Origin of the sequence: Quatrionicoccus australiensis (assembly GCF_020510425.1) — a bacterium.
In the GTDB taxonomy this organism is placed as follows: Bacteria; Pseudomonadota; Gammaproteobacteria; order Burkholderiales; family Rhodocyclaceae; genus Azonexus; species Azonexus australiensis_A.
This window is the reverse complement of sequence record NZ_JAHBAH010000001.1, coordinates 1-54,739: the sequence shown is the minus strand read 5'-3', so window position 1 is coordinate 54,739 and position 54,739 is coordinate 1. Positions and strand designations below refer to the sequence as shown.

Sequence of the window (54,739 nt, the reverse complement as noted above, 5' to 3'; positions counted from 1 at the left end):
CTGGCCAAGAAGGATATTCCGGTCAGTCGCGAAGTCTGGTCGCGCGACGATGCGGTCAACTTCTTCCTTGGTCTGGGTGAAAAATACAAAGCCGAGCTGATTGGTGCCATTCCGGCCGACCAACAGGTTTCGCTCTATCGTGAAGGTGATTTCATCGATCTTTGTCGTGGCCCGCACGTGCCGACCACGGCCAAGCTCAAGGTCTTCAAGCTGATGAAGGTGGCCGGTGCCTACTGGCGCGGCGATCATCGCAACGAACAACTGCAGCGCATCTACGGCACGGCCTGGGCGAAGAAGGAAGATCTCGATGCCTATCTGCACATGCTGGAAGAGGCCGAGAAGCGCGACCACCGCCGTCTGGGCAAGCAGTTCGACCTGTTCCACATGCAGGACGAGGCGCCGGGTCTGGTCTTCTGGCACCCCAAGGGTTGGGCGATCTGGCAGGAAATCGAGGGTTACATGCGCAAGGTTTACCGCGATAACGGTTACCACGAAGTGCGCTGCCCGCAGATCCTTGACAAGTCGCTGTGGGAAAAGTCGGGCCACTGGGAACATTACAAGGACAATATGTTCACGACCTCGTCGGAAAATCGCGATTACGCGGTCAAGCCGATGAACTGTCCGGGTCATGTGCAGGTCTTCAATGCCGATCTGCGCTCCTATCGCGAACTGCCGCTGCGCTACGGCGAATTCGGTTCCTGTCATCGCAACGAGCCGACTGGTGCCTTGCATGGTCTGATGCGTGTGCGCGGCTTCGTTCAGGATGATGGTCATATCTTCTGCACGGAAGATCAGATTGAAGCCGAAGTGACGGCCTTCAATGCGCTGGTCAAGAAGGTTTATGCCGACTTCGGCTTCAACGATGTTGCCGTCAAGCTGGCACTGCGTCCGGAGAGCCGTGTGGGTAGCGACGAGGTGTGGGACAAGGCGGAAGAGGCACTGCGCGCCGGTCTGCGCGCCTCCGGTCTGGAGTGGACGGAGTTGCCGGGCGAGGGGGCTTTCTATGGTCCGAAGATCGAATTTCACATCAAGGATGCGATCGGTCGTTCCTGGCAGTGCGGCACGATGCAGGTCGATTTCTCGATGCCGGGTCGTCTCGGTGCCGAATATGTCGCGGCTGACGATACGCGCAAGGTACCGGTCATGTTGCACCGTGCCATCCTGGGGTCGCTTGAGCGCTTCATCGGCATCCTGATCGAAAACTTCTCCGGTGCGCTGCCGATGTGGTTGGCGCCGACGCAGGCGGTGGTACTGAATATTTCCGAAAAGCAGGCCGATTACGCTGCCGAAGTCGCGCAAAAGCTACACCGGGCGGGCTTCCGCGCTGAAGCAGATTTGCGTAACGAGAAGATAACCTATAAAATCCGCGAACATAGCTTGAACCGGCTGCCTTATCAGCTCGTTGTGGGCGATAAGGAAAAGGCGGACGGACTGGTGGCCGTGCGGACTCGCGGTGGTCAGGATCTCGGACAGATGTCCGTGGATGATCTGATCAAGCAGCTTCAAAACGAAGTTGCGGCGCGTAGTGGCACGGCTTAATTATTGATGTTTTCGGGGGTTCTACCATAGCTCAGAACAAGGCGCATCGCCTCAACGAAGAAATTACGGTACCGGAGATTCGTCTCCAGGGTTTGGAAGGCGAGCAGCTGGGTGTGATCAGCATTCGCGCTGCCTTGCAGATGGCTGAAGAAGCTGGAGTTGATCTGGTTGAGATCGCACCGATGGCCAAGCCGCCGGTCTGTCGCATCATGGACTACGGCAAGTTCAAGTACCAGGAGCAGAAGCGCGCGCACGAGGCCAAGCTGAAGCAGAAGCAGGTTCAGGTCAAGGAAATCAAGCTGCGCCCGGGCACCGACGAAAACGATTACCAGATCAAGCTGCGCAACATGACGCGCTTCCTGGAAGAAGAAGACAAGGTCAAGGTGACTCTGCGCTTCCGTGGTCGCGAAATGGCGCACCAGGAATTCGGCATGCGTCAGCTTGAACGGATCAAGAACGATCTGGAGGCTGTTGGCCAGGTCGAGCAGATGCCGAAGATGGAAGGTCGCCAGATGATCATGATCATCGGGCCGGCCAAGAAAAAGATTCAGTAATTGCTTGAGCCTGGTTTCGGGCTCGGGTGAGGCAGTACTGCTGGCAGGCAATAATTGCTTGCCGGCAGAAAATAAGTGCTTTCGGGTAGTGAAAGCGTTCCCGCCGGGAACCACCTGTTGGCATGTCATTAAGGAGCATCTAAATGCCCAAAATGAAGACCAAGAGCAGCGCCAAAAAGCGCTTTTCGGTCCGCGCTGGTGGTTCCATCAAGCGTGGTCAAGCCTTCAAGCGTCACATTCTGACCAAGAAGACCACCAAGGTGAAACGCCATCTGCGCGGTTCGGTTGAAGTTAACGCGCGCGATACGGCTTCTGTCCGCGCCATGATGCCCTACGCATAAGGAGATAAGAGATGCCTAGAGTTAAACGTGGTGTAACGGCGCGCGCGCGTCACAAGAAGATTCTCGTTCAGGCCAAGGGTTACCGCGGTCGTCGCAAGAATGTATATCGCATCGCCAAACAGGCGGTGATGAAGGCTGGTCAATATCAGTACCGTGACCGTCGTCAACGCAAGCGTCAGTTCCGTTCCCTGTGGATCGCCCGTATCAATGCAGCAGCTCGCGAGCTGGGCATGAAGTACAGCACCTTCATGAACGGCCTGAAGAAGGCAAACATCGAAGTCGACCGCAAGGTCCTGGCCGATCTGGCTGTCTTTGATCAGCCGGCATTTGCTGCCCTGGCCGCACAAGCCAAGGCTAAGCTCGGCGCCTGAGCTCAAGCGTAATTAAAAAAAGGAGGCGCAAGCCTCCTTTTTTAGTTTTAGCCGCCGCTTTGCGGCTTCACGTCGGCTATGCCGGCATGAGCCTTCACTGAAACGTGCGTTTTGTTGGTGGAAGTTTATGGACAATCTCGATCAAATCGTTAGCGAAGCCCGGACGGCGTTCGCTGCCATTTCTGACCCCGATGCGCTGGAGCAGGTAAAAGCCCGTTTCCTTGGCAAGAGCGGGCAGATCACCGAACTTCTCAAGGGCCTGGGCAAGCTGCCGCCGGAAGAGAAGAAAACTGCCGGTGCCGCGATCAACGTCGCCAAGACGGCGGTTGAAGCCGCGCTCAACGAGCGTCGCGAGGCCATTCGCAAGGCTGCGCTGGAAGCGCGCCTGGCCGAAGAGGCGCTCGATGTCACGCTGCCCGGTCGCGCTGAAGCGCGCGGTGGCTTGCATCCGGTGACGCGTACGCTGGAACGGATCGAGTCCCTGTTCCGTTCGATCGGTTTCGAAGTGGCCGATGGTCCCGAGATCGAGGAAGACTTTTTCAATTTCACGGCAATGAACACGCCCGAGGATCACCCGGCGCGTTCGATGCACGACACTTTTTACCTGCAGAACCCGGACGGCACGGTCGCCGACAAGGTGCTGCTGCGGACCCATACCAGCCCGATCCAGGCGCGCTACATGCAGGCGCATGTCGCCAGGTACGGTCAACTCGAAAAAATGCCCGAAATCCGCATCATTGCGCCGGGCCGCGTCTATCGTGTCGATTCCGATGCGACGCATTCGCCGATGTTCAATCAGGTCGAAGGTCTGTGGGTGGGCGAGGGGGTTTCGTTTGCCGACCTCAAGGGCGTGATTGCCGATTTCCTGCGCAGCTTCTTCGAGACCGATGATCTCAAGGTCCGCTTCCGTCCGTCTTTCTTCCCGTTTACCGAGCCTTCTGCCGAAATCGACGTCGCTTTCATGAGCGGTCCGCTCGAAGGCCGCTGGCTGGAAATTGCCGGTTGCGGCATGGTGCATCCGGATGTGCTGCGCATCGCCGGCATCGATCCGGAAAAATACACCGGCTTCGCCTTCGGCTTCGGTCAGGATCGTCTGACCATGCTGCGTTATGGCGTTAATGACCTGCGCCTCTTCTTTGAAGGCGACCTCCGTTTCCTGAGGCAATTCGCATGAAATTCTCTGAATCCTGGCTGCGTACCCTGGTCGACACCGAGCTGTCGAGCGAGGAGCTTTCCCATCTGCTGACCATGGCCGGCCTTGAAGTCGAAGGCCTGGAGCCGGTTGCGCCCCAATTCAACGACGTCGTCGTCGCTCAGGTGCTCGAAGTGGTCAAGCATCCCGATGCCGATCGTCTGAACGTTTGCAAGGTCGATACCGGCCGCGGCGAGCCGACGACCATCGTCTGCGGCGCGCCGAATGTCGCCGTCGGTCTGCGTGTTCCGTGCGCCTTGCCCGGCGCCAAGCTGCCTGGCGATTTCATCATCAAGATCGCCAAGGTGCGCGGCATCGAATCGTCCGGCATGCTCTGCTCGGCCAAGGAACTCGGCATTGCCGAAGAGGCTTCGGGTTTGCTGGTGCTGCCGGCTGATGCCCCGGTGGGTCAGTCGATCCGCGAGTATCTCGATCTCGATGACCAGCAGTTTGAGCTCAAACTGACGCCGAATCGTGCCGACTGCCTGTCGTTGACCGGTGTGGCGCGCGAAGTGGCAGCCATTGCCGGCGCCCAGGCCAAGCTTATCGATGTGCCCGAAGTTGCTGCGACCATCGCCGATCAGCGTGCCGTCGTACTGGATGCGCCGCAAGCCTGCCCGCTTTATTTCGGTCGCGTCCTCAAGGGCGTTAACGCCAAGGCGCCGACCCCGGAATGGATGAAGCGTCGCCTCGAGCGCAGCGGCATCCGCTCGATTTCGGCGCTGGTCGATGTGACCAATTACGTGATGCTTGAACTTGGTCAGCCGTTGCATGCCTTTGACAACACCAGGCTGGAAGGTGTTGTGCATGCCCGCATGGCGAAGCCGGAAGAAAAGCTGTTGTTGCTGAACGAGCAAACCATCGCTATCGATGCCGATATCCTGGTCATTGCCGACGACGTCAAGGCGCTGGCCATGGCCGGCATCATGGGTGGCGAAGAGAGCGGTATCACGCTGGAAACCGGCGAGCTGTTCCTCGAGTCGGCCTTCTTTTCACCGAAGGCCATTGCCGGTCGGGCCCGTCGTTACGGCTTTGGCTCCGATGCCTCGCATCGTTTCGAGCGCGGCGTCGATTTCGGCGGTGCTCGCCGTGCCATCGAGCGTGCCACGCAGCTGATCATCGATATCTGTGGCGGTGCCGCTGGTCCGGTAAGCGAGGCCAGCGCCGAAATGCCGGCGCGCAAGCCGGTGCGTCTGCGCACGGCGCGTGCCTGTGCTGTGATCGGCATGGTTTTCTCCCCGGAGCAGATTGCCGGCTTGTTTGCTGGCTTGGGTTTGCCTTTTGTTCGCGAAGGTGACGATTTCCTGGTCATCCCGCCGACTTGGCGCTTCGATATCGAGATCGAGGAAGACCTGATCGAGGAAATCGCCCGTCTGTACGGCTACGACAATATTCCGGCTCCGGCGCCGCGCGGCAACCTGAAAATGATGGTGCAGCCCGAAGCCCAACGCCCGGCCGCTCGCGTTCGTCAATTGCTGGTTGATCGCGGCTATCAGGAAGTGGTGAATTTCGCCTTTGTCGAGGAAGCCTGGGAGGCTGATTTTGCTGCCAATGCCGATCTGATTCGTCTGGCCAATCCGATTGCCAGCCAGATGGCCGTCATGCGGTCGACGCTGTTTGGCGGCCTGATTTCGAATCTGGTGACCAATCTCAAGCGCAAGCAGAGTCGTGTTCGCTTGTTCGAGACCGGACGTGCGTTCCAGCGTGATGTGGCCGCTGTTCCGGTAGCCGGTTTTGCGCAAGTCTGGAAGTTGTCTGGCCTGGCCTACGGCAGCGCTCTGCCGGAAGGTTGGGGGAGCGGTTCGCGCAAGATTGATTTCTTCGATGTGAAGGGCGATCTGGAGGCGTTGTTGGCGCCGGCCGCCCTGCGCTTCGAGAAGTTGGTGCACCCGGCCTTGCATCCGGGGCGTGCGGCACGCGTTCTGCTTGATGGCCGCGAAATCGGTTGTCTGGGTGAGTTGCATCCGGAATGGGTGCAGAAATACGATTTGCCTTTTGCGCCTGTCGTGTTCGAACTCGATTTCGATGCAGTCAAGGCGGCACAGGTTCCGGTCTTTTCCGAGGTTTCCAAGTTCCCGCCGGTGATCCGCGATCTGGCTGTGGTGGTTGATCAAAATATTGCGTTGCAGGTCTTGCTCGATGCGCTCAAGGCGCAGTTGCCGGCGCTCGTAAAGGACGTTCAATTGTTCGATGTTTACGTCGGAAAGGGCGTTCCGGAAAACAAGAAAAGTCTTGCTTTCCGGATAGTTATGCAAGATACTCAACGCACTTTGCTAGATTCTGAAGTTGATGCTGCCCTGCAGCAACTGGTGTCCTGTCTTGATCAGGAATTCGGTGCTCAACTGCGTGCCTGATGGAAAAAACAACGATGACGCTCACCAAAGCCGAGCTCGCTGATCTACTGTTCGAGAAAGTTGGCCTCAACAAGCGTGAGGCCAAGGACATGGTCGAGGCTTTTTTCGAAGAGATTCGTAATGCCCTGGAAACCGGTGATGGCGTCAAGCTTTCCGGTTTTGGAAACTTTCAGTTGCGCGACAAGCCGCAACGTCCCGGGCGTAATCCAAAAACCGGCCAGGAAATTCCCATTACGGCACGCCGTGTGGTGACCTTCCATGCCAGCCAGAAACTGAAGTCCGATGTCGAGCTCGCCTGTGATGGAACCGCGGCATAAAGCATCCGGCAGCGACGAGCTGCCCCCTATTCCCGCCAAGCGCTATTTCACGATTGGCGAGGTCAGCGAGTTGTGTGGCGTCAAGCCGCACGTCTTGCGTTATTGGGAGCAGGAATTCAATCAGCTCAAGCCGGTAAAACGGCGGGGCAATCGTCGCTACTATCAGCACCATGAAGTTCTGCTGGTGCGCCGTATTCGCGAGCTTCTTTATAATCAGGGTTTTACGATCAGTGGTGCGCGTAATCGTCTTGATGAAGGTGTCGCGGCAGCTGTACCTGCGCCAGAAAAGATGGATGCCCAGCCGATGGGCAATGATCTGCGTCGCGAGTTGCTTTCAGTAATTGAGATGTTGCGGCTTTGAATCTCGAGCAATCTACGTTATAATCTTTGGCTTGTCGGGGCGTAGCGCAGCCTGGTAGCGCACTTGCATGGGGTGCAAGGGGTCGCGAGTTCGAATCCCGCCGCCCCGACCAAATTAAATAACCGGCTTTTGCCGGTTTTTTAATTTTATATATTGAAAAATATATCAGGACAAATTAGATTGTTGCCACCTATTTAATTTCGGAGGTAATTATGGAATTGTCTAATCTCTCAGTTTCCCAGTTGCGCGACTTGCAGCAACAGATTCCCGCTGAATTGAAACGTCGGGAAGCCCAGGAAAAAAATGAAATCCTGAATGAAGTGCGTGCTTTCGCCAAGGCGCGGGGCTATGCAATCGAGGAATTGCTGGGCAAGGAAACCAAGGTCAAGGCGGTTGCTTCTTCTGGTAATAAAGTGAAAGTAAAGTACCGTCATCCGGAAAATGCCGAACTGGAATGGACCGGTCGTGGCCGCAAGCCGAAATGGGTCGAAGCCTGGCTTGCCAATGGCGGTAATCTCGAAAATCTGCTGGTAGGTTAAATGCGTATTCTGCTGAGTAATGACGACGGTTATTTTGCGCCCGGCCTGGCCGCGCTGGCCGAGGCGCTCGCCGGTCTCGGTGAGATCGTGGTTGTTGCTCCCGAGCAGAATCGCAGCGGGGCGAGTAATTCGCTGACCCTGGATCGGCCCTTGTTTTTGAAACAGGCCGCCAGTGGTTTTTATTTTGTGAATGGCACGCCGACTGATTGTGTGCATCTGGCTGTTACCGGCATGCTGGATCAATTACCGGATATTATTGTTTCCGGTATTAATCTTGGTGCCAATATGGGCGACGACACGATTTACTCGGGTACTGTTGCTGCGGCAACCGAAGGATATTTACTTGGTATTCCTTCAATAGCCATTTCACTTACCAGTTTTGAAGGTAATCACTTCGCCACTGCCGGGCAGGTTGCCCGTGATCTGGTTGAGCGCTTTATCCGCAATCCGGTTAAAGAGCCTGTATTACTGAATGTCAATGTGCCGGATATTCCCCATGCCGATATCAAGGGCATGGAAGTGACGCGTCTGGGGCGGCGCCACAAGGCGGAGCCGGTCGTCAAGATGCTTTCGCCGCGCAACGAGACGGTCTACTGGGTTGGTGCAGCAGGTGCGGCGGCTGATGCCGGGCCGGGTACCGACTTCGGTGCGGTCGACCGCGGTTTTGTCTCGATTACGCCCCTGCAGATCGACTTGACCAATACGGCCCAACTGCCGTCCATTCGCCACTGGATGCAATGAGTTCAAACGTGTTGCACGGAATCGGCATGACTTCGCAACGGACCCGGGCGCGCATGATCGAGCGTCTGCGCGAAAAGGGTATTCGTCACGACGCGGTGCTCGCCGCGATGGCGGCCGTGCCGCGCCATGTTTTTGTCGAAGAGGCCTTGGCCTCTCGCGCCTACGAAGATACGGCCCTGCCGCTCGGCATGGGGCAGACGATTTCCCAGCCCTATGTCGTGGCGCGGATGATCGAGTTGCTGCTCAATGGTCGCCCATCCCTGGGTAAAACGCTGGAAGTCGGTGCCGGCTGCGGTTATCAGGCCGCGGTGCTGGCGCAACTGACCAACGAGGTTTATGCCGTCGAACGTCTCGGCCCCTTGCTTGAGAAGGCCAAGGCCAACATGCGCGCCTTGCAGCAGTTCAATGTTCGTTTGAAGCATGCGGATGGTCAGCTGGGTTTGCCGGAGGCCGGGCCTTTTGACAGCATCATCGTCGCCGCTGCCGGCCTGCACGTGCCGCCGGCCTTGCTTGAGCAACTTGCGCTGGGCGGGCGGCTGGTCTTGCCAGTAGGTACGTCCGAGCAGTATCTTAGCTTCATCGAACGTACGCCTCAGGGATATGCTGAAACGCGGCTTGATGCCGTCCGCTTTGTCCCGCTTCTCGCAGGAACACAATGACACGATTTTTTGCCCTGGTTTTGCCTTGTCTGCTGCTGGCTGGCTGCTTTTCACAAGCGCCGGCGCCAACGGTCGACCGCAATTCAAGCCCACAATCGCGTGCGTCCGTTGCGGCCCAGCCCTCCGGGCCTGGCTACTACACGGTCAAGAAGGGCGATACGCTGTACCGGATCGCGCTCGAGAACGGTCAGGACTATCGCGATGTGGCGACCTGGAACAACATCACCAATCCGGCGGCGATCAAGGAGGGTGAGGTGTTGCGTGTGATTCCTCCGGCTGCGCCCGGCGCAGTGGCGAATACCGGTGCCGTGGTTGCCAGCCCGGTTGTTGCGGGCGCCGTCGTTGAGGCGCGTTCGCTGGATCAGCCGGCTGCCAGTGCCCCCCTCGTCAGTGCACCGCTTCCGGCGGCTGCCGGAAGTAGTGCCAAGCGCGAGCCGCGGGTTGGCAAGGAGCCGTATTCGGATGAGGCCTATGCCCGTCTGAACAAGCTCGGTGTTGCCGAGGCGCCAAAGGCTGCTGAAACCAAACCGGAGAGCAAACCGGAAGCCGCGCCTGCTATCCCGGCAGGTCCGGATGATGTGCCCTGGTTGTGGCCGTCATCGGCCAAGCTGGTCGGAACCTTCAGCGAGGCCGGCAACAAGGGCTACGATTTTGCCGGCAAGGCCGGCGATCCGGTGCTGGCGGCGGGCGACGGCAAGGTGGTCTACGCCGGGGCCGGTTTGCGTGGCTATGGCGAGCTGGTGATCGTCAAGCACAACGGAACCTTCCTGTCGGCTTACGCCCACAATCGCAAGATCTTGGTCAAGGAAGGGCAGCAAGTCAGTCGTGGCCAGAAGATTGCCGAAATGGGCAATACCGATGCCGATTCGGTCAAGCTGCACTTCGAAATCCGCAAGCAGGGCAAGCCGGTTGATCCGGCGCAATATCTGCCGAAAAGATGAGTCAGTCCGAGGGGCTCGATGACGAGGAGATGGAAGGAGGGGATCAGGCTGATGAAGCCTTGTCGCCAGAGCCCGAACATCTCGCCCCGGAAATCGAGCTGCTCGAGGATGTTACCCAGCTCTACCTGAACGAAATCGGCGCCAAGCCCTTGCTGACGCCTGCTGAAGAAGTGGCCACCGCCCGTCTGGTCTGCGCGGGCGATTTCGCTGCCCGCCAGAAGATGATCGAGCACAATTTGCGGCTCGTTGTGAATATTGCCAAGTACTACCTGAATCGTGGCATTCCCTTGCTGGACCTGATCGAGGAAGGGAATCTCGGCCTGATCCATGCGCTGGAAAAGTTCGATCCGGAGCGCGGCTTCCGTTTCTCCACCTATGCGACCTGGTGGATACGGCAAAGCATCGAGCGCGGCATCATGAACCAGTCGCGCACCATTCGCCTGCCGGTGCATGTCGTCAAGGAAATCAATGTCGTCCTGCGCGCCATGCGCCATCTGGAGGCGGCCGACCGTCGCGATTCGACGGTAGAGCGCGTGGCGGCCCTGATCGACAAGTCGGTCGACGAAGTCCGCCACATCCTTTCGCTCAACGAACACATTGCTTCACTCGATGCGCCGCTCGATATCGATCCCAGCCATTCGCTGGGTGAGGTGATCGCCGATGACGGTGGCGATGATCCCGAATCCCTGCTGCAGTCAAGCGAAGTCGGCAACCTGCTTGATGACTGGCTGGCCCAGCTGACCGACCGGCAACGGCACGTCATCGAGCGGCGTTATGGTTTGAACGGCGCCGATGTCGCGACGCTCGACACCATTGCTGGCGATCTCGGGCTGACCCGCGAGCGGGTCCGGCAGATTCAGATGGAAGGTCTGGATCGCATCCGCAAGATCATCAAGCGCGGCAATATCAGCAAGGATTCACTGCTTTAGGCAGTCAGTCGGGGCCGAGCGGTCGACCCCGAAAAAAACGGCAAAAATCACGGTTTACCGCTGCATCCGCTTGCGGATTTCCTCACCAAGCTGGAATACCGACATGGCGTAGAAGCTGGAGCGGTTGTAGCGGGTAATGACGTAAAAATTCTCGTAGCCCAGCCAGTATTCCGTGGCCTGTCCCGGCGAAACGAGATCGACCAGCGCCACGCTGGCGAGCGGATCGGCGTCGCTGAAAACATTTTTATCCCGCAGTTCGGCAACTTTCAGGCTGGGACGAATGCCGGCCTCGATCAGGCTGCGCTCGGGCTCGCCATTGATGCGGGCGGGGACAGCGATCGGCTGGCCGGCCTGCCACCCGTGCTGCTCAAGAAAGCGGCCAACGCTGCCGATCGCGTCGTCCACGCTGTTGCCGAGATCAACGCGCTGGTCGCCGTCAAAATCGACGGCATAGCGGCGCTGACTGCCCGGCATGAATTGCGGAATGCCGATGGCGCCGGCAAACGAGCCTTTGACGGCGAGCGGGTCGAGATTGTTTTCGCGCGTCAGCAGCAGGAACTGCTCAAGCTCGGTGCGGAAAAACTCGGCGCGCGGCGGGTAGTTGAAGGCGAGCGTGGCGAGCGCTTCAAGAACGCGGAAGCCGCCGGTGTTGCGGCCATACTCGGTTTCGACACCGATGATGGCGACGATGATTTCTTCCGGTATGCCATACAGGGCACGGGCGCGCGCCAGCTTGGCCTGGTTTTCCTGCCAGAAGCGGACGCCGCCATCGATGCGCCGGTCGTTCAGGAAGCGCGGCCGGTAACGTTCCCAGGAACGCTGCTGCGGCGAGCTGGGCGGTTTGATCAGTTGCAGGACCTTGCTGTTCGGGCTGACCTGTGCGAACTGGGCGAGCAGTTCGTCGGCATTGAAGCCCTGGCGCTGTTCGAGTTCGCGGGCGAAGTCGACGACGGCCGCCTGGTCGGCAAAGCTCGGGGTGTTGTTCGCAGCGGAAGCCAGTCCGGTCAGGCCGGCGAGCAGCAGGGCGCCAAAGGTGTGCTTCAAGTTCTTCTCCATCAGGGCAGGTGCGCCACGGCGGCGCGCAGTGTTTTCAGATTGTCGGTCGCGCCGGCATAGCGGGTTTGCAGGTAGGCCTCGACGACACGGTCGAAGGCCTCGCCAAGCGCCGGTTGTTCAAGGCGGACGCGCTGGGCAATCGTCAGCGGGGTTTCCCAGGGCGCCCAGTTTACTTGCCTTCGCGTCAGATGTCGCAAGGCTTTATGCCAAAGACGCGTCGCCGGGTCGTGCCTGGGCCGGTTGTACATGGTCCAGGCGGCGAGTGCCGCCAGCGCCAGGCTGCAGCTGGCGGCGAGCAGGACGGCGAGATTTTGCCAGCCGGTATCGGCCAGGCCGAGGCGCGACAGCAGGTCGCGCTGGCTCTGGCTGTCGTAGCCGAGAATCTGCTGGTTCCAGGCATTGTTCAGCGCCTCCCAGCGGTAACGCAGGTTACGCAGCATGTCCGAGCGCAGTTGCAGCACGGCCGGCAAGGGTTCACCGGCGGCCAGCACATCGCCGATGCCGTTCTCGAGGCGCGCCGGCGCGACGACGGCGGTTGGATCGACGCGCACCCAGCCGCGACCGTCCAGCCAGACCTCGGCCCAGGCATGCGCATCGGACTGGCGGATGACCAGGTAGCCGTCGAGCGGATTCCTTTCGCCGCCCTGGTAGCCGCCAACGACACGGGCCGGTATGCCGGCGCTGCGCATCAGGACAACGAAGGCCGCGGCGTAGTGCTCACAGAAGCCGCGCTTGCTGCGGAACAGGAAATCGTCGATGCCGTTGCGGCCGAGCAGTGGCGGCTGCAGGGTGTAGGCAAAGTCGCGCCCGGCAAACAGGGTCAGCGCCTGATTGACGATGGCGGCCGGCGTTTTGCCGCTGTTTCGCCAGTCGACCGCCAGGGCCCGCGTTTGCGGATTGAGGCCGGCCGGCAGGGCCCGGTTGCGCTCAAGAACGCCAGTGCTTTCGCGGACATTGAAGCGGAAATCGAGACTGGCGGCGAAACGGAAACGCTGGCGCTGGCTGATCGCTTGGCGCGCATAGGCGGTCAAGCGGCCATTCAAGGCGGTTTCCGGCGGCAATCCGGTGGGCGCATCCAGGGTCAGCAGCCAGCGTTGTTCGCTCGCTTCCAGCGTCGTTTCATAGGTGACCGGTAGCGACAGGGCCTCGATCTGTTCTGCGGCCAGACGGCCGGGCGACTGTCGCCAGGTCTGGCCATCGAAGTTTTCCATGACCGGGCCGCGCCAGTAGAGTTTGTCGCGGGCCGGCAGCGGGCCATCAAAGCGCACGCGAAACGCGATATCGCCGCTTTGCACCAGTTGCGCGATGGCGCCCGGCGCCATTTGTTCGGACAACCCGGTCTTGCCGGCATGAGCATCCTGCGGCAGGCCCCAGAGCGGGCCGCTGATGCGCGGGAAAAGCAGGTAGAGCAGCAGCATGAAGGGCAGGGCCTGCGCCACGAGGCTGGCGGCATAACGCAGGGTTGCCCGCAATGGGCTGGCCGGGCCGCCATGCAGACGAATCAGGGCGGCGGTGATCAGCCACAGCGAGCCGAGCAGCCAGAGTCCGGTGGTAATGCCCTGCGCGTAAAAATAATGCGTCAGCAGCAGGAAGAAGCCGAGGGTGACGATCACCATCGCATCGCGCCGGCTTTTCAGCTCGAGCAATTTCATCGCCATGAACATGACCAGCATGGCGACGCCGGCATCGCGCCCGAACAGCGAGTGGAATTCGAGCAGAATCCCGGCGCAGCCGAGAGCGACGAGCAAAAAGAGCACCCAGCGTCCGGGCAGGCGACGGTCACCCTGCCACAGCCAGGTGCCCCAAAGCAGGATCAGGCCGGCAAAGGCGCTCAGCCAGCCCGGCTGATGCAGGAAGTGCGGTGCCGTGGTGATCGCGGCCACGCCGAACAGCCAGGGCGTGGCAGCATGATCGATGGCTTCGCGGGCGGCGGTGCTCATGCCGGAAACAATGCCAGGGCTTCGAGGCAGTGACGGCGGTGTGCCTCGCCGCTGCCCGGCGGAATATTCTGGCCGGGAATTTCCAGTCCGTAACGCCGGCCTTCGTTGGCGGCACTGATTACCCAGCCAGTGAGCAAAGACAAGCGTTCTTCGCTGGATGCCATGCCGGCGGTCGCCGCCCAGTCAAAGTGCAATTCGGTTTCGGCGCCACCGGCGAATTGCTTGACCAGCAAGCCCTGCTCGTCGTTTTGCCGGGCGCTGGCCTTCCAGGCGACATGGCGCGGCGAGTCGGCAGGCTGGCGCTCCCGGAAACCGGCGAAATCCTCCTCGCCCCCTTCGCCGCTGCGGGCGCCGCCCTGCGCGGTCGGCCGAGGCGGGGGCAGGGAGGAGAACAGCGGTTGCGGATAGACCAGGCAGCGCATGGCCGGCTGCAGGTAGCTCCAGGCGACGAACAGGCCGAGCGGATAGACGGTCGACAGGCGAATTCTGGGCAATTCCAGCCAGCCACGCCGGCGGGCAAGCAGTGGGATATTGATTTTGCTGCTCGCCAGGCGGTCGACCGCTGCAGCCACCGATTTTTCACCAGCGATGCCGAGTTCCAGGGCTGGGCGTGGCTGCTTTCTGTCGTTGTCCAAGGTCAGCGTGAAATGGGCGGTTTCGCCGGCAAAAACGGCTTCGCTGCGCCCTGGTGTGACGAGCAGTCCATGCAGGTTGCGAAAGCTGTGCACCATGCCGGTCATGCCCAGGCCGGCGAGCAGGAAGACGAGCGCATGGCCGAGGGCCAGGTTGTAATTGATGGCGCCGATCAGCATGACGAGCAGGGCGGTGGCAAAGAGCAGGCCGCCGCGCGTCGGAACGATGAAAATACGCCGCTGGTTGAGGCGAAAGCGCGTCGTGCCATCGCTCTGCCAGCGAAACAGGCGCTGTTTCAGGGAGGAAATGACGCCCACGCGTTAAGGGATGGCAACCGAGCGGAGCAGCGCCGCAATGTCTTCGGCGCCAGCCTGGCCGCCCTGCGCCAGGAACAGGCGATGCCGCGCGATGGCCGGGAACACGGCCTGCACATCGTCGGGCAGGACCATCGTGCGACCGGCCAGCCAGGCCCAGGCACGGGCGGCGGCGAGCAGGGCGAGGCCGGCACGCGGTGACAGGCCGTGGCGAAAATCGGGACTCTGCCGGCTCGCCTCAAGCAACGCCTGAACGTATTCGATGAGCGGTCCGGCGGCATGGATGGCGGCGACTTCCTGCTGCAGCGCCGGCAGGTCGGCAGCGCTGAGCAAGGCCGGCAATTGTTCGGCTTTTTGCCGTTGACCGCCGGCCGCGAGCAGGGCGCGCTCGGCCATCCGGTCCGGATAGCCGAGTTCGATGCGCATCAGGAAGCGGTCGAGCTGCGATTCGGGTAGCGGAAAGGTGCCGATCTGGTGCGCCGGATTCTGGGTGGCGATGACGAAGAAAGGTTGCGGTAGCGCCCGCGTCTGTCCTTCGGCCGTCACCTGGCCTTCTTCCATGGCTTCGAGCAGGGCGCTCTGGGTTTTTGGTGTGGCGCGGTTGATCTCGTCGGCGAGCAGCAGCTGCGCGAAAACCGGTCCGGGCAGGAAGCGGAACTCGCCTTTCTCGCGCTCGTAGATGGAAACGCCGGTGATATCGGCCGGCAGCAGGTCGCTGGTGAACTGGATACGGGCGAAGTGCAGGCCGAGCAGGTGGGCCAGGGCGTGCGCCAAGGTCGTCTTGCCCATGCCGGGCAGATCCTCGATCAGCAAGTGGCCGCCGGCAAGCAGGCAGGCCACAGCGGAGCGGATTTCCTTCTCCTTGCCGAGAATGATTTTTCCCGTCTCGGCAAGAACGTTCTCCAGCGCCCGCCGCCGGTTGCCTGATGAAGCCTGGTTTGCTGCCTGCATGCTGATTTGTCCGAAAATTATTCCGGGCAATTCTAATGCTTGAAGCGGCGCAATGATTGGGACGATAATGGAATCTCGACGTGCGCTTTCTGTGGCGGGCGGTTCGAAGAGACGAAGAGACGAAAGAGAACAATAAAGTGACAACCACTGCTTTCATTACCCATCGCGACTGCCAGCTGCATGACATGGGGTCGCATCACCCGGAATGCCCGCAACGTCTGACGGCCATCAACGATCACCTGATTGCGCAAGGGATCGATGCCTATTTTGTTTATTACGATGCCCCGCTGGCGACCTTCGAACAACTGCTGCGCGTGCATCCGGCAGCGCACCTTGAGCGCATCAAGCGTGCGTCCCCCGAACATGGTGTTGTCCATCTCGACCCGGATACCGCCATGAATCCGCATACCTGGCAGGCTGCCCTGCGGGCCGCCGGCGCCGGTTGCCTGGCGGTCGACCTCGTCATGCGGAAAGAAATCCAGAATGCCTTCTGTGCCGTGCGTCCGCCCGGCCACCATTGCGAAAAGTCGACGCCGATGGGCTTCTGCTTCTTCAACAACATCGGTGTTGCGGCCCGTCATGCGATCAAGGCCCATGGCCTGGAGCGCGTCGCGATCATCGACTTCGACGTGCATCATGGCAACGGCACCGAAGACTGTTTCGCCGGCGATGAGCAGGTGCTGATGTGCAGTATCTTCCAGCATCCTTTCTATCCCTATAGCGGCGCTGACAAGCCGGCCGCCAACATGTGCAACGTGCCGCTCGCCGCCGGTTGCGGCGGCGAAGAGTTCCGTGATGCCGTCACCCAGGTCTGGATGCCGCGTCTGCGCGAATTCAATCCGCAGATGATCCTGATCTCGGCCGGCTTCGACGGGCATTACGAAGACGACATGGGCGGCCTGAAGCTGGTTGAAAAGGATTTCGCCTGGTGTACCGATCAGCTGATGAAGCTGGCGGCCGAAATCTGCGACAAGCGCATCGTCTCGATGCTTGAAGGCGGCTATGTGATGACCTCGCTGGCGCGCAGCGTCGGTGCGCATCTGCGGACCTTGGCCGATCTCTAGAGATCAGTCGGGCGACGGCAATCGCCGTCGCTGATTTCCTTCGGAAAAAGAACCGGGTGGGGTAAAATCCCGCCCTCTTTTTCATGTTTCCAACGTTTAACCGGATGAATCCATGGCGTTGATTGTTCAAAAATACGGCGGCACGTCGGTCGGCAACCCCGAACGCATCAAGAATGTCGCCAAGCGGGTGGCCAAATTCCACGCGCAAGGTCACCAGGTTGTGGTGGTCGTTTCCGCAATGAGCGGCGAAACCAACAAGCTGATCGCGCTGGCCAAGGAAGTCCAGGCCAGCCCGGATCCGCGCGAGCTCGATCAGATCTGCTCCACCGGCGAACAGGTCACCATCGGTCTGCTCTCGATGGCGCTGATGAATATCGGCATCCCGGCGCGCAGCTACACTGGCGGCCAGGTCAAGGTCCTGACCGACAGCACCTTCACCAAGGCGCGCATCCTGTCGATTGACGAGACCAACATGCGGCGCGATCTTGATGCCGGCAAGGTGGTTGTTGTGGCCGGCTTCCAGGGTGTCGACGAGTTCGGCAACATCACCACGCTCGGTCGTGGCGGTTCCGATACCTCCGGCGTCGCGCTTGCTGCTGCGCTGAAGGCAGACGAATGCCAGATCTACACCGACGTCGATGGCGTTTACACCACCGACCCGCGTGTCGTGCCGGAAGCCAAGAAGCTCGACACCATCACCTTCGAAGAGATGCTGGAAATGGCCAGCCTCGGCTCCAAGGTGCTGCAGATCCGCTCGGTCGAATTCGCCGGCAAGTACAAGGTCAAACTGCGCGTTCTTTCCAGCTTCCAGGACGAAGGGGAAGGCACGCTGATCACTGTTGAGGAAGACAAGAAAATGGAACAACCGATCATCTCCGGGATCGCCTTCAATCGCGACGAGGCCAAGCTGACCGTGCTCGGCGTACCGGACACCCCGGGCATCGCCTACCAGATCCTGGGCTCCATCGCTGACGCCAACATCGACGTCGACATGATCATCCAGAACGTCGGCCACGATGGCACCACCGACTTTTCCTTCACGGTCAACCGCGGCGATTTTGCCAAAACCAAGGAAATCCTCGAAGGCGTCAAAACCCGTCTCGGCGCTCGCGAAGTCACCGGCGACAACAAGATCTGCAAGGTCTCTGCAGTCGGCGTCGGCATGCGCTCGCACCCGGGCGTCGCCTCCAAGATGTTCAAGGCCCTGGCCGACGAAGGCATCAACATTCAGATGATCTCGACCTCCGAGATCAAGATTTCCGTCGTCCTCGACGAGAAGTACCTGGAGCTGGCCGTTCGCGTCCTGCACCGCACCTTCGGTCTCGACCAGTAAAAGTTTGACCAAAGGGCGCGGAGGCTATATCATCCGCGCCTCGTTGAAGTCTGGATCCGGAGACGTGGCCGAGAGGTCGAAGGCACTCCCCTGCTAAGGGAGCATGCGGGCAAAACCTGCATCGAGGGTTCGAATCCCTCCGTCTCCGCCAGCAACATCGAAAACATGCGCCCTCCGGGGCGTTTTGTTTTTCTAGTGGCAAAAAGTTCATCGGCATGGAATGACCTGGCGACAAGCGACAGAGCTGCCGGTCGATATGATGCTCTGGTCAGTCTGGATTAACTCACGCGTTAGCTGTCAGCAAGATTCCTCATGGATCACCTCAAATTCAATTTTGACGACCGTCCCTACCTGTTGTGGCTTGTCGGATGGCGTGCCCTGCTGGCGCTGATTGCGCTCTACACGGTGCTGGAAAAGACCTTCCTGACTGCATTCATGTCGCTCGGGATGCTTGGCGTGCTATTGATGCTTGGTGAAGCGGCTTACCGGAGCAAGATCCACTACGAGCAGGAAAAGCTGCGCCAGCAGAAAGAGCGCGAATTCCGCGAGCGACGCGCGGAAGAGGCCAGGTTGCGCTATGAACAACAAAAGCGGGAAGGCAAACGCGGTTTGATGTCGCTTGATGACGATGCGCGGCTGGAACAAGAGGAGGAGGAAGCAAAAAATCCTCCGGCAGAGACGGCCTGATCAGGTCGGGCTGCCGCAAACTGAAAAGCACCCGCGCGGGTGCTTTTTGCTTTCATGGGTCCGAGTTGGCGGCTGATTTCAGGCAGTCTGCGTGGTTTCGCTTGCCGTGCCCAGTTTGCTGGCGAGAAAGTCGTCGTAACCCTGGTTGACCAGATCGAAGGTCCGCATGATGCCGCTTTCGATATCACCGCTGAAGACCTGTAGCCCTTGCAGGATGTCCTTCGCCTCGTTGAAGCCTTTTTCGAAGCCGCCGCGGATCAGGTTGACGAAATTGGTGGCCAGTTGCTCCGGGTCATCACCGGGGTGTTGGGCGGCGTAACTGTCGTAAAAGGCGGTTGATAGCGAAACGATGCGCGCCGCTGTCGCTTCAGCCGAGTTGTCCTCGCTCATCTTGCCCTGGATTGCGTTTTCTCCCAGCGTCGGGGCGAGATATTCGTTGATCCGGTCGATCGCGCTGCGAAAGAGCAGGGCTTGCGACTGTTCGCCGGCCTTGAGCGATACCGCGGCGGATGCTTCGAGAATCTGCACGTTCATTTCATCGCGCAGGCTGACTCTCGTCTCCGATGCGGAGCGGCTTCTGCTTGGTGCCAACTCGGCATTTTGCGTCGTGGAGCGTTGCGCGACCTGAGTGGTGGCTGATGTATCGGTCATGCTGACCTCCATGGTTTTGAGCATCAAGCGGAAATTGCGTCCGTTACCGGGGCTACGCCCCTTGTTCTCAGTCTAGGTCATGGCAGGTAAAGGGCCAGCAGCTATTTTTCCGGCACCTGCAATTCAGTCTGCTTGGCCAGCGTGGCGGCATGGCGCCGTTTTTCCTGGGCACTCAACTGCTTGATCCGGTATTCGGCTTTCGAGGCGCAGGAGCGGTCCGGGTGCTGCTCATGCCCGAGCAGGCGCAGCGGCGGGTGCGAGCGCGTGTAGCGGGCGCCGGTGCCCTGGCAATGGGCTGCGTAGCGGGCAGCGACATCGACGGTGATGCCGGTGTAGATGCTGCCGTCGCAACACTCGATCAGATAGAGAAACCAGGGCTTCTTAGCCATCGCGGCCGACTCGCGTCAGGGCCTGGCGGATGCGCAGGATGGTCTGCTCGACAGCGGCGTGCCGCGAAACCTCGAGGCCGAGGTCGCGCGCAATGGCATTGACCTTGGCGGTATTGAGCGGAATGCCGCCGCGATCAATGGCCGCGATCAGGCTTTGGGCGCGGGCAACTTCCGAAGTCGGGGCGGGGCGGACTGAAAATTTTGCTTTCAGCCAGGCAATGATGCCTTTCGGCCGGCGTGATCCCATACACTTGCTTCTTGAGAGAAAAGGCAAGGATACATTGATGGCAGTCAGAACGTTCCCTGGGCGCGACAATTTACGGTCGACGGCCTGCAGGAGGCCAATTTGAGCGAAGTTGTATTGAGTCGCAGCGATCTGGCTGCCGCCGAATTGCCGCTCTATCCCGGTATCGGGCTTGCCGGCATTACCCTGGTGACTTCTGCCGCGCAGGCTGGCGAGGCGCGGGTGGCGCTGATGGCGACCGACGCCATCGGTTTCGATACCGAGTCGAAGCCGACTTTCCTGAAGGGCGAAGTGTCGACCGGGCCGCACCTTATCCAGCTGGCGACCGACGAGCACGCCTATCTTTTCCCCGTGACGGGAACGCCGGCACTCGACGTGCTGAAAGCCGTGCTTGAAGCCCCCGGCGTGCTCAAGGTCGGCTTTGGTCTGGGCAATGACCGCAGTGCCTTGCATACGCGCCTGAACATCGCCTTGCAGAATGTCCTCGATCTCGGCGAAGAGTTGCGCGGGCCGGGGCATCGTGGCACGGTCGGGGCCAAGGTTGCGGTGGCGCATTACTTCGGTCAGAAGCTGCAAAAATCGAAAAAGATCGGGACCAGCAACTGGGCCAATGCGCGCCTCAACGAGCGGCAGATTCTCTACGCTGCCAACGATGCGCACGTCGCGCTGCGCATTTACCGGACCTGGCGGCAAAATAACGACCTGCCGGCCTGAGCCCGTTGCTGCCATCCCGATTCACCGTTTAACCCGGAACCTGCAAACGTATGTCGCTTTCCCTTCCCGTGCTTTCCCTCGTCGAAACCCGCGTTCTCGCCACCCTGGTCGAGAAGCAACGCACCGTGCCCGACACCTATCCGCTTTCGATCAACGCGCTGGCCGCCGGTTGCAACCAGAAGACCAGCCGCAACCCGGTGCTTGAGCTGGGTGAGCCGGAGATCCTGCAGGCCATCGATAGCCTCAAGGATCTCGGTCTGGTCAGCGAAGTCAGCGGCAGTCGGGTGGCGCGTTTCGCGCATAACCTGGAAAGGCAGCTCGGCGTGCCGAGCCAATCCGCGGCTTTGCTCACCGTGTTGATGCTGCGCGGGCCGCAGACGGCCGGCGAATTGCGCCTGAACTGCGAGCGCCTGCACAAGTTTGCCGATATTTCTTCGGTCGAGGCATTTCTCGAAGAACTGGCCGAGCGCGCTGACGGCGCCCTGGTGCTGCGTCTGGCCCGTCTGCCTGGCACCCGGGAAGAGCGCTGGACGCACCTGCTGAGCGGCCAGCCGGCCGCGGAGAGCCCTGTGGCTGGTACGGGCAAGGCTGCAGCCAGTGAAGAACTGGCCGACCTCAAGGCGCGGGTCGGCGCGCTTGAAACCGAAGTCGCCGAACTGAAGGCGCTGCTCCTGGCAAAAGGCGCATAACTCCCCGGTGCGTCTGCCCATTTTTCTGTTGCGGCGTCTTTATCCGCTGGCCGCCTTTCTCGGCGGTTTTGCCTGGGATGCGCTGACCATCGGCCAGCGGGTTCGCGTGGTCGATCTCTGGCGTCTCGGCCTTTTTCTGCTGGGCGCCGGGCTGCTGGTCGTCGCCCTGGCGCGGCGCGAGGCTTTGCAAAAAGCCGCCCCCGCTGCGGCAAGCGGCTGGCGCGGGCGGCTGGTCGATCTGCGCTGGCAGGGGCCTTACCTGCTGTTGCAGTTCTTTTACGGCGGCATTTTTTCAGCGTTGTTCATTCTCTACTTCAAGAGTTCCGGCCATCTCGGTACCTGGCTGACGGCAGCGCTGCTTGGTGCGTTGCTGGTCCATAACGAAGTGGCCGGCAAGCGTCACGGCGAGCGTTTTACGCTGACCTGGGCATTGCTCGCGCTCAATGCCATCCTGCTCTTCAATTTTGCCTTGCCGCATACGGTGGGCAGTTTGAATTCGGCCTGGTTTTACCTGTCGACCGCTGGCGGCATTGTTCTTGTGCATGGCCTGTGGTGGTTTTCTCCCGGCCGGCCGGGGCGGATCCTGCCGGCCTGGGGACTGGCCGCGCTGCTGCTGCTTGCCTGGCGATTCGACATGATCGCGCCGGTGCCTCTTGTCGAACAGGATATTGCCGTTGGTCACGACTTTGTCCAGACACCGGGGCGCTATGCCTTGCGCCTGGAGCGGGCGCCGGTCTGGCAGTTCTGGCGGCATCAGTCACAGACGGTCCACGTGCCGGAAGGTGGCAAATTGTATGGCGTCTCGGCGGTGTTCGCGCCCAAGGGCGTGACGGCAGCCCTGGAGCACCGCTGGGAGGTGCGCGAAGCCAATGGCTGGCGCCTGGCCTACCGCAACCGCTTTCAGACCACTGGCGGACGCGAGCGCGGCTTTCGCGGCTATTCCTGGGTGCGCAATCCGCCGCCCGGCGAATGGCGTTTTGTCGTGGCGACGCAGGATGGGCGTACTGTCAGTATCCTGCCGCTGACCGTGGTGCGCGGTGAGGTGCCGGCCGAGCAACTTTTACTTCGCGAATTTTGAGTGTTTGGCCGTATGCCAAGCCTGAGGAAGCAACACAATCAATGAACCGGCAAAAATCTCCCCCCGCCGCTGTAACCGACCGGGGCGTGCGCGTCGCGCTGATCTTCGCGCTGGCGGCCGAACGCCTGGCAGCTTATTACGAGCACGGGCAATGGCTGACCGAGGGGCAGGGCGCCTCGCTGGCGGCCGACTGGCTGAGTCGCTCAAAGCTCAATCTGCCGCTCGCCGAACGGCGGCATTTGTCCGACCTGAGCGATCAGCTGGCGCGCCAGGTTGCCGCGACGTTGTCGCGCGAGGCCGGGCTGTACACGGCGCATGAAATGATGGAGTCGCTCGATCCGAACTATCACTCCGAGGTCGCGCAGTCGCTGCTCGACGAGTGCGATCGCCTGCTCGGCGATGCGGCTTCGCTATGATGGCTGTGTTTCAGCCCCAGAAGGCGCCGGTTTGATCCGTGTCGAGCAGCCTGATCAGCTTGTCCAGGTCGCGTTCCGGCTTGGCCGGGTAAGGCAGCCAGGTTTCGTGCGGGCCGAAATGCGGCCGGAACAATGTCCAGGTGTGCGACGCCGGGTTGAAGCAGAAGCGCGCCACCGGCAGGCGGCTCCATTGCTCCGGATGCTGGAAGTGCGGTCGCGATTCGATCAGGGTGACCGCATCGCCGTCGATTTCGATATCGATGCGGACCTGCTCGGGCAGATGTGCCGGCAGTCTTTGGGCGCAATAAGCTTCAATCTTGGTTTGGGCGAGATGCCTGATCAGAACGGGGAGTGTCATCCGCTTGCCGTGAAAAACAGTCAGGCGTGCATGCTAACGCAGTTGCCGGAATATCTCCATGGAATATCCGCCGACGGCGCAGACGTTGAGCTTGCTGGCCTTTCCTGTTTCAATCGCGCCTCATGACAAGCGGCACCCAGAAAAAATTCTCGCACCTACGGGTTATCGGCGCGGCCAGTGGTCTGGGGGCGCAGGACCAGGCGTGCGCTGACGGGCCGCTGGCCTTCCATCATTCGCAGGCCTGGCACCAGATCGAGCGGCATCCGCTGGTCGATTGGGGGCGTACCCTGTTTGCGCCGGCCGCCGACCATTTGTCGGCGACGGCACGCATTGCCGAGCTTTGCCATCATCTCGCCGATGAACTGGAACTGGCCTTGCAGGACAAGGTGTTTCCACTCGTCATCGGTGGCGATCATTCGGTGGCGATTGGCACCTGGAGCGGCGTCGCCCGCTTTGCCGGCGCTCCGCTCGGCCTGCTCTGGATAGACGCACATCTCGACAGCCATACGCCGGAAACGAGCTATTCCGGTGCGGTACACGGCATGCCGCTGGCCTGCCTGCTTGGCCGCGGCGACAAGCGGCTGCTCAACATCGGCTTGCCCGGCGTCCAGGTCAGTGCCGCCCACTGCGTCGTGCTTGGCGCGCGCAGCTACGAACCCGAGGAACTCGTGTTCCTGCAGCAGCAGGGCGTACGCATCATCGACAGCGAGGAAATCCTGCAGCGCGGCTTTGCCGCCTGCCTGGAAGAGGCCGGCAAGATTGTGGCCGGTACGCCGGCCGGTTTCGGCGTTACGCTCGATCTCGATGTGCTCGATCCGCAACTGGCGCCCGGTGTCGGCAGTCCGGAGCCGGATGGTCTGGGCGCGCGTGAAATCCGGCTGGCCCTGCGTCAGCTGGCCGCGACCAGCGGCTTGCGGGCGCTCGAGATTGTCGAATACAACCCGGATCGCGACCGGGATGGGCTGACGGCGAGGCTGATTTCCGGCCTGATTGGCGAAATCCTGCCGGCGATTGCCGGACGTGGCGGAAAATAGCGCATGCGCCGCGATCCCCATGTCGTTCTCGAAGTTGCCCGTGATGCCAGCCCGGCCGAGATCAAGCGCGCCTATCGCCGCCTCGCCATGCGCTGGCACCCGGATCGCAACGAGCATCCGGAGGCGACCGAGCGCTTCAAACAGATCCGCGCCGCCTACGACAAATTGACAGCGGTCGACCTGCCGGAAGAGGCAGAAACCGAAGAAGCGGCGGCAGAGCCTGCGCCCGAAGCGACGCCGGCCAAGGCGGCCGATATCCGGCTGAACCTTGAAATTACTCTCGAAGAAGCGGCCGCCGGTTGCCGGAAAGACATTCACTACGCCCGCGGCAAGGCCTGTCCGACCTGTGATGGCAGTGGCGAAGCGGGAATTTCGCGGACGCGGTTTTGCGCCGCCTGCCATGGCAGTGGTCGGGTGCATGATGCCAAGCGGACCCTGATCCCTTGTCCCGAGTGCGGCGGGCGCGGCGTGTTTTCCGAGCGCATCTGTCCGGATTGCCACGGCAGTGGCCGTGAAGTCGCCGATGTCAGCCTGGAAATCAGCGTGCCGCCCGGCATGCTGTCCGGCGACGACCTGCGCCTGAGTGGGCAGGGCGAACCGGGTGGCGACAAGCTGCAGGCTGGCGATCTTTACCTAACCCTGATCATCGCGGCGCATCCGCTTTACGACATGCGCGGGCGCGACCTGCATTTCAGCATGCCGGTCAGCGCGCTCAGCCTGCTGGCCGGTGCGGAAATCCGGGTTCCCTCCCTGACTGGCGTGCTGGCTTGCCAACTTGAACCGGGCGCGGCGGAAGGCCGCGAGGTGCGACTGTCCGGCAAGGGTTATCCGGGGCGCGGGCGCAACCCGGCGGGCGATCTCGTGATCTGTCTCGAAGTCGAGTTTCCCCGTCATTTGACTGCCCGTCAGCGCAAGTTGCTGTTGCAGGCGGACGCGGCGCTGCAGGCGGATGCAGAAGAGGCGCTGCCGACGCTGGCGGCATGGCGACAGGCCTTTCTGGCCGAATAGAAAAGTTGTGTCGCTTATCCGGCACCGGAGGAGGTGTGTCCTGCATGAACGCAGCGAACGCTGGCTGGCGCAGGTTGGCGCAGGTTGGGCCGTTGTTACGGAAAAAGCTGGCGGTGAACTGACTGTTCGGTCTGGCCGGTCGACGCCTGGATTCAGCAGTTTTCCGGGTTGGCGGCGGGCTGCGCCACGAATTTGTAGCGTTTTGCCAGGTCGACCGCTGCGATCGTCTGCAGCGGCAGTTCGTGCCAATGGATGCTCGCCGGTCGACCGCTCATCAAAGCCAGAAATGCCTCTTCGCTGGCCGGCCCGCCTTCGGCCTCGCAGCATTCGGCAAGAAAGCCGGCCAGCTCGCGGTCGTCGAGCAGGCCGATGCCGAGTTCCGTTTCCAGCACGATGTTGCCGTCGGCATCGAGAAAAGCCGCCAGCACCGCACCGGCCGGCTGACCGGTGTGGCTGACGAAGGCATCGCCTTCGCGGCGGAAAACCCACGGCGTGTAGGCCAGGCTGACAAAAACGCGTTGCGGCCCGTTCTGCAGGAACCAGCGGCCCGTCTCGTCACAACCATACTGCCGGTTGATGAACTCGATCAGGCCGCGGTGCGTGACGCGCTCGCCCTGCAATCGCCAGTCGCCCCGCCGGTCGAGCGACAACCAGTCGTAACAGGCGGGGACGTCAGGCCATTTGGCGATGGCAGAGAGATCAACCATCAGTCGGCGTAGGCGTCCATGCTCGGGCAGCCGCAATTGAGATTGCGGTCGCCGAACACGTCGTCGATGCGATTGACGCTCGGCCAGAACTTGTTGGCAGCGACCCAGGGCAGCGGGAAGACGGCCTGCTGGCGGCTGTACGGGCGATCCCAGTCGGCGATGATGTCGGCCTGGGTGTGCGGCGCATGCTTGAGCGGGTTGTTGTCGGCCGGCCAGCTGCCGTTCTCGATCTGGCGGATTTCTTCACGAATGCTGATCATCGCGGCGATGAAGCGATCCAGCTCGGCCTGCGACTCCGATTCGGTCGGTTCGACCATGATCGTGCCGGCGACCGGGAAACTCACCGTCGGTGCGTGGAAGCCGTAGTCCATCAGGCGCTTGGCGATGTCGATCTCGGCGATGCCGGTGGCGGCCTTGAGCGGACGGATGTCGAGGATGCACTCGTGCGCAACGCGGCCGTTCTTGCCGGTGTAGAGCACCGGGTAATGGGCGTTGAGCTTCTGCGCGACGTAGTTGGCGTTGAGGATGGCGAATTGCGTTGCCTTCTTGACGCCGGCGCCGCCCAGCATGGCGAGGTACATCCAGGAAATCGGCAGGATAGAGGCGGAGCCGAAGGGGGCGGCGGAAACCGCTCCTTGACCGGCATTGACGCGCTCGGAACTGCCCGTCGCGGCGACCGCGTGATCAGCCATGAACGGCGCCAGATGCGCCTTGAGACCGATCGGACCCATGCCCGGTCCGCCGCCGCCGTGCGGGATGGCGAAGGTCTTGTGCAGGTTCATGTGGCTGACGTCGGCACCGATGTAGCCGGGTGAGGTCAGGCCGACCTGGGCGTTGAGGTTGGCGCCGTCCATGTACACCTGGCCGCCGTTGGCATGCACGCTGGCGCAGATGTCCATGACCGCCTCTTCGAAGACGCCGTGCGTGGACGGATAGGTCAGCATCAGGCAGCCAAGGTTGGCGGCGTGCAATTCGGCCTTGTTTTTCAGGTCGACCGTATCGACGTTGCCATTCTCGTCACAGTCGACGACGACGACCTGCATGCCGGCCATCTGGGCGGTAGCCGGGTTGGTGCCGTGCGCCGATTTCGGGATCAGGCAGATCGTGCGGTGGGCATCGCCGCGGCTGGCGTGGTAGCGGCGAATCGCGACCAGGCCGGCGTATTCACCCTGGGCGCCGGAGTTCGGCTGCATGCAGATGGCGTCGAAGCCGGTCACTGTCTTCAGCCATTCGGTCAGGCTGCCGATCATTTCTAGGTAGCCAACGGCCTGGTCGCGCGGCGCGAACGGGTGCAGGTTGGCGAATTCGGGCCAGGTGACCGGGATCATCTCGCTGGTCGCGTTGAGCTTCATGGTGCAGGAGCCGAGCGAGATCATCGAGTGGTCGAGCGCCAGATCCTTGTTCTGCAGCGACTTCAGGTAGCGCAGCATCTCGTGCTCGGTGTGATGCGTGTTGAATACCGGGTGCGTCAGCACGGCGTCGGTGCGCAGCAGCGCGGCTGGCAGCGACGGGTTGGCGGCGGCAACTTGAGCATCGATCGCTGCCATGTCGAGCGTGACCTGGGCGATCACCTTGAACAGCGCGGCCACATCGTGGCGGGTGGTCGTCTCGTCGAAGGAGATGCCGAGTACGCCGGCACTGACCCGGCGCAGGTTGTAGCCGGCGGCCAGGGCTTCGAGATAGACGATTTCGGCACGCGCGCCGAGATCGATGTGCAGGGTGTCGAAGAAGGTGTGGGTCAGCACGGTGACGCCGGCACGCTTGAGGCCTTCGGCGAGGATCTCGGTCAGGCGGTGGATGCGGCCGGCGATGGTGCGCAGGCCTTGCGGGCCGTGATAGACGGCGTACATGCCGGCCATGTTGGCGAGCAGCACCTGCGAGGTGCAGATGTTGGAGTTGGCCTTTTCGCGGCGGATGTGCTGTTCGCGCGTCTGCAGCGCCATGCGCAGTGCGGTGTTGCCGCGCGCATCCTTGGAGACGCCGATGATGCGGCCCGGCATCGAGCGCACGAAGGCTTCCTTGGTGGCGAAGAAGGCGGCATGTGGGCCGCCGAAGCCCATCGGGATGCCGAAGCGCTGGCTGGAGCCAAGTGCAATGTCGGCACCCATGCTGCCCGGCGACTTGAGCAGGACCAATGCCATCAGGTCGGTGGTGACAGCCACCGTGGCGCCCTTGGCCTTGAGGCTGGCGATGGGAGCACTCAGGTCGCTGACATCGCCGCGATCATTCGGGTACTGGAGCAGGGCGCCGAAGAATTCTTCGTTTTTTACAGTGTCGACCGGCGCGATCACCAGTTCGAAGCCGAAATAGCCGGCACGGGTCCGGATCACGTCGATGGTCTGCGGGAAGCAGGCGCTGTCGACCAGGAAACGGTTCGATTTCGACTTGGAAACGCGGCGCGCCATGGTCATGGCTTCGGCGGCGGCGGTCGCTTCGTCGAGCAGCGACGCATTGGCGATTTCCATGCCGGTCAGGTCGATGATGACCTGCTGGAAGTTGAGCAGCGCTTCCAGGCGGCCCTGGGCGATTTCGGCCTGGTAGGGCGTGTAGGCGGTGTACCAGCCCGGGTTTTCCAGCACGTTGCGCAGGATGACCTTGGGTGTCAGCGTGTCGTAATAGCCCATGCCGATGCAGGACTTGTTGATCTTGTTCTTGCCGGCAATTGCCTTGAGGTCGGCCAGTGCTTCGTGTTCGCGGCGCGGTGCGGGCAGCGGCAGGTCAGCCGGCAGGCGGATCGCGGCCGGAACGGTCTGGGCTATCAGCTGTTCGACGCTGGCGGCGCCAATCGCGGCGAGCATGGCGGTCGTCTCGGCGGCGCAGGGGCCGATGTGACGGGAGATGAACTCGTCACTCTGCTCAAGCGCAGAAAGAGGAAGATTCAGCGGCATGGGAATCCTTGGTAATGAAGGTGCGGCCTGGCATAACGGCGGCCGGGCAAGGCAGATGGCCGGAGCCGCCACGCGGCCGCTCCGGCTGGCAAAAATATCGACTTAGTCGGCGATGGCCTGGTAACCGGCAGCATCGAGCAGCTTGTCGAGATCGGCGACATTGGCCGGCTTCATCTTGAACAGCCAGGCGGCGTAGGCATCCTGGTTGACCGATTCCGGCGCATCGACCACGGCTTGATTGACTTCGACGACTTCGCCGGCGATCGGTGCATACACATCGGCAGCGGCCTTGACCGATTCGACGACGGCGATTTCCTTCTCTGCTTCGAAAGTGGCGCCGACTTCCGGCAGCTCGACGAAGACGAGGTCGCCCAGGGCTTCCTGCGCGTGATCGGTAATGCCGATGGTGACAGTGCCGTCAGCATTGAGCAGGACCCATTCGTGGGAAGCGGCGTACTTGAGGGTGGCGGGAACGTTCGACATGGTTTTCTCCTGAATGGGTGGAATTAGATGACTGACTTGCCGTTGCGGGCGAATACGGGTTTGACGACCTTGGCCTTGAGCAGTTTGCCGCGGATATCGACTTCGACTTCATCGCCGATGGCGACGCCGAGCGGCAGGCGGGCGAGGGCGATGGATTGTTGCAGCGTTGGTGAGAAACTACCTGAAGTAATTTCACCATTACCTTGTTTTGTAACGACAGTTTGATGGCTGCGCAGTACGCCCTTGTCGAGCAGGATGAGGCCGAGGAACTGCTTTTGCTGACCATTGGCGGTCAACGCCGTTTTGCCGACGAAATCGCGTCCGTCCTTGTTGGCAACTGTCCAGGCCAGGCCGGCATCGAGCGGCGAAACTGTTTCGTCCATGTCCTGGCCATAGAGATTCATGCCGGCTTCCAGGCGCAGCGTGTCGCGGGCGCCAAGGCCGCAAGGCGCGACGCCGGCAGCATTGAGCTGGTTCCACAGGGTTTCGGCTTCGCCGGCCGGCAGCATGATCTCGAAACCGTCTTCGCCGGTGTAACCGGTGCTGGCGATGAAATACTGGTCGACTTCAGCGGCGAAGAAGGCTTTCAGGCCTTCGGTTGCGGCCTTGACCTGGGGCAGGACTTCCCAGACCTTGCTACGCGCATTCGGTCCCTGCACGGCGATGATGCCGAGGTTGTTCGCGCCGTCACGGCGCTGGGTGATGCTGACATCCAGCTTCCATTCGGCGGCCTTGGTCTGCATCCAGGCGAGATCCTTCTCGGCGGTGCCGGCATTGACGACGATGCGGAAGCGGGTCTCGCTGAGGAAATAGATGATCAGGTCGTCAATGACGCCGCCGGCGTCATTGAGCATGGCCGCATACAGGGCCTTGCCGGATACGGTCAGCTTGGCGACATCGTTGGCGACGAGGCGGGACAGGAAGCTGCGGCAATCGGCACCGACCACATCGACCGGGCACATGTGCGACACATCGAACATGCCGCAGTTGTTGCGGACGGCATGGTGCTCTTCAATCTGCGAACCGTAGTTGACCGGCATGTCCCAGCCGCCAAAATCGACCATCCGGGCGTTCATTGCACGATGTGCGTTGTTGAGCACTGTTTTCTTCAGCATATCAATCCTTTACAAACGTTTGTTAACGTTGCTTCTAGAAACGGAAAAGGGGTGAAACGAAAGAACGAATCTTGCGTTTCACCCCTCTGTCCTCGATACCTGAGAGATTTGCCCCATCGGTGGGCGCTGTTGACGCCGCTCTCCAGAGTTTCAAAGCATGGCAAGCCATGTTTTGGTTCCACGGTCCTTTTGCCTGAGCGTTTTCGGGTGAAATTGCGCCTTCGGCGGCAGACTTGATCTGCGCTCTCCCATGGGACGGGTGGCACTATAACGGGTCGCCGGATGCGAGGCAACCTGCTGCGGTGCACAAGGCGTGCCGGGCGAGGGCGGCCTTCGTGATAAACTCCCGCTTTGCATTGCGTTCCCTGCCTGTGACTCCAGCCAATTTCGATTTTCACTGCCATTCCTCGGTTTCCGACGGTCTGTTGCCGCCCGCCGTGGTGGCGCGGCGAGCGGCCGCCAATGGCGTCGATTTCTGGGCCTTGACCGATCATGATGATCTGGGCGGCCTGGTCGAAGCGAGAGCGGTGGCCGAGGAGGCCGGCGTGCGTTTCTGCAACGGGGTCGAGATTTCGATCGAATGGAACGGTGTACCGATCCACGTCGTCGGCCTCGGTTTTGATGCGGCGAACCCGGTGCTGGTTGGTGGCCTGACCGCATTGCGCGAAGGCCGCGTCGAGCGGGCGAAACGCATGGGCGATGCGCTGGCGGCAATCGGCATGCCGGGTATCTACGAAGGCGCGCTGACTTACGCGACCAATTCCAGCCTGATCTCGCGGGCCCATTTTGCCCGTTACATGGTGTCGATTGGCATCGCCAAGGATGTGCCGGGCATCTTTCAGTACTATCTGACGCCGGGCAAGCCAGGTTATGTTGATCACCGCTGGGTCAGCCTGCAGGATGCGATCGGCTGGATCGAAGCGGCCGGCGGTGTTGCCGTGGTGGCGCATCCGGCGCGCTACAAGGCGCTCTCGAACAGCGACATGCGGCGTTTTCTCGGTGACTTCAAGGATCTCGGCGGACGTGGCATTGAAATCGTCTGTGGCAGCCACTCACCGGATCATGTGTTGCACTATGCCCGCCTGGCCCGGCATTTCGCGTTGCATGCCTCGCGCGGCTCCGATTTCCACGGGCCGGAAGAAAGTTACGTCGATCTCGGTCGGCTCCCTCAATTGCCGGAAGACCTGAAGCCGGTCTGGCGTCTGATTGCTTAATTTATGGCCCGTGTAGTCAATATTCACCCCGATACGCCGCAACAGCGCCTGCTGGTGCAAGCAGCCGAATTCATCCGCGATGGCGCGATCGTCGCCTTGCCGACCGACTCCTGCTACGCGCTGGGTTGCCATCTCGGCGACAAGAACGCTTTGGATCGCATCCGCCAGATTCGCCAGATGGACGAACGGCACCACCTGACGCTGATGGTGCGCGACCTCTCCGAGATCGCCACCTATGCCCGCGTCGATAACGCGCAATATCGCTTGCTCAAGGCGACGACGCCGGGCAGCTACACCTTCATTCTCGAAGGCAGCAAGGAGCTGGAGCGGCGCGTCCTGCACCCCAAGCGCAAGACCATTGGTTTGCGTATTCCCGATCATCCGGTTGCCTTGGCCTTGCTGGAAGAGCTGGGTGAGCCGCTGCTGACCTGTACCTTGCAGTTGCCTGATGACGAGCAGCCGCTGACCGAGGGTTGGGAAATCCAGGACCGTCTGGAGGATCAGCTGGAGTTGATCCTGGATGCCGGCCATTGCGGCACCGAGCCGACAACCATCATCGATCTGACCGGCGATTCGCCCGAGTTGATCCGGGCCGGGCGCGGCTCGCTCGAGCCGTTCGGCCTGGACTGAGTCGCCATGCTCGAGAGCCTGATCCAGACCATTGCCATCGCCGCCTTGCCGGTGATTTTTGCGATCACGCTGCACGAAGCGGCGCATGGCTACGTGGCCCGCCATTTCGGCGACCCGACCGCATGGCTGGCGGGACGCATCACGCTCAACCCGCTGCGCCATATCGATCTGGTCGGCACCATCATCATTCCGGTTGCCATCCTGCTCTTTTCCGGCGGCTCCTTCCTGTTTGGCTACGCCAAGCCGGTGCCGGTCGATTTCAGCCGTCTGCGTCATCCCAAGCGCGACATGCTCTGGGTGGCGATTGCCGGACCGGCGGCCAACCTGTTCATGGCATTCTGCTGGGCCTTCATGCTCAAGCTGGCCTGGGCCCTGCCGGTCAACGACTACACCGTGCCACTTTCCGAGATGAGTAAGACCGGCATCATCGTCAATTGCGTGCTGATGGTGCTCAATCTCCTGCCGCTGCCGCCGCTCGATGGCGGGCGCATTGCGGTCAGTCTTTTGCCGCACCGATTGGCCTGGAAGTTTGCCCAGCTTGAGCGCTGGGGCTTCCCGATTTTGCTGCTGCTGATGTTCACCGGTATCCTCAATACCATCATGAGTCCGCTCGTCATTCTTTCGGCGCGGATTATCGAATCCATTTTTGGGCTTTATTGATCGACTATGTACGCAGAACGTGTTCTTTCCGGCATGCGCCCCACCGGCGCCCTCCATCTCGGCCACTACCACGGGGTTCTCAAGAACTGGGTCAAGCTCCAGCATGAGTATCCCTGCCTCTTCTTCGCGGCCGACTGGCATGCGCTGACGACGCACTACGAGAACCCGCAGGGTATCGAGCAGGCCACCTGGGACATGATCATCGACTGGCTGGCAGCCGGCGTTGATCCCAACCAGGCAACCCTGTTTATTCAGTCCAAGGTGCCGGAGCATGCCGAACTGCATCTGCTGATGTCGATGATGACGCCGCTCGGCTGGCTGGAGCGCGTGCCGACCTACAAGGATCAGCAGGAAAAGCTCGCCAACAAGGATTTGTCGACCTACGGCTTCCTCGGTTATCCGCTGCTGATGAGCGCCGACATCCTGATCTACCGCGCCGACAAGGTGCCGGTCGGCGAAGACCAGATTCCGCACGTTGAATTCACGCGCGAACTGGCGCGCCGGTTCAATCACATGTACGGTCGCGAACCGGGCTTCGAGGACAAGGCGCGCGAAGCCGTCAAGAAGCTGGGCAGCAAGAAGGCGCGTCTCTACGAAGAGCTGCGTACCCGCTTCCAGCAGAATGGTGACAAGGAAGCGGTCGAGCAGGCCAAGGCCATGCTCAATGAAATCCAGCATCTTTCGGCGGTCGACCGCGAAAGGCTGTTTGGTTTCCTCGAGGGTACCGGCAAGATGATTCTGGTCGAGCCGGGTTACCTGCTGACCGAGGCTTCCAAGATGCCCGGCCTGGACGGTCAGAAGATGTCCAAGTCGTATCACAACACGATCACCATGCGCGAATCGGAAGAGTCGGTGGCCAAGAAGGTCAAGAGCATGCCGACCGACCCGGCGCGCGCCCGTCGCCACGATCCGGGCGAGCCGACCAAGTGCCCAGTCTGGCAGTTGCATCTGGTTTACTCCAACGAAGGCTGCAAGGAGTGGGTGCAGCAGGGCTGTCGCACTGCCGGCATCGGTTGCATCGAATGCAAGCAGCCGGTGATTGACGGCATCCTGCGTGAGCAGGCGCCGATGCGTGAGCGGGCGCAGGTCTATCTCGACGATCCGACCCTGGTCAAAAACATCATTGCCGACGGTTGCGAGAAGGCGCGCGAGTACGCCCGCGAAACCATGCGCGATGTACGTGAGTCGATGGGGCTGGAATACAACTGATGTTCGGTTATGACTGGGAGTCCCTGATCTGGATCGGCATCGGCTTTGGCGGCCAGGCGCTGTTCATGATGCGTTTCGTGATCCAGTGGTGGAGTAGCGAAAAGGCAAAGCGGGTGGTGATTCCGGTTGCCTTCTGGTACTTCAGCCTGGCCGGTAGTCTGGTGCTGGTCATCTATGCCATCCATCGCAAGGACCCGGTGTTCATCTTCGGGCAGGCGCTGCCAGTCGTAATTTATCTGCGTAATCTGCATCTGCATTACAAGAGCAAGGGTCGTTCGGTCGCCTCGTGAGCATGAGCGCAACGGTCGACCTGCCTGCAGCGGATCTTTTTGTTCCGGTTGCCCGCATTTATGGCGAGGCCATGGAGCACCTGCCGCAGGATCTCTACATTCCGCCGGATGCGCTCGAGATCATGCTCGACGCCTTCGAAGGGCCGCTTGACCTGCTGCTTTACCTGATCCGAAAGGCCAATGTCGATATCCTCGACATTCCGATGGCGCCGCTGACCAAGCAATATCTGGCTTACATCGACAGCATGCAGGCGAGCAATCTCGAACTGGCCGCCGAATATCTGGTGATGGCAGCAATGCTGATCGAGATCAAGTCGCGCATGCTGCTGCCGCGCCCGAAGCTGGGTGAAGGTGAGGAGGGCGAAGATCCGCGCGCCGAGCTGGTGCGCCGGCTGATGGAATACGAGCAGATGAAGGTCGCCGGCCAGAAGCTCAACGAGTTGCCGCAGGCGGATCGCGAGTTCTACTGGGTCGAGACGCTGGTTGAAAAATCGCTCTACGTGCGCTTGCCGGAGGTTTCGGTCGATGATCTGAAAGAAGCCTGGATGGCGGTGGTGCGCCAGGCGAGCTTGCACAAACACCATAAAATCGGGCGCGAAGAGTTGTCAGTGCGCGAACATATGGGCATCATCCTGCGTCTTTTGCAGGAACGCGGCGGTTTCGTGCAGTTCGAAACCATGTTCGATCCGGAAATGGGCGCGCCCGGTCTGGTCGTGCATTTTCTCGCCATGCTTGAGCTGGCCCGCGAAAAGCTGGTCGAATTTACCCAAACCGAGGCCTTTGCGCCGATTTATGTGAGAGTGCACCAAGGTGGAACCGAGTCTGGTCAAGAAGGTGCTTGAGGCGGCCTTGCTCGCTGCCCGCGAGCCGATGACGCCACTCGAACTGCGCAAAATGTTCGATGAGGAACTGTCGACCGATACGCTGCGCAAATTGCTCGATCAGTTGCGCGAAGAGTGGGAAGAGCGCCCGGTCGAGCTGATTCAACTGGCTTCGGGCTGGCGTTTCCGGACGCGGGTCGAATATCTGCCTTATCTGGAACGGCTGAATCCGGAAAAACCGCCCCGCTATTCGCGGGCGATGCTGGAAACGTTGGCGATCATTGCCTATCGTCAGCCGGTGACGCGCGGCGATATCGAAGAAATTCGCGGCGTGGCGGTCAATAGCAATGTAGTAAAAACACTGGAAGAGCGAGGCTGGATCGACGTCGTCGGCCATCGTGACACCCCCGGTCGGCCGGCACTGTTTGCCACGACCAAACAATTTCTCGATGATCTGGGCCTGCGCAGCGTCAGTGAACTGCCGCCGCTCGAACAAATCAGCCAGACACTGGAGCTGAACCATGAAAACTAAAAAAACACCGCTGCGTGCGCCGATGAAAAAGGGCGAGGGCGCAGCAAGTCGTCCGGACGCCTCCGGCGAGCGGCCGCGCTTCAAGATGGGGGCTGGGCGCGCTGCGGCCCGCACCGTCAATCGCGAACCCGCGCCAAGCGAGGATTTTGCCGAAGCGCCTGCCGCCGAGGTCGTCGCCAAGCCCAAGCGGCAGCGTCTCGGGCCGCAATCCGGGCGTGCCAATCGCGGCACGGTCGGGCGCAACGGCAAGCCGCTGCTTGAGTCCAAGCCGGAGCGTTTGCAAAAGGTGCTGGCCCAGGCCGGTATCGGCTCACGCCGCGAAATGGAGGAGTGGATCGCCGCCGGCCGGATCACGGTTAATGGCGTTCCGGCCCATCTCGGCCAGAGCGTCATTCCGACCGACAAGATCAAGATCGGCGGGCGCCTGGTGAATGTTCGTTTCACCACCACCCGGACGCCGCGCATTGTCATGTATCACAAGCCGGAAGGCGAAATCGTTTCGCGCGACGACCCGGATGGCCGTCCCTCGGTATTCGCCGCCTTGCCGCGCATTCGTGGCGGGCGCTGGATCGCGGTCGGACGTCTCGACTTCAATACCTCCGGTCTGCTGTTGTTTACGACCTCGGGCGAACTGGCCAACAAGCTGATGCATCCGAGTTCCGAACTGGTTCGCGAGTACGCCGTGCGCGTTCTCGGTGAACTGACGCTGGAGGCACAAAAGCAGTTACTCGAGGGCATTGAGCTCGAAGATGGTCCGGCCAACTTCGCCAGTTTGACCGACGGTGGTGGCGAAGGCGCCAATCACTGGTATCGCGTGACGATTTTCGAAGGCCGCAATCGCGAGGTGCGGCGCATGTTCGAGGCGGTCAACTGTACGGTCAGTCGCCTGATTCGTGTGCGCTATGGCCCGTTCAACCTGCCGCCGCAGTTGAAACGTGGCTGGGTGCGCGAACTGGCGGAGGGTGATGTCAAGGCTTTGCTGCGTGAGCTGGAAAAAACGATCAATCCGGCGCAAACGCACGCAGAGAGTGCATAAAGTCAGCCAGATTCATTTACGGGAGGCGATAAACTCGTTATAATTCACGGGTTTGTTCCTCCCGTCGTTTTTGGCGGGGCATCTTTTTTTGGCAAGGTGGGCGTTTCGCCCATTTTTTATTTGTGGCTATGGATTTAAACACGCTGCTTGAAACGACCGTTACCGGTCTGGGTTATGAACTCGTCGATGTCGAGATGTCGCCGCGCGGCCGTACGATTCGCGTCTTTATCGATCTTCCTGAAAAGGCGACCGGTATTGATGTCGAGGATTGCGCCAAGGTTTCCAATCAGTTGTCGCGTGTGTTCGAGGTGGAAAATGTCGATTTTGACCGCCTTGAAATCTCCTCGCCGGGTCTCGATCGCGTTGTCAAGAAGGCTGCCGATTTCGAGCGTTTCGCCGGTCAGGATATCCAGATCAAGCTGCGCATTCCGCATGCCGGTCGCCGCAATTTCCAGGGTCGGTTGCTCGGCCTGAAGGATGGCAAGGTCGGCCTGCAACTGGAAAAAGATGAAGTGGAACTCGAATTTAATAATATCGAAAAGGCACGTTTAGTGCCGCGATTCGACTGAAGGACTAGGAGGTTTTAGCCCATGAGCCGTGAAATTTTGCTACTGGTCGATGCTTTGGCCCGCGAGAAGAACGTCGGCAAGGAAATCGTCTTCGCTGCCCTTGAACTGGCGCTCGCGTCAGCGACCAAGAAGCGTATCCATGACGAAGCCGATGTTCGCGTTTCGATCGACCGTAATACCGGTAACTACGACTCCTTCCGTCGCTGGCAGGTCGTGCCCGACAACGAATACGTCAACGAATACCTCGAAGTGCCGCTTTCCGAAGCGCAAAAAGACGATCCGGAGATCGAGGTTGGCGATACGCTCGAAGAAGGGCTGGAGCCTATCGATTTCGGTCGGATCGGCGCCCAGGCTGCCAAGCAGGTCATTCTGCAGAAGATTCGCGACGCCGAGCGCGAGCAGATCCTGACCGACTTCCTGGATCGCAAGGAACATGTCGTTTCCGGCACCATCAAGCGCATGGAGCGTGGCAACGCGATCGTCGAGGCCGGCAAGATCGAAGCCCTGCTGCCGCGTGACCAGATGATCCCCAAGGAAAACCTCCGGGTTGGCGATCGCATTCGTGCCTACCTGCTGCGCATCGACCGCAATGCGCGTGGTCCGCAGATCATCCTGTCGCGTACCGCGCCTGAATTCATCATCAAGCTGTTCGACATGGAAGTGCCGGAAATCGCCGACGGCCTGATGGAACTCAAGGCTTGTGCCCGCGACCCCGGTCTGCGTGCCAAAATTGCCGTCAAGTCGAACGATCCGCGCGTTGATCCGATCGGTACCTGTGTCGGTCTGCGTGGTTCGCGGGTGACCGCTGTCCGTAACGAAATCGGTGGCGAGAACATCGATATCGTCCTGTGGTCGGCTGATCCGGCCCAGTTCGTGATCGGTGCGCTGTCGCCGGCCGAGGTTTCCTCCATCGTTGTCGATGAGGAAAAGCACGTCATGGATGTCGTGGTGGACGAAGACAATCTCGCCATCGCCATCGGACGCAGTGGTCAGAATGTTCGCCTCGCTTCCGAGTTGACCGGCTGGACCATCAATCTGATGACCCAGGACGAGTCGGCCAAGCGTTCCGAAGCCGAATACGCAGTGACCCGTGTTGTCTTCATGGAAAAGCTGGATATCGACGAAGAACTCGCCGATCTGCTGATCGAGGAAGGCTTCTCGACGCTGGAAGAAGTGGCCTATGTGCCGCTGGCAGAAATGCTGGAAATCGATGGTCTCGACGAAGACATCGTTAACGAGTTGCGTAACCGCGCCCGTAACGTGTTGCTGACTGAAGCCATCGCGACTGAAGAGCAGCTTGAAAGTGTTTCAGACGATCTGATCGGTCTGGAAGGCATGAGCAAAGAGCTGGCCGCAAAACTGGCTGGTCACGACATCAAGACGCGCGACGACCTCGCCGAACTGGCTGTCGATGAATTGACTGAAATGACCGGCATTGACGATGAGCGTGCCAAGGAACTTATTCTGAAGGCACGTGCTCACTGGTTTGAGTGAGCGGGAGGTAGCAAGTATGTCCGCAACAACTGTTTCACAATTCGCTGTTGAACTGAAAATGCCGGTCGCGGCCCTGCTCGAGCAATTGAGCAAGGCCGGTGTCGCCACGCAGGATAACAACGGCACCCTGACTGATCAGGACAAGGCCAAGCTGCTCGATTACCTGCGCCGTGCGCATGGTGACGACTCCAAGACCAAGATTACCCTGATGCGCAAGCAGACCTCGGAAATCAAGGCAACCGACGCACATGGCCGCGCCCGTACCGTGCAGGTCGAGGTGCGCAAGAAGCGTGTTCTCGTCAAGCGCGAGGCTGGTGATCATCATCCGGACGTGGCTGAAAGCGACGAATCCCTGCTGGATGTGGCAGCTGAGTTGCCGATCGAGCAGCCGGTGGTCGAGCTTGCGCCCGAGCCCGTGCCGGAGCCGATTCCTGAGCCGGTGGTCGAGCTCATTCCGGAACCCGAGCCGGAGCCCGAACCCGAACCGATGCCTGAGCCGGCACCTGAGCCGGTGGTTGAGGCGCCCGAGCCGGTCGCCCCGGTGGTGACTCGTCCGGCTCCGTTGACGCGTGCAGCCATTATTGGTGAAGAAGAGCTGAAAGCTCGCGAAGCCCAGGAGCGTCGCCACAATCAGTTGCGTGCCATCCAGGAGCGCGAGCTGAAGGAAAAGCAGGCGCGCGAACAGCAACTGGTGCGCATGCGTCAGGAAGCGGAAGTCGCTGCGGCTGCGGCCAAGGCTGCCGAGTTGGCGAAGCAGCAGGCTGCTGCCGTTGCCAAGACGCAGGAACCGGCCCCGGAAAAGGGTACGCTGCACAAGAAGCCGGATGCGCCGGGCAAGGACGCCAAGAAGGGCGGCAATGCTCGTGCTGACGATGGCAAGAAAAAGCAGGGCATCAAGACGCGTTCTTCGGATACGGGTTCTTCGTGGAAGAGCGGTCGTGGTGGCAACAAGAAGCATGGCCACGCAACGGATGATGGTCAGGGCAGCTTCCAGGCACCGACCGAAGTCATCGTGCGCGAAGTGCATGTGCCGGAAACCATTTCCGTGACCGATCTGGCGCACAAGATGGCAATCAAGGCGATCGAAATCATCAAGGTGATGATGAAGATGGGCTCGATGGTTACCATCAACCAGGTGCTGGACCAGGAAACGGCGATGATCGTCGTCGAAGAAATGGGCCACAAGGCATTTGCCGCCAAGCTTGACGATCCGGATGCCTTCCTCGAAGAATCCGCCGATCACAAGGATGTGCCGCTTGAGCCGCGTGCTCCGGTGGTTACCGTCATGGGTCACGTCGACCACGGCAAGACCTCGCTGCTCGACTACATTCGTCGCGCCAAGGTGGCAGCCGGTGAAGCCGGCGGCATTACCCAGCACATCGGTGCCTACCACGTCGAAACCGACCGTGGCATGGTGACCTTCCTCGATACCCCGGGTCACGAAGCGTTTACCGCGATGCGTGCCCGTGGTGCCAAGGCGACCGATATCGTCATTCTGGTGGTGGCGGCCGACGACGGCGTCATGCCGCAAACCAAGGAAGCCATCCATCACGCCAAGGCGGCCGGTGTGCCGCTGGTTGTAGCGGTCAACAAGATCGACAAGCCGGATTCCAATCCGGATCGCGTCAAGCAGGAGCTGGTTGCGGAAGGCGTCATTCCTGAAGAATACGGTGGCGATTCGCCCTTCGTCTCGGTCTCGGCCAAGAAGGGTACCGGCATCGACGAACTGCTCGAGCAGGTTCTGTTGCAGGCTGAGGTTCTCGAACTGACGGCGCAGAAGGATGCACCGGCCAAGGGGTTGATCATCGAAGCCCGTCTCGACAAGGGGCGTGGCGCCGTGGCAACGATGCTGGTTCAGTCCGGCACCTTGAAGCGCGGCGACGTCGTGCTGGCTGGTCAGGTTTTCGGTCGCGTTCGTGCCATGCTCGACGAGAACGGCAAGCCGATCAATGAAGCCGGTCCGTCGATTCCGGTCGAAATTCTCGGTCTGTCGGATGTGCCGGCAGCCGGCGAAGAAGCCATTGTGCTGACCGATGAAAAGAAGGCGCGCGAAATCGCGCTCTTCCGTCAGGGCAAGTTCCGCGACGTCAAGTTGGCGAAGCAGCAGGCTGCCAAGCTCGAGAACATGTTCGAGCAGATGAAGGAAGGCGAAATGAAGTCGCTCGCCCTCATCGTCAAGGCCGACGTGCAGGGTTCGCAGGAAGCGCTGGTGCAGACGCTGGCCAAGCTTTCCAACGAGGAAGTCCGGGTTCAGATCATCCACGGTGCGGTTGGCGCGATCAGCGAATCCGACGTGAATCTGGCGCAGGCTTCGGGCGCCGTCATCATCGGCTTCAATACGCGTGCCGATGCGGGCGCCCGCAAGCTGGCCGAAACCTTCGGTGTCGATATCCGTTACTACAACGTGATTTACGATGCGGTTGACGAGGTCAAGGCGGCGCTTTCCGGCATGTTGTCGCCAGAAAAGCGCGAGCAGATCACCGGTATGGTCGAAATTCGTCAGGTCATCACCGTGTCGAGGGTCGGTAACATTGCCGGCTGTTACGTGCTGGAAGGTGTCGTCAAGCGCAATTCGCGTATCCGTCTGCTGCGTAACAACGTCGTGCAGTGGGATGGTGAACTCGAGTCGCTCAAGCGCTTCAAGGATGACGTCAAGGAAGTTCGCAGCAATTTCGAATGTGGTCTGTCGCTCAAGAATAACAACGATATTCAAGAAGGCGATCACCTCGAAGTGTACGAAATCCAGGAAGTGGCACGCTCGCTGTAATGAAGAAAAAAGGTTTTCAGCGTAGTGACCGGGTCGCGGAGCAGGTTCGCCGCGACCTTGCCGACCTCATTCGCACCGAGTTGAAGGATCCGCGCGTCGGCATGGTCAGCCTGACGGCTGTCGAGTTGACGCCGGATTATGCGCATGCCAAGGTCTTCTTCGCGACGCTCAACGACGAGCATCTCGACGAGGTCATGCAGGGCTTGAAGCGTGCTTCCGGTTTCCTGCGTCGCGAACTTGGCCGGCGCATCCACATCCATACCCTGCCTGAGCTGCATTTCGTCTACGACAACTCGATCCAGCACGGCGCCAGCATGTCGGCGCTGATCGAGCGGGCCAACGCGCTCAGCGACCTGACCCCGGAAGACTGAACACCATGCAAGTGAAGAAGACCTGGAAACGGGTCGATGGTGTTCTATTGCTCGACAAACCGATCGGCCTGACTTCGAACGACGCGCTGCAAAAGGCGCGTCGTTTGTTTTCGGCGGCCAAGGGCGGGCATACCGGCACTCTCGATCCTCTGGCGACCGGCCTTTTGCCGCTATGTTTCGGCGAAGCGACCAAATTCTCGGCCGATCTGCTCGATGCCGACAAGACCTATGAGGCTGTCCTCAAGTTGGGTGTGACGACGGATTCCGGTGACGCTGAGGGTAAGGTGCTGGAAACAGCCGCGGTCAACGTCACGGAAAGCGACATTTTCCGCGTTTTGCCGATGTTTACCGGTGACCTGCAGCAGATTCCGCCCATGCACTCAGCGCTCAAGCGCGATGGTCGGCCGCTTTACGAGCTGGCTCGTCAGGGTATCGAGGTTGAGCGAGAGGCGAGGGCGGTGACCATTCATCGTCTCGAGTGTCTCGCTTTCAGCGGCGACAGCCTGAGCTTGCGTGTTGCGTGCAGCAAGGGAACCTATATCCGCGTGCTGGCCGCCGACATCGGGCGTGAGCTTGGCTGTGGTGCGCATCTGACGGCTTTGCGGCGTACCGTGGTCGGTGATCTCGATCTGGTCAATGCCGTGACGCTGGCCGAACTTGAGGCGCTCGACGAGGCGGGGCGAATGGCGCGTCTGCAGCCCGTCGATGCGCTGGTGCATACCTTGCCGATTGTTACGGTCGAAGGTGAGGCAGAGTCGCGTTTCCGGCATGGCAATCCGGTCGATTTGCCGGCCGGCCTGAGCGGAAAGATCCGGGTCTATGCCGGTGATCAACTGATCGGTGTGGGCGAGCCAGGTGGCGATGGTCGCTTGTGGCCGAAACGTCTGGTGCAATTGGCTATTTAAGCTGATATACTGCTGCGCTTTCCGTCGCCAACGGAAAATTTTATCCAACTGGCGCTTGCTCTATCAAACCGGGGCGGCGTCGTAACCATGAAAGAGAGTTTGAAATGGCATTCACCACCGAAACCAAAGCCGGCGTCGTCGCCGAGTTCCAGCGCGCCCAAGGCGACACCGGTTCTCCCGAAGTTCAGGTCGCCCTGCTGACCGCCCGCATCAATGAACTGACCCCGCACTTCAAGGAACACAAGAAGGATCACCACTCGCGTCGTGGTCTGCTGCGTATGGTCAATCAGCGTCGCAAGCTGCTCGATTACCTCAAGGGCAAGAATGTTGATGCCTACCGTACCCTGATTACCCGCCTTGGTCTGCGTAAGTAAGCAGCACCAAAGCCAAGAAAGAGCGGCCCGGAATTCTCCCGGCCGCTTTTTTGCATTTTCCGAACTTGTTTTTTCGTTGTTGTAAGTTGTTGTTATTGTTGTTAATTGTGATGAGAGTGAAAGGAATATATGTTTAATGTCGTGAAAAAGACCTTCGCCTATGGCGACCATCAGGTCACCATCGAGACCGGCGAAGTTGCCCGCCAGGCTGGCGGTGCCGTCCTCGTTTCCATGGAAGAAACCGTTGTTCTGGTTACCGTCGTGGCTGCCAAGAGTGCCAAGCCGGGTCAGGATTTCTTCCCGCTGACCGTTGATTATCAGGAAAAAGTTTACGCTGCCGGTCGTATCCCCGGTGGCTTCTTCAAGCGCGAAGGTCGTCCTTCCGAAAAGGAAACGCTGACCTGCCGCCTGATCGACCGCCCGATCCGTCCGCTGTTCCCGGAAGGTTTCTACAACGAAGTTCAGGTCATCGCCACGGTGATGTCGCTGAACCCGGAAGTTGACTCCGATATCCCGGCCCTGATCGGCGCTTCTGCCGCCCTGGCTATTTCCGGTGTGCCGTTCAATGGCCCGATCGGTGCTGCCCGCGTTGGCTATATCGACGGTCAGTACGTCCTGTGCCCGACCCTGAGCCAGCTCAAGTCCAGCCAGCTCGACCTCGTTGTTGCCGGTACCGAAGCTGCCGTGCTGATGGTTGAATCCGAAGCCGACCAACTGTCCGAAGAAATCATGCTCGGTGCTGTTGTTTTCGGTCACACCGAAATGCAGAAGGCGATCAACGCCATCAACGAACTGGTTGAAGAGGCCGGCAAGCCGGAATGGGATTGGCAAGCTGCTCCCAAGGACGAAGCGCTGGTTGCCAGCCTGTCGGCCCTGGTCACGGCCAAGCTCGAAGAAGCCTACAACATCACCGTCAAGCAAACGCGCAGCCAGGCCGTCAAGGTCATCCGCGCCGAAGCCGTTGCCGCCCTGTGTACCGGTGCCGAGGGCGCCTCGGATGAAAACACCGTCGGCAACCTGTTCCATGAAATCGAAGCCTCCATCGTGCGCGGCCGCATCCTGAGCGGTGCCCCGCGTATCGACGGTCGCAACACGCGTACCGTGCGTCCGATCACCATGCGTTCCGGCGTCCTGCCGCGTACCCACGGTTCGGCCCTGTTCACCCGCGGTGAAACCCAGGCGCTGGCGGTTGCCACGCTTGGTACCAACCGCGACGAACAGATCATCGACGCGCTGGCTGGCGAATACCGCGACCGCTTCATGCTGCATTACAACATGCCCCCGTACGCCACCGGCGAATGCGGTCGTGTCGGTACGCCGAAGCGTCGTGAAATCGGCCATGGTCGTCTTGCCAAGCGCGCGCTGCTCGCCGTGCTGCCGAAGCCGGAAGACTTCTCGTACTCGATGCGTCTGGTTTCGGAAATCACCGAATCCAACGGTTCCTCGTCGATGGCTTCCGTTTGTGGCGGCTGTCTGGCCCTGCTCGACGCCGGCGTGCCGCTCAAGGCGCACGTTGCCGGTATCGCCATGGGTCTGATCAAGGACGGCAACCGTTTCGCCGTGCTGACCGACATCCTGGGTGACGAAGATCACCTCGGCGACATGGACTTCAAGGTGGCCGGGACGACCGCTGGTATTACCGCGCTGCAGATGGATATCAAGATCCAGGGCATCACCAAGGAAATCATGCAGGTTGCCCTGGCGCAAGCCCAGGAAGCCCGTCTGCACATCCTGAACCTGATGCAGGAAGCTGCTGCTGGTCCGCGTGAGGAAATGTCGGCCTACGCACCGCGTCTCTACACCTTCAAGATCAACCCGGAAAAGATCCGTGACGTGATCGGCAAGGGCGGCGCCGTCATTCGCGCGCTGACCGAAGAAACCGGCACCACGATCGACATCCAGGACGACGGCACGATCACCATCGCCGCGACCAGTGGCGAAGCTGCCGCGGCTGCCCGTTCGCGCATCGATGCGATCACGGCGGAAGTCGAGATCGGCAAGATCTACGAAGGTACCGTGCTGAAGATTCTTGATTTCGGTGCGATCGTTTCCGTGTTGCCGGGCAAGGATGGTCTGCTGCACATCTCGCAGATCGCCCAGGAGCGCGTCAACAAGGTCGAAGACTACGTCAAGGAAGGCCAGGTTGTTCGCGTCAAGGTTCTCGAGACCGACGACCGTGGCCGCGTCAAGCTGTCGATGAAGGCGGTTGCTGCAGAAGAGGGTACGGCCCCGGCTGCCGCACCGGAAGCTGCCCAGTAATCAGCTGGCTGAAGACTCCCGCCCTGGCGGGAGTCTGAACGCACAAAGGGCGCCTTGCGGCGCCCTTTGTTTTTGGCGGTTTTACTGATGTCGACCGCTGCGGAACGATTTGGCGATTATTTCGCCATCTGGCGTTCTTTCATTTCTTCCAGCGTCTTGCAATCGATGCACAGGGTGGCCGTCGGGCGGGCTTCCAAGCGCTTGATGCCAACTTCGACACCGCACTTGTCACAGAAGCCGTATTCGCCGCTTTCGATGCGACCCAGCGTTTCGTCGATCTTCTTGATCAGCTTGCGTTCGCGGTCGCGATTGCGCAGTTCGATGGCAATATCGGTTTCCTGGCTGGCCCGGTCATTCGGGTCGGCAAAGACGGTGGCCTCGTCCTGCATGGTGTGCACGGTGCGGTCGATATCCTCGCTGAGTTCCTTTTTGAGCGTCTCAAGAATCTTGCGGAAATGCGCGAGTTGCTTGGTGCTCATGTAGTCTTCACCCGCTTTGGGTTCGTACGGCGCGAAATGTTTGTGGAGCAGGTCTTCTGCCATTTTCTTGTGCGTCCTGGTGGCGAAAAAGGCGATTAAATATCAGAAAGCCCGCCTTGTCGCAAGAAAAGTTTATTTTTAAAAGTCAGGCTCCAGTACTGGTGCGGGTTTCCGGGTGGTGCTAGAATGCGCTTCCTCGTGTCGGGGCGTAGCGCAGTCTGGTAGCGCATCTGCTTTGGGAGCAGAGGGTCGTGAGTTCGAATCCCACCGCCCCGACCAATTCCTTCCCTGTTTTCCCGCTTCACCCTCAAGTGCCCGTAGCTCAACTGGATAGAGCAGCTGCCTTCTAAGCAGCAGGTCGGGGGTTCGAGTCCCTCCGGGCACACCACGCTCCATCTCCTGTCCTTTCTCTGTTGCTTCCCTGAATGCAATCGGAGCCGGCCGGTTCCTGGTGGTACGCGTTTCGGTTTTGGGTATTTGGCGTCGAGGAAACTATTCGGCATGCTTGAATAACGTTGGCTGGCAGAATCAAACGGTTTTCTGTCGATGTGCCCCTATCCTTCTTTTCCTTTTGCCGGGTCAGTGGCGAGGGCTGCCTGATCCTTCATCTGCGGGTGTTGATAGCCAATGGGTTTTTTCAAGCGCATTTTCGGTTTTTTGTCGCGTCCTGATAGCGAAGCTTCAAGAACCACTCCGCAGCCTGTCGCGAAGCCCCTGCCAGTCGAGCCTCCCGTGCGCTCGGTGTTGGTCAGCTGGCATGAAATGCTTGATGCCCATGCCAGGATTGCCGGCTACTTTTTGCCTGCCAGTCCGGTGAGTGCGGGTTCCGTCATTACCGGCCAGCAGTTGCTTGATGCATTCCGTTCTGAAAACGTCACACGCCTGGCCGAAAAGCGTCTGGTGGTGATGCCGGTTACCATTGAGCAATGGCAAGGCGCTGATTTCGGCTGCCTCGCTACCGCCCGGACATACTTTCATCTGTTGCTTGCCTCGGTTGCGGCACCTGACGCCTGGTATGCTGTGGCACGGGATATTCGCGCATGCGGGGCCAGGGTGGCAGTGGATGCTGCCTTTTTTGACTTGCCGGATGCCTCTGGTGATCTTGCCGATATGGTGCTGCTCGACGCGCGCGCTGGCGAGTTGGCCGCGCTTGAGCAGATGGTTAAGGCTGTCCGTCAGCGCTATCCTCGGTTGCCTGTGGTTGTGCGTGACGTCAGTTCCTGGGCCGAGTTTCGCTTTTTCCAGTCGCTGGGGGTTGATTACTGCACTGGCGGATTTGCCGCCACGCCGGATGAGGCGGAGCAGGCCGGGCGCTTGAGTCAGAGTCGTCTGGTGGTCATCGAAATGCTGAATCAGCTGCGCAGTGACGCTGAACCCGCCGTGGTTGCCGCTACCGCAAAGCGCGATCCGGCGGTGGTTCTGAAGCTTCTCGAAATGGCCAATTCACCCCTTTCCGGACTGTCGCGCCGGGTTTCGAATCTGGAAGAAGCCATCATGCTGCTAGGGCGGGATGCGGTTTACCGCTGGCTGACCTTGGCAATGTTTCGCATTGATGCCCAAAGGGGGCTGGATGAAACATTGCTGGTCATAGCCCTGAGTCGCGCCTGTTGTCTCGAAGCCCTGGCTCCCGGAGGGGACAAGAAACTGGCGGGCGAGCTTTTCCTGCTTGGCATGCTTTCCGTTGTTGACAGTCTGCTTGGCATGCCGATGGCGGCTGTCCTGGGCAGGATGCATCTGCCCGAAGCCGTATCGATGGCCTTGCTGAGGAACGAGGGGCCTTATGTGCGTTATCTGGTGCTGATGATTGCTCTGGAGAGATGCCGTATCGACCAGGCCGTGACGATGGCGGGGCTGATGGCGATCGATCCAACCCGGTTGTTGAATACTTATAGTACGGCGATGGCCTGGGCAACCTCCGATTTGCTGGGCTAGGGCGCAAAAATGCCTGTTTCACCGTGTTGACCGTTCGGCTTCTCGGGAGGGGAATACAAAACGTCTGAATCGTTTTTCCCGGCCTGCGCCCTGTGTTACATTAGTCGCCTGTCATTAATTGGCGTTGAGGGCTCCCCGATGGCAGGGCGCTGCAGACGATTTGTCGGCAACCTCAACTTGGGATTTCGTGCGCACCTTCGGCGTGCGCGACGAAACGGCATAAAGAGAAATTCAGCATCGTGATAAAACAGGATCGTCGGGCAGGCAATGACCGCCGGAAAAACGTACAGGGGCCCCCACCAGGCATGGCTGAGCGGCGGGTCACCATGCAACGTCGCATGTTCGATATTCCATTGGCGGACATGAGCCTATGGTCGCCGGGAATCCCTGGCGAGCAGTCTTCGGTTTAGTCGAAGAGCAGTGCCGCGGCGACCTTGCGGCCTTCGGCGGCAAGGATGTTGTAGGTTCGACAGGCCGCCTGCAGGTCCATCACTTCCAGGCCGATACCGGCCGGGGCAAATGGCCGGAGCAGGGCACCCGGCGGAAAGCGCAGGCGCTTGCCGGTGCCGAGCAAGATGATTTCCGTTCCCAGGGTCAGCAACTTCTCCATGTCAGCTTCGCCCAGCGATTCGGGCGTGGCGGTCGACCATTCATGAATGATCGATTCCGGCAACAAAATCAGGTTTTTGCCATGTTTTTCGTTGTTGACCGCTACGTAACCTTCACCGTAGGCGGTGAACATGTTGAGTCCGGCAATATTGGATTGGTGTAATTTCACAGCGATATCAGTCCGAAAGGCCCGCCGAAATTGCGGTGCACCATGCGATAAAGTAGGATTATACCTTTTGGAGTACGGCACTCCGGCCGATTGTCGCCGGTTGCTTTCCCGATGGATGGAGTCATGAAACAAATCAAGAAGTCCGCCAAGCTTGCCAACGTCTGCTACGACATCCGCGGCCCCGTGCTGCAGAAGGCCAAGCAGATGGAGGACGAGGGTCACAAGATCATAAAACTGAACATCGGCAACCTCGCCGCGTTCGGTTTCGATTCGCCCGAAGAAATCCAGCAGGACATCATTCGCAACCTGCCCAATGCGGCGGGCTACACCGACTCCAAGGGCATCTTTGCGGCGCGCAAGGCGATCATGCACTATACCCAGCAGAAGGGTATCAAGGGGGTGACGCTGGAGGACATCTACGTCGGCAACGGCGTCTCCGAGTTGATCGTGATGGCCATGAACGCGCTGCTTGATGTCGAAGACGAAGTACTGGTGCCGGCGCCTGACTACCCGCTGTGGACGGCTGCAATCAGCTTGTCCGGCGGTACGCCGAAGCATTACCTGTGCGATGAGGAGAACGGCTGGTATCCGGACCTCGACGATATTCGCAAGAAGATCACCAAGCACACCAAGGCGATCGTCATCATTAATCCGAACAATCCGACCGGTGCCCTGTACCCGGACGAACTGCTCAAGGAACTGGTCGAAATCGCCCGTCAGCATCACCTGATCATCTACGCCGACGAGGTGTACGACAAGGTGCTTTACGACGCCGAGACGCATACTTCGATTGCTTCGCTGTCCGAGGATGTTCTGACCATTACGTTCAATGGTCTGTCCAAGAACTATCGTTCCTGCGGCTATCGCGCCGGCTGGATGATCGTTTCCGGCGACAAGCGGCACGCCAAGGACTACATCGAAGGCCTCGACATGCTGTCCTCGATGCGCCTGTGTGCCAACGCGCCGGGCCAGCATGGCATCCAGACGGCGCTCGGCGGTTACCAGAGCATCGATGATCTGGTCGGTGAAGGTGGTCGCATGCGTCGCCAGCGCGATATCGCGCATGACTTGATTACCGCCATTCCCGGCGTGACTTGCGTCAAGCCCAAGGCGACGCTGTACATGTTCCCGAAGCTCGATCCGAAGATCTACCCGATCAAGAACGACCAGGCCTTCATCACCGAGTTGCTGCAGGAAGAAAAGGTACTGCTCGTGCAGGGCACCGGTTTCAACTGGCCGCATCCGGACCATTTCCGCCTGGTCTTCCTGCCGCACGAAGACGATCTCAAGGAGGCCATCGGTCGTATTGCGCGCTTCCTGGAAAATTACCGCAAGCGGCACGGCACCAACTAGCCATTAGCTGTCAGAGGCTGGCGCTGTCAGCCCTGGCCCCTAAGTAACTTGATCCTAACAACTAACTCACTCGACCCATATATGAAACCTATCAATGTTGGCCTAATCGGCATCGGCACCGTCGGCGGTGGTACCTGGACTGTTCTCAAGCGCAATGCGGACGAAATCGCCCGCCGCGCCGGCCGGCCGATTCGCATTACTGCCGTGGCCGACAAGAACGTCGAACTGGCCAAGCAGATTACCGGTGGCGAAGCCCGGGTGACCGATGACGCCTTCGCGCTGGTCAGCGACCCCGAAATCGACATCATCGTCGAACTGATCGGTGGCTACGGCGTTGCCAAGGAACTGGTCCTGCAATCGATTGCCAACGGCAAGCATGTCGTGACCGCCAACAAGGCCTTGCTCGCCGTGCATGGCACCGAAATTTTCAATGCCGCCCAACAGAAGGGCGTCATGGTCGCTTTCGAAGCGGCTGTAGCGGGTGGCATTCCGGTCATCAAGGCGCTGCGCGAAGGCCTCTCGGCCAATCGCATCGAGTGGGCGGCCGGCATCATCAACGGCACGACCAACTTCATCCTTTCCGAAATGCGCGACAAGGGCCTGTCCTTCGACACCGTGCTCAAGGAAGCGCAGCGCCTGGGTTACGCCGAAGCGGATCCGACTTTCGATATCGAAGGTGTCGATGCCGCCCACAAGGCGACCCTGATTGCCTCCATCGCTTTCGGCATCCCCGTGCAGTTCGACAAGGCTTACGTTGAAGGCATCACCAAGCTTGAAGCTTCCGACATCAAGTACGCCGAACAGCTCGGCTACCGCATCAAGCTGCTCGGCATTGCCAAGCGTCGCGATAACGGCATCGAGCTGCGCGTCCATCCGACCCTGATTCCGGCCAAGCGCCTGATCGCCAACGTCGAGGGTGCGATGAATGCCGTGCTGGTCAAGGGCGACGCCGTCGGTGCCACGATGTACTACGGCAAGGGCGCCGGCGCCGAGCCGACCGCTTCCGCTGTCATCGCTGATCTGGTCGATGTCACCCGCCTGGCCACCGCCGATGCGGCGCACCGTGTGCCGCACCTGGCGTTCCAGCCGGATGCGATGTCCAACCTGCCGATCCTGCCGATGAGCGAGATTGAAACCGGCTACTACTTGCGCCTGCGAGTGGAAGACAAGCCGGGCGTGCTCGCCGACGTGACGCGCATCCTGGCCGACCAGGCGATCTCGATTGATGCCATGCTGCAGCGTGAGCCGGAAGAGGGCGAAGGCGAGACCGACATCATCATCCTGACCCACGTTTGCAAGGAAAGCGCTGCGGACGCAGCGATCGCCAAGATCGAAGCTCTCGCTGCACAAAAGGGCAAGGTCAAGCGCATTCGCCTGGAAGAGCTGCAATAAGCCGCAAGCTGTTCTGAACGGTCAACGGGGGCAAAGCCCCCGTTTTCTTTATGGGCTTGCCAAGATGGATCAAGGAAATGTGAATGGCGACCGGGCAAAATCGCCTTTCACATTTTTTGAATCCGACCCAAGGAGCCATCATGCAAGCCATTCACGTCTGCGACCACTCAACCCCTGCCGCACTCTATCCCTTTGATGCGCGTGGTGTTGCCAAGCGGTTTCGCCATGCCGCGATCTTCGGCGCACTTGATGCCCTGCACCCTGGCGAGACCATGCGTTTTTGCAATGACCACGATCCTTTGCCGCTACTGGCACAACTGCAGCAGCGTTATGGCGAGCGCCTGGGGATTGCTTACCAGCAACGCGAGCCGGGTGCGATCGTGATTGATTTTTCCGTGCTGGGTTAAGCCTCTCGCGGCACCTTGGGCGAGCGCTATGCGTTCAGCGCATCGGTCAGGGATTTCACCTCAGCCGCCGACTCGGCGAGTACCTGGCTCAACATCGCATCATCAATCATCATGTCGAGATCGGCCGGTGGTGTCTTTTGCGGCAAATCATCACCACTGCTCAAGGGCGAGCAGACCGGCGACAACTGATCCGCAAGCAGCAGGGTATCGCCGAGCGATTGGGGCGGCATCGACAGATAGCCGTTCCACAGGCTGCTTATTGCTTCCTGTATTTTTTCCGGGACACCAAGTATCTGCAGGATGGTGCCGCTGATGCGCGCCTCGCCTTCATCGCGCCACACCTCGAAACCGCTGTTGAGCAGGTTCGGGTAACGACCGACCTTCGAAATCAGGTAGAAGCCACCGATTTCATGCACGATGCCGGCGAAGAAGGCTGCATCGGGATCCTGGTGGGTGACGCGGCGGGCAATGACACGGGCCAGTGCGGCAACGTGGGCTGTATGCTCCCACAATCGGGCAGCAATCGCCCGGTGTTCCGGCGACTGCGACAGCCCTTGCATCTGTCTGACGATGACGGCCATGACAAGAATGCGCAGCGTATTGAAGCCCAGTCGCGAAATGGCCGAACGAACGTCGTTCATGGCCTGTCCGGAAGGATTGTAGGCAACCGAGTTGGCAATGCCGATGACCCGTGACAGGAGGACCGGTTCTGCCGAGATCAGCTTGGCGAGCTGATCGATCGAGCAATCCGGGTCATCCAGCAGTTTTTGCACGCGCAAGCCAATTTCGGCGTTGGTCGGAAAGACCATGTCGCCTCGCACCGCATCGGCAGCGATGGCATAGAGAGCTTCCTTGACGTCGTTCATTTCATTTCTCCCTGCTGAATTACTTGCCGAAGCTGACGATTGCTTGCGGAATCTGTTCCAGTGCGATTACCTGATCGACGGCTCCGAGCTTGATTGCTTCCTTGGGCATCCCGAAAACAACGCAGCTGGCTTCATCCTGGGCGATCGTGTGGGCCCCTGTAGCATGCATTTCCTTCATGCCGCGCGCCCCGTCATCCCCCATGCCGGTCATGATGATGCCCAGTGCATTGGCCCCGGCAAACTTTGCAACCGAGCGGAAAAGTACATCAACCGACGGTTTGTGGCGATTCACCAACGGGCCATCGACGACTTCGACGACATACTGGGCACCATTTCGCTTGAGCATCATGTGTCGACCGCCAGGCGCGATCAATGCCCGGCCAGGCATGACGCGGTCCCCGTTTTTGGCTTCGCGTACTTCGATCTGGCACAGGTTGTTCAGTCGTTCGGCAAACATGGCGGTGAATTTTTCCGGCATGTGCTGGACCACGACAATTCCCAGTGCCGTTGCCGGGAGCTTGCTGAGAACGATCTCCAGCGCCTGCGTGCCGCCGGTCGAGGTGCCGATGGCAACAAGCTGTTCCGTGGTCTTGACCAGGGCGGCATTATTCGCGGAACTGAGCATGACGTCTGCCGTCAGCTTCGGACGAAAGCCTGAAAATGTAGCTGGCGCAGCCGTCGTGCGGACCGCGCGCATATTGGCACGAGCCGCGCTGCGTACAGCCTGGACGATATCGTTGGAGGCGTCTTCCAGAAAGTTTTTCAGTCCGACCTTGGGCTTCGTGATGATTGAAACAGCACCGGCAGAGAGGGCCTCGAAGGTTGCTTGTGCGCCTTTTTCGGCTAGCGACGAGCAGACGACAACCGGCGTCGGACGCTCGGCCATCACTTTCTTGAGGAAGGTAATGCCATCCATGCGCGGCATTTCAATGTCGACGACCAGAACATCGGGCCACTGGGCATTCATTTTTTGCAGGGCAAAAATCGGATCAGCCGCCGTACCGATGACTTCGATCCCGGCATCAGCCATCAGGGCCTGCGAGATGACCTGCCGGACGACGGCCGAGTCATCGACAATCATTACCTTGATTCGCTGCTCAGCCATTGCTGCTCCTGATGCTGGCATCGCTACCTTGCGGGAAGGCCAGCCAGACATCGCCGCTCCAGATATCAAAATGCAGTTTGCGGCGGCCGCTGCCGCCAACATGTTCGGCCATCAAGGCAATATGCCGGGCGGCAAGCATTTTTCGTCCGAGTTCTATATTACGAGGGCCAATATCCATTTTTTCTCCTCCTGGACCACTCAACATGTTGGCGCCACCGAAGAGCTTTGCCTGATATTCGCCGGGATGCGTACCCGCGGCTTCTACCTGTTGCAGAAACATCTCGAAAGCCTCACTACCGAAACGTCCGTCAAGAGGAGCTCCGGCAGGACGGTTTCGCTCGGTCAGCATGTAGTGACACATGCCGCCGATCTTGCGGCGCGGGTGCCAAAGCGTGATTGAAACACAGGAACCGAGCAGGGTGGAAATACGGGTCATGCCGGAGCCGAAGTAAAACTCGCCGGGATTGAGAAAAACGGTGTGGGGTTCCGGCGCCACGCTGGTCATGGCTTGCGGTAGATCGTCGGCAGGATGGCTTCAACCCGGTCGGTAAGACCATTCAGGGTTTCCGAATGGCCAATGATCAGATGACCGCCGGATTTGAGCCGGGGTAACAGGTTATGCACGACTTTGGTCTTGGTCGGCGGGTCGAAATAAATCATCACGTTGCGCAGAAAAATAACCTCGAATTCGCCGATCTCTGCATCG

General features: G+C 60.3%; 59 protein-coding genes, 4 tRNA genes and 2 riboswitches (1 of these 65 cut by a window edge). Of the genes, 45 read left to right on the top strand and 18 right to left on the bottom strand.

Going from position 1 to position 54,739, the window contains the following annotated elements; genetic code table 11:
• The 14 genes from thrS to rpoS form a co-directional block, all read left to right on the top strand.
• Window positions 1–1,539: the 3' portion of a threonine--tRNA ligase gene (thrS, locus tag KIG99_RS00315; protein ID WP_226458238.1), read on the top strand. 378 nt of this gene lie to the left of the window's left edge; the window shows 1,539 of its 1,917 coding nt (coding positions 379–1,917); its start codon lies beyond the left edge, outside the window; it ends in the stop codon at window positions 1,537–1,539.
• On the top strand, window positions 1,539–2,093 hold the full coding sequence (gene infC / locus KIG99_RS00310; RefSeq protein ID WP_319002416.1) for a translation initiation factor IF-3: 555 nt from the start codon (window positions 1,539–1,541) through the stop codon (window positions 2,091–2,093). Before thrS ends, infC begins: the two co-directional genes overlap by 1 nt.
• Window positions 2,094–2,236: 143 nt before the next feature.
• Window positions 2,237–2,434 carry a 50S ribosomal protein L35 gene (gene rpmI, locus KIG99_RS00305; RefSeq protein WP_168656359.1) on the top strand — a complete coding sequence of 66 codons (198 nt, stop codon included), beginning with the start codon at window positions 2,237–2,239 and terminating at the stop codon, window positions 2,432–2,434.
• A gap of 11 nt (window positions 2,435–2,445) precedes the next feature.
• Complete coding sequence (gene rplT, locus KIG99_RS00300) at window positions 2,446–2,805, top strand: 50S ribosomal protein L20 (RefSeq protein ID WP_226440096.1); 360 nt, start codon at window positions 2,446–2,448, stop codon at window positions 2,803–2,805.
• Window positions 2,806–2,932: 127 nt separating this feature from the next.
• Complete coding sequence (pheS, locus tag KIG99_RS00295) at window positions 2,933–3,979, top strand: phenylalanine--tRNA ligase subunit alpha (protein ID WP_226458237.1); 1,047 nt, start codon at window positions 2,933–2,935, stop codon at window positions 3,977–3,979.
• Window positions 3,976–6,351 carry a phenylalanine--tRNA ligase subunit beta gene (gene pheT / locus KIG99_RS00290; RefSeq protein ID WP_226458236.1) on the top strand — a complete coding sequence of 792 codons (2,376 nt, stop codon included), beginning with the start codon at window positions 3,976–3,978 and terminating at the stop codon, window positions 6,349–6,351. Before pheS ends, pheT begins: the two co-directional genes overlap by 4 nt.
• Before the next feature lie 14 nt (window positions 6,352–6,365).
• The gene (locus tag KIG99_RS00285; protein WP_168656356.1) at window positions 6,366–6,668 is read left to right on the top strand and encodes an integration host factor subunit alpha; all 303 of its coding nucleotides are present in this window, start codon (window positions 6,366–6,368) and stop codon (window positions 6,666–6,668) included.
• Entirely contained in the window at window positions 6,652–7,029 is a 378-nt protein-coding gene (locus KIG99_RS00280; RefSeq protein WP_226458235.1) for a MerR family transcriptional regulator, read from the top strand. The genes KIG99_RS00285 and KIG99_RS00280 overlap by 17 nt, the downstream gene beginning before the upstream one ends.
• Window positions 7,030–7,064: 35 nt before the next feature.
• Window positions 7,065–7,141: transfer RNA gene (locus KIG99_RS00275), tRNA-Pro, on the top strand.
• A gap of 139 nt (window positions 7,142–7,280) precedes the next feature.
• The gene (locus KIG99_RS00270; protein ID WP_264180383.1) at window positions 7,281–7,568 is read left to right on the top strand and encodes an H-NS histone family protein; all 288 of its coding nucleotides are present in this window, start codon (window positions 7,281–7,283) and stop codon (window positions 7,566–7,568) included.
• Window positions 7,569–8,309 carry a 5'/3'-nucleotidase SurE gene (gene surE / locus KIG99_RS00265; RefSeq protein ID WP_226458233.1) on the top strand — a complete coding sequence of 247 codons (741 nt, stop codon included), beginning with the start codon at window positions 7,569–7,571 and terminating at the stop codon, window positions 8,307–8,309.
• A 26-nt stretch (window positions 8,310–8,335) separates the two neighbouring features.
• Window positions 8,336–8,968 (top strand): protein-L-isoaspartate(D-aspartate) O-methyltransferase, encoded by a 633-nt coding sequence (locus KIG99_RS00260; RefSeq protein ID WP_226458232.1) that lies wholly within the window; start codon window positions 8,336–8,338, stop codon window positions 8,966–8,968.
• The gene (locus KIG99_RS00255; RefSeq protein ID WP_226458231.1) at window positions 8,965–9,909 is read left to right on the top strand and encodes a peptidoglycan DD-metalloendopeptidase family protein; all 945 of its coding nucleotides are present in this window, start codon (window positions 8,965–8,967) and stop codon (window positions 9,907–9,909) included. The genes KIG99_RS00260 and KIG99_RS00255 overlap by 4 nt, the downstream gene beginning before the upstream one ends.
• Complete coding sequence (gene rpoS / locus KIG99_RS00250) at window positions 9,906–10,838, top strand: RNA polymerase sigma factor RpoS (protein ID WP_226458230.1); 933 nt, start codon at window positions 9,906–9,908, stop codon at window positions 10,836–10,838. Before KIG99_RS00255 ends, rpoS begins: the two co-directional genes overlap by 4 nt.
• Window positions 10,839–10,892: 54 nt before the next feature.
• Here rpoS and mltB read toward each other — a convergent pair whose 3' ends face one another.
• From mltB to KIG99_RS00230, 4 genes are read right to left on the bottom strand one after another with little or no spacing between them, the layout of a single operon-like run.
• Window positions 10,893–11,882 carry a lytic murein transglycosylase B gene (gene mltB / locus KIG99_RS00245; protein ID WP_226458229.1) on the bottom strand — a complete coding sequence of 330 codons (990 nt, stop codon included), beginning with the start codon at window positions 11,880–11,882 and terminating at the stop codon, window positions 10,893–10,895.
• Window positions 11,883–11,893: 11 nt separating this feature from the next.
• A complete protein-coding gene (locus KIG99_RS00240) occupies window positions 11,894–13,834 on the bottom strand; it encodes a transglutaminase TgpA family protein (RefSeq protein WP_226458228.1) in 1,941 nt (646 codons plus the stop codon).
• Window positions 13,831–14,784 (bottom strand): DUF58 domain-containing protein, encoded by a 954-nt coding sequence (locus KIG99_RS00235; protein WP_226458227.1) that lies wholly within the window; start codon window positions 14,782–14,784, stop codon window positions 13,831–13,833. The genes KIG99_RS00240 and KIG99_RS00235 overlap by 4 nt, the downstream gene beginning before the upstream one ends.
• A gap of 3 nt (window positions 14,785–14,787) precedes the next feature.
• Window positions 14,788–15,732 carry an AAA family ATPase gene (locus KIG99_RS00230; protein ID WP_226458226.1) on the bottom strand — a complete coding sequence of 315 codons (945 nt, stop codon included), beginning with the start codon at window positions 15,730–15,732 and terminating at the stop codon, window positions 14,788–14,790.
• 137 nt (window positions 15,733–15,869) lie between these two features.
• Here KIG99_RS00230 and KIG99_RS00225 point away from each other — a divergent pair, with 137 nt between their 5' ends.
• From KIG99_RS00225 to KIG99_RS00210, 4 genes are all read left to right on the top strand, one after another.
• The gene (locus KIG99_RS00225) at window positions 15,870–16,796 is read left to right on the top strand and encodes a histone deacetylase family protein (RefSeq protein ID WP_226458225.1); all 927 of its coding nucleotides are present in this window, start codon (window positions 15,870–15,872) and stop codon (window positions 16,794–16,796) included.
• A gap of 112 nt (window positions 16,797–16,908) precedes the next feature.
• Complete coding sequence (locus KIG99_RS00220; RefSeq protein ID WP_226458224.1) at window positions 16,909–18,129, top strand: aspartate kinase; 1,221 nt, start codon at window positions 16,909–16,911, stop codon at window positions 18,127–18,129.
• Between the two features lie 58 nt (window positions 18,130–18,187).
• A tRNA-Ser gene (locus tag KIG99_RS00215) sits at window positions 18,188–18,280 on the top strand.
• A gap of 161 nt (window positions 18,281–18,441) precedes the next feature.
• Window positions 18,442–18,816: a hypothetical protein gene (locus KIG99_RS00210; RefSeq protein ID WP_226458223.1), complete on the top strand. Its 375-nt coding sequence runs from the start codon at window positions 18,442–18,444 to the stop codon at window positions 18,814–18,816.
• Window positions 18,817–18,894: 78 nt separating this feature from the next.
• Here the strand turns inward: KIG99_RS00210 and KIG99_RS00205 are convergent, their stop codons facing one another.
• The 3 genes from KIG99_RS00205 to KIG99_RS00195 form a co-directional block, all read right to left on the bottom strand.
• Complete coding sequence (locus KIG99_RS00205; RefSeq protein WP_226458222.1) at window positions 18,895–19,467, bottom strand: DUF5610 domain-containing protein; 573 nt, start codon at window positions 19,465–19,467, stop codon at window positions 18,895–18,897.
• Window positions 19,468–19,568: 101 nt separating this feature from the next.
• Entirely contained in the window at window positions 19,569–19,856 is a 288-nt protein-coding gene (locus KIG99_RS00200; RefSeq protein ID WP_226458221.1) for a GIY-YIG nuclease family protein, read from the bottom strand.
• The gene (locus KIG99_RS00195; protein WP_226458220.1) at window positions 19,849–20,103 is read right to left on the bottom strand and encodes a hypothetical protein; all 255 of its coding nucleotides are present in this window, start codon (window positions 20,101–20,103) and stop codon (window positions 19,849–19,851) included. The genes KIG99_RS00200 and KIG99_RS00195 overlap by 8 nt, the downstream gene beginning before the upstream one ends.
• A gap of 99 nt (window positions 20,104–20,202) precedes the next feature.
• Here KIG99_RS00195 and KIG99_RS00190 point away from each other — a divergent pair, with 99 nt between their 5' ends.
• From KIG99_RS00190 to KIG99_RS00175, 4 genes are read left to right on the top strand one after another with little or no spacing between them, the layout of a single operon-like run.
• On the top strand, window positions 20,203–20,814 hold the full coding sequence (locus tag KIG99_RS00190; protein WP_226458219.1) for a 3'-5' exonuclease: 612 nt from the start codon (window positions 20,203–20,205) through the stop codon (window positions 20,812–20,814).
• Between the two features lie 50 nt (window positions 20,815–20,864).
• Complete coding sequence (locus tag KIG99_RS00185; RefSeq protein WP_226458218.1) at window positions 20,865–21,503, top strand: YceH family protein; 639 nt, start codon at window positions 20,865–20,867, stop codon at window positions 21,501–21,503.
• 7 nt (window positions 21,504–21,510) lie between these two features.
• Window positions 21,511–22,581, top strand: coding sequence for a DUF2914 domain-containing protein (locus KIG99_RS00180; protein ID WP_226458217.1), 1,071 nt, complete (start codon window positions 21,511–21,513; stop codon window positions 22,579–22,581).
• Window positions 22,582–22,622: 41 nt separating this feature from the next.
• Window positions 22,623–22,997, top strand: coding sequence for a hypothetical protein (locus KIG99_RS00175; RefSeq protein WP_226458216.1), 375 nt, complete (start codon window positions 22,623–22,625; stop codon window positions 22,995–22,997).
• Window positions 22,998–23,007: 10 nt separating this feature from the next.
• Here the strand turns inward: KIG99_RS00175 and KIG99_RS00170 are convergent, their stop codons facing one another.
• Window positions 23,008–23,355 (bottom strand): DUF3024 domain-containing protein, encoded by a 348-nt coding sequence (locus tag KIG99_RS00170; RefSeq protein ID WP_226458215.1) that lies wholly within the window; start codon window positions 23,353–23,355, stop codon window positions 23,008–23,010.
• 122 nt (window positions 23,356–23,477) lie between these two features.
• Between KIG99_RS00170 and KIG99_RS00165 the strand changes: the two genes are divergently transcribed.
• Together KIG99_RS00165 and KIG99_RS00160 are read left to right on the top strand one after the other, a co-directional pair.
• Window positions 23,478–24,389 carry an arginase gene (locus KIG99_RS00165; RefSeq protein ID WP_226458214.1) on the top strand — a complete coding sequence of 304 codons (912 nt, stop codon included), beginning with the start codon at window positions 23,478–23,480 and terminating at the stop codon, window positions 24,387–24,389.
• A gap of 3 nt (window positions 24,390–24,392) precedes the next feature.
• Window positions 24,393–25,397, top strand: a complete 1,005-nt coding sequence (locus tag KIG99_RS00160; RefSeq protein ID WP_226458213.1) for a DnaJ C-terminal domain-containing protein — start codon at window positions 24,393–24,395, stop codon at window positions 25,395–25,397.
• Between the two features lie 152 nt (window positions 25,398–25,549).
• On the opposite strand, the gene KIG99_RS00155 is transcribed toward KIG99_RS00160, so the two are convergent.
• The 4 genes from KIG99_RS00155 to gcvT all read right to left on the bottom strand — a co-directional run bounded on the left by KIG99_RS00155 (window position 25,550) and on the right by gcvT (window position 30,590).
• Window positions 25,550–26,104 carry a DUF2946 family protein gene (locus KIG99_RS00155; RefSeq protein ID WP_226458212.1) on the bottom strand — a complete coding sequence of 185 codons (555 nt, stop codon included), beginning with the start codon at window positions 26,102–26,104 and terminating at the stop codon, window positions 25,550–25,552.
• Window positions 26,104–28,992, bottom strand: a complete 2,889-nt coding sequence (gene gcvP, locus KIG99_RS00150; RefSeq protein ID WP_226458211.1) for an aminomethyl-transferring glycine dehydrogenase — start codon at window positions 28,990–28,992, stop codon at window positions 26,104–26,106. Before gcvP ends, KIG99_RS00155 begins: the two co-directional genes overlap by 1 nt.
• 102 nt (window positions 28,993–29,094) lie before the next feature.
• Complete coding sequence (gene gcvH / locus KIG99_RS00145; protein ID WP_226458210.1) at window positions 29,095–29,475, bottom strand: glycine cleavage system protein GcvH; 381 nt, start codon at window positions 29,473–29,475, stop codon at window positions 29,095–29,097.
• Window positions 29,476–29,498: 23 nt separating this feature from the next.
• Window positions 29,499–30,590 carry a glycine cleavage system aminomethyltransferase GcvT gene (gene gcvT / locus KIG99_RS00140; protein ID WP_226458209.1) on the bottom strand — a complete coding sequence of 364 codons (1,092 nt, stop codon included), beginning with the start codon at window positions 30,588–30,590 and terminating at the stop codon, window positions 29,499–29,501.
• 76 nt (window positions 30,591–30,666) lie between these two features.
• Window positions 30,667–30,746: riboswitch (glycine riboswitch) on the bottom strand.
• Window positions 30,747–30,761: 15 nt separating this feature from the next.
• Window positions 30,762–30,851, bottom strand: a riboswitch (glycine riboswitch).
• Window positions 30,852–30,961: 110 nt separating this feature from the next.
• Between gcvT and KIG99_RS00135 the strand changes: the two genes are divergently transcribed.
• The 15 genes from KIG99_RS00135 to pnp all read left to right on the top strand — a co-directional run bounded on the left by KIG99_RS00135 (window position 30,962) and on the right by pnp (window position 45,721).
• Window positions 30,962–31,804, top strand: coding sequence for a 3',5'-nucleoside bisphosphate phosphatase (locus tag KIG99_RS00135; RefSeq protein WP_226458208.1), 843 nt, complete (start codon window positions 30,962–30,964; stop codon window positions 31,802–31,804).
• A 3-nt stretch (window positions 31,805–31,807) separates the two neighbouring features.
• Complete coding sequence (locus KIG99_RS00130; protein ID WP_226458207.1) at window positions 31,808–32,434, top strand: L-threonylcarbamoyladenylate synthase; 627 nt, start codon at window positions 31,808–31,810, stop codon at window positions 32,432–32,434.
• Window positions 32,435–32,440: 6 nt separating this feature from the next.
• Complete coding sequence (locus KIG99_RS00125) at window positions 32,441–33,094, top strand: site-2 protease family protein (RefSeq protein ID WP_226458206.1); 654 nt, start codon at window positions 32,441–32,443, stop codon at window positions 33,092–33,094.
• A 6-nt stretch (window positions 33,095–33,100) separates the two neighbouring features.
• Complete coding sequence (locus tag KIG99_RS00120) at window positions 33,101–34,303, top strand: tryptophan--tRNA ligase (RefSeq protein WP_226458205.1); 1,203 nt, start codon at window positions 33,101–33,103, stop codon at window positions 34,301–34,303.
• Complete coding sequence (locus KIG99_RS00115; protein ID WP_226458204.1) at window positions 34,303–34,593, top strand: lipid-A-disaccharide synthase N-terminal domain-containing protein; 291 nt, start codon at window positions 34,303–34,305, stop codon at window positions 34,591–34,593. Before KIG99_RS00120 ends, KIG99_RS00115 begins: the two co-directional genes overlap by 1 nt.
• 2 nt (window positions 34,594–34,595) lie before the next feature.
• Window positions 34,596–35,435 (top strand): segregation and condensation protein A, encoded by an 840-nt coding sequence (locus KIG99_RS00110; RefSeq protein WP_226458203.1) that lies wholly within the window; start codon window positions 34,596–34,598, stop codon window positions 35,433–35,435.
• Window positions 35,436–35,463: 28 nt separating this feature from the next.
• The gene (gene scpB / locus KIG99_RS00105; RefSeq protein WP_264180443.1) at window positions 35,464–35,946 is read left to right on the top strand and encodes an SMC-Scp complex subunit ScpB; all 483 of its coding nucleotides are present in this window, start codon (window positions 35,464–35,466) and stop codon (window positions 35,944–35,946) included.
• Entirely contained in the window at window positions 35,936–36,982 is a 1,047-nt protein-coding gene (rluB, locus tag KIG99_RS00100) for a 23S rRNA pseudouridine(2605) synthase RluB (protein WP_226458202.1), read from the top strand. The genes scpB and rluB overlap by 11 nt, the downstream gene beginning before the upstream one ends.
• Window positions 36,983–37,110: 128 nt before the next feature.
• The gene (rimP, locus tag KIG99_RS00095; protein ID WP_226444209.1) at window positions 37,111–37,551 is read left to right on the top strand and encodes a ribosome maturation factor RimP; all 441 of its coding nucleotides are present in this window, start codon (window positions 37,111–37,113) and stop codon (window positions 37,549–37,551) included.
• 21 nt (window positions 37,552–37,572) lie between these two features.
• A complete protein-coding gene (gene nusA / locus KIG99_RS00090; RefSeq protein WP_226458201.1) occupies window positions 37,573–39,045 on the top strand; it encodes a transcription termination factor NusA in 1,473 nt (490 codons plus the stop codon).
• Window positions 39,046–39,061: 16 nt separating this feature from the next.
• Window positions 39,062–41,812: a translation initiation factor IF-2 gene (gene infB, locus KIG99_RS00085; RefSeq protein WP_226458200.1), complete on the top strand. Its 2,751-nt coding sequence runs from the start codon at window positions 39,062–39,064 to the stop codon at window positions 41,810–41,812.
• On the top strand, window positions 41,812–42,183 hold the full coding sequence (rbfA, locus tag KIG99_RS00080) for a 30S ribosome-binding factor RbfA (protein ID WP_226458199.1): 372 nt from the start codon (window positions 41,812–41,814) through the stop codon (window positions 42,181–42,183). Before infB ends, rbfA begins: the two co-directional genes overlap by 1 nt.
• 5 nt (window positions 42,184–42,188) lie before the next feature.
• Window positions 42,189–43,088 (top strand): tRNA pseudouridine(55) synthase TruB, encoded by a 900-nt coding sequence (gene truB / locus KIG99_RS00075; protein WP_226458198.1) that lies wholly within the window; start codon window positions 42,189–42,191, stop codon window positions 43,086–43,088.
• Between the two features lie 104 nt (window positions 43,089–43,192).
• On the top strand, window positions 43,193–43,462 hold the full coding sequence (gene rpsO, locus KIG99_RS00070) for a 30S ribosomal protein S15 (protein WP_226458197.1): 270 nt from the start codon (window positions 43,193–43,195) through the stop codon (window positions 43,460–43,462).
• 129 nt (window positions 43,463–43,591) lie between these two features.
• Window positions 43,592–45,721 carry a polyribonucleotide nucleotidyltransferase gene (gene pnp, locus KIG99_RS00065; RefSeq protein WP_226458196.1) on the top strand — a complete coding sequence of 710 codons (2,130 nt, stop codon included), beginning with the start codon at window positions 43,592–43,594 and terminating at the stop codon, window positions 45,719–45,721.
• 116 nt (window positions 45,722–45,837) lie between these two features.
• Here pnp and dksA read toward each other — a convergent pair whose 3' ends face one another.
• Window positions 45,838–46,263, bottom strand: a complete 426-nt coding sequence (gene dksA, locus KIG99_RS00060; protein WP_226440038.1) for an RNA polymerase-binding protein DksA — start codon at window positions 46,261–46,263, stop codon at window positions 45,838–45,840.
• A gap of 139 nt (window positions 46,264–46,402) precedes the next feature.
• On the opposite strand from dksA, the gene KIG99_RS00055 reads away from it, so the two are divergent.
• From KIG99_RS00055 to KIG99_RS00045, 3 genes are all read left to right on the top strand, one after another.
• Window positions 46,403–46,479, top strand: a tRNA-Pro gene (locus KIG99_RS00055).
• A 32-nt stretch (window positions 46,480–46,511) separates the two neighbouring features.
• Window positions 46,512–46,588, top strand: a tRNA-Arg gene (locus tag KIG99_RS00050).
• 239 nt (window positions 46,589–46,827) lie between these two features.
• Window positions 46,828–48,132, top strand: a complete 1,305-nt coding sequence (locus KIG99_RS00045) for an EAL and HDOD domain-containing protein (protein ID WP_226458195.1) — start codon at window positions 46,828–46,830, stop codon at window positions 48,130–48,132.
• A gap of 406 nt (window positions 48,133–48,538) precedes the next feature.
• Here the strand turns inward: KIG99_RS00045 and KIG99_RS00040 are convergent, their stop codons facing one another.
• Complete coding sequence (locus KIG99_RS00040) at window positions 48,539–48,910, bottom strand: Mth938-like domain-containing protein (protein WP_226458194.1); 372 nt, start codon at window positions 48,908–48,910, stop codon at window positions 48,539–48,541.
• A 123-nt stretch (window positions 48,911–49,033) separates the two neighbouring features.
• On the opposite strand from KIG99_RS00040, the gene KIG99_RS00035 reads away from it, so the two are divergent.
• The 3 genes from KIG99_RS00035 to KIG99_RS00025 all read left to right on the top strand — a co-directional run bounded on the left by KIG99_RS00035 (window position 49,034) and on the right by KIG99_RS00025 (window position 52,062).
• On the top strand, window positions 49,034–50,263 hold the full coding sequence (locus tag KIG99_RS00035) for a pyridoxal phosphate-dependent aminotransferase (protein WP_226458193.1): 1,230 nt from the start codon (window positions 49,034–49,036) through the stop codon (window positions 50,261–50,263).
• A gap of 81 nt (window positions 50,264–50,344) precedes the next feature.
• The gene (locus KIG99_RS00030) at window positions 50,345–51,655 is read left to right on the top strand and encodes a homoserine dehydrogenase (RefSeq protein ID WP_226458192.1); all 1,311 of its coding nucleotides are present in this window, start codon (window positions 50,345–50,347) and stop codon (window positions 51,653–51,655) included.
• Window positions 51,656–51,738: 83 nt separating this feature from the next.
• Window positions 51,739–52,062 carry a DUF2249 domain-containing protein gene (locus KIG99_RS00025; protein ID WP_226458191.1) on the top strand — a complete coding sequence of 108 codons (324 nt, stop codon included), beginning with the start codon at window positions 51,739–51,741 and terminating at the stop codon, window positions 52,060–52,062.
• A gap of 26 nt (window positions 52,063–52,088) precedes the next feature.
• Here the strand turns inward: KIG99_RS00025 and KIG99_RS00020 are convergent, their stop codons facing one another.
• The 4 genes from KIG99_RS00020 to KIG99_RS00005 form a co-directional block, all read right to left on the bottom strand.
• On the bottom strand, window positions 52,089–52,928 hold the full coding sequence (locus tag KIG99_RS00020; RefSeq protein WP_226458190.1) for an HDOD domain-containing protein: 840 nt from the start codon (window positions 52,926–52,928) through the stop codon (window positions 52,089–52,091).
• A gap of 19 nt (window positions 52,929–52,947) precedes the next feature.
• Entirely contained in the window at window positions 52,948–54,033 is a 1,086-nt protein-coding gene (locus KIG99_RS00015) for a protein-glutamate methylesterase/protein-glutamine glutaminase (RefSeq protein WP_226461767.1), read from the bottom strand.
• Complete coding sequence (locus KIG99_RS00010; protein WP_226458189.1) at window positions 54,026–54,538, bottom strand: chemotaxis protein CheD; 513 nt, start codon at window positions 54,536–54,538, stop codon at window positions 54,026–54,028. Before KIG99_RS00010 ends, KIG99_RS00015 begins: the two co-directional genes overlap by 8 nt.
• Window positions 54,535–54,739, bottom strand: a 205-nt coding sequence (locus tag KIG99_RS00005; RefSeq protein ID WP_319002346.1) for a CheR family methyltransferase, incomplete at its 5' end; no start/stop codon positions are given. The genes KIG99_RS00010 and KIG99_RS00005, both read right to left, overlap by 4 nt.

Coding starts and splice junctions, on each gene's coding strand:
- rpmI (WP_168656359.1), top strand. CDS start 2,237: ATGCCCAAAATGAAGACCAAGAGCAGCGCCAAAAAGCGCTTTTCGGTC.
- rplT (WP_226440096.1), top strand. CDS start 2,446: ATGCCTAGAGTTAAACGTGGTGTAACGGCGCGCGCGCGTCACAAGAAG.
- pheS (WP_226458237.1), top strand. CDS start 2,933: ATGGACAATCTCGATCAAATCGTTAGCGAAGCCCGGACGGCGTTCGCT.
- pheT (WP_226458236.1), top strand. CDS start 3,976: ATGAAATTCTCTGAATCCTGGCTGCGTACCCTGGTCGACACCGAGCTG.
- KIG99_RS00285 (WP_168656356.1), top strand. CDS start 6,366: ATGACGCTCACCAAAGCCGAGCTCGCTGATCTACTGTTCGAGAAAGTT.
- KIG99_RS00280 (WP_226458235.1), top strand. CDS start 6,652: ATGGAACCGCGGCATAAAGCATCCGGCAGCGACGAGCTGCCCCCTATT.
- surE (WP_226458233.1), top strand. CDS start 7,569: ATGCGTATTCTGCTGAGTAATGACGACGGTTATTTTGCGCCCGGCCTG.
- KIG99_RS00260 (WP_226458232.1), top strand. CDS start 8,336: ATGACTTCGCAACGGACCCGGGCGCGCATGATCGAGCGTCTGCGCGAA.
- KIG99_RS00255 (WP_226458231.1), top strand. CDS start 8,965: ATGACACGATTTTTTGCCCTGGTTTTGCCTTGTCTGCTGCTGGCTGGC.
- rpoS (WP_226458230.1), top strand. CDS start 9,906: ATGAGTCAGTCCGAGGGGCTCGATGACGAGGAGATGGAAGGAGGGGAT.
- KIG99_RS00240 (WP_226458228.1), bottom strand. CDS start 13,834: ATGAGCACCGCCGCCCGCGAAGCCATCGATCATGCTGCCACGCCCTGG.
- KIG99_RS00230 (WP_226458226.1), bottom strand. CDS start 15,732: ATGCAGGCAGCAAACCAGGCTTCATCAGGCAACCGGCGGCGGGCGCTG.
- KIG99_RS00220 (WP_226458224.1), top strand. CDS start 16,909: ATGGCGTTGATTGTTCAAAAATACGGCGGCACGTCGGTCGGCAACCCC.
- KIG99_RS00210 (WP_226458223.1), top strand. CDS start 18,442: ATGGATCACCTCAAATTCAATTTTGACGACCGTCCCTACCTGTTGTGG.
- KIG99_RS00205 (WP_226458222.1), bottom strand. CDS start 19,467: ATGACCGATACATCAGCCACCACTCAGGTCGCGCAACGCTCCACGACG.
- KIG99_RS00200 (WP_226458221.1), bottom strand. CDS start 19,856: ATGGCTAAGAAGCCCTGGTTTCTCTATCTGATCGAGTGTTGCGACGGC.
- KIG99_RS00195 (WP_226458220.1), bottom strand. CDS start 20,103: ATGGGATCACGCCGGCCGAAAGGCATCATTGCCTGGCTGAAAGCAAAA.
- KIG99_RS00185 (WP_226458218.1), top strand. CDS start 20,865: ATGTCGCTTTCCCTTCCCGTGCTTTCCCTCGTCGAAACCCGCGTTCTC.
- KIG99_RS00175 (WP_226458216.1), top strand. CDS start 22,623: ATGAACCGGCAAAAATCTCCCCCCGCCGCTGTAACCGACCGGGGCGTG.
- KIG99_RS00170 (WP_226458215.1), bottom strand. CDS start 23,355: ATGACACTCCCCGTTCTGATCAGGCATCTCGCCCAAACCAAGATTGAA.
- KIG99_RS00165 (WP_226458214.1), top strand. CDS start 23,478: ATGACAAGCGGCACCCAGAAAAAATTCTCGCACCTACGGGTTATCGGC.
- KIG99_RS00160 (WP_226458213.1), top strand. CDS start 24,393: ATGCGCCGCGATCCCCATGTCGTTCTCGAAGTTGCCCGTGATGCCAGC.
- KIG99_RS00155 (WP_226458212.1), bottom strand. CDS start 26,104: ATGGTTGATCTCTCTGCCATCGCCAAATGGCCTGACGTCCCCGCCTGT.
- gcvP (WP_226458211.1), bottom strand. CDS start 28,992: ATGCCGCTGAATCTTCCTCTTTCTGCGCTTGAGCAGAGTGACGAGTTC.
- gcvH (WP_226458210.1), bottom strand. CDS start 29,475: ATGTCGAACGTTCCCGCCACCCTCAAGTACGCCGCTTCCCACGAATGG.
- gcvT (WP_226458209.1), bottom strand. CDS start 30,590: ATGCTGAAGAAAACAGTGCTCAACAACGCACATCGTGCAATGAACGCC.
- KIG99_RS00130 (WP_226458207.1), top strand. CDS start 31,808: ATGGCCCGTGTAGTCAATATTCACCCCGATACGCCGCAACAGCGCCTG.
- KIG99_RS00125 (WP_226458206.1), top strand. CDS start 32,441: ATGCTCGAGAGCCTGATCCAGACCATTGCCATCGCCGCCTTGCCGGTG.
- KIG99_RS00120 (WP_226458205.1), top strand. CDS start 33,101: ATGTACGCAGAACGTGTTCTTTCCGGCATGCGCCCCACCGGCGCCCTC.
- KIG99_RS00115 (WP_226458204.1), top strand. CDS start 34,303: ATGTTCGGTTATGACTGGGAGTCCCTGATCTGGATCGGCATCGGCTTT.
- KIG99_RS00110 (WP_226458203.1), top strand. CDS start 34,596: ATGAGCGCAACGGTCGACCTGCCTGCAGCGGATCTTTTTGTTCCGGTT.
- scpB (WP_264180443.1), top strand. CDS start 35,464: ATGACGCCACTCGAACTGCGCAAAATGTTCGATGAGGAACTGTCGACC.
- rluB (WP_226458202.1), top strand. CDS start 35,936: ATGAAAACTAAAAAAACACCGCTGCGTGCGCCGATGAAAAAGGGCGAG.
- rimP (WP_226444209.1), top strand. CDS start 37,111: ATGGATTTAAACACGCTGCTTGAAACGACCGTTACCGGTCTGGGTTAT.
- nusA (WP_226458201.1), top strand. CDS start 37,573: ATGAGCCGTGAAATTTTGCTACTGGTCGATGCTTTGGCCCGCGAGAAG.
- infB (WP_226458200.1), top strand. CDS start 39,062: ATGTCCGCAACAACTGTTTCACAATTCGCTGTTGAACTGAAAATGCCG.
- rbfA (WP_226458199.1), top strand. CDS start 41,812: ATGAAGAAAAAAGGTTTTCAGCGTAGTGACCGGGTCGCGGAGCAGGTT.
- truB (WP_226458198.1), top strand. CDS start 42,189: ATGCAAGTGAAGAAGACCTGGAAACGGGTCGATGGTGTTCTATTGCTC.
- rpsO (WP_226458197.1), top strand. CDS start 43,193: ATGGCATTCACCACCGAAACCAAAGCCGGCGTCGTCGCCGAGTTCCAG.
- pnp (WP_226458196.1), top strand. CDS start 43,592: ATGTTTAATGTCGTGAAAAAGACCTTCGCCTATGGCGACCATCAGGTC.
- dksA (WP_226440038.1), bottom strand. CDS start 46,263: ATGGCAGAAGACCTGCTCCACAAACATTTCGCGCCGTACGAACCCAAA.
- KIG99_RS00045 (WP_226458195.1), top strand. CDS start 46,828: ATGGGTTTTTTCAAGCGCATTTTCGGTTTTTTGTCGCGTCCTGATAGC.
- KIG99_RS00035 (WP_226458193.1), top strand. CDS start 49,034: ATGAAACAAATCAAGAAGTCCGCCAAGCTTGCCAACGTCTGCTACGAC.
- KIG99_RS00030 (WP_226458192.1), top strand. CDS start 50,345: ATGAAACCTATCAATGTTGGCCTAATCGGCATCGGCACCGTCGGCGGT.
- KIG99_RS00025 (WP_226458191.1), top strand. CDS start 51,739: ATGGCGACCGGGCAAAATCGCCTTTCACATTTTTTGAATCCGACCCAA.
- KIG99_RS00020 (WP_226458190.1), bottom strand. CDS start 52,928: ATGAACGACGTCAAGGAAGCTCTCTATGCCATCGCTGCCGATGCGGTG.
- KIG99_RS00015 (WP_226461767.1), bottom strand. CDS start 54,033: ATGGCTGAGCAGCGAATCAAGGTAATGATTGTCGATGACTCGGCCGTC.
- KIG99_RS00010 (WP_226458189.1), bottom strand. CDS start 54,538: ATGACCAGCGTGGCGCCGGAACCCCACACCGTTTTTCTCAATCCCGGC.